The sequence below is a fragment of the Acidovorax sp. K2F genome, assembly GCF_025246485.1.
GTDB classification, from domain to species: Bacteria; Pseudomonadota; Gammaproteobacteria; order Burkholderiales; family Burkholderiaceae_C; genus Acidovorax; species Acidovorax delafieldii.
Genome location: NZ_JAOBSQ010000035.1, coordinates 1 through 56331 on the forward strand (window position 1 = coordinate 1; position 56331 = coordinate 56331).

At 63.1% G+C, this 56331-nt stretch carries 52 protein-coding genes and 8 tRNA genes (1 of these 60 only partly in view); 22 read left to right on the top strand and 38 right to left on the bottom strand.

Annotation, left to right across the window (positions count from 1 at the left end):
- The 7 genes from N4G42_RS12445 to N4G42_RS12475 form a co-directional block, all read right to left on the bottom strand.
- Nucleotides 1–957, bottom strand: a 957-nt coding sequence (locus N4G42_RS12445) for an MFS transporter (RefSeq protein WP_260667377.1), incomplete at its 3' end; no start/stop codon positions are given.
- Entirely contained in the window at nucleotides 954–2501 is a 1548-nt protein-coding gene (gene rmuC, locus N4G42_RS12450) for a DNA recombination protein RmuC (RefSeq protein WP_260667378.1), read from the bottom strand. The genes N4G42_RS12445 and rmuC, both read right to left, overlap by 4 nt.
- Before the next feature lie 75 nt (nucleotides 2502–2576).
- Nucleotides 2577–3560, bottom strand: coding sequence for a 2-hydroxyacid dehydrogenase (locus N4G42_RS12455; RefSeq protein ID WP_260667379.1), 984 nt, complete (start codon nucleotides 3558–3560; stop codon nucleotides 2577–2579).
- Nucleotides 3561–3577: 17 nt separating this feature from the next.
- Entirely contained in the window at nucleotides 3578–4990 is a 1413-nt protein-coding gene (locus tag N4G42_RS12460; protein WP_260667380.1) for a sodium:proton antiporter, read from the bottom strand.
- Nucleotides 4991–5056: 66 nt separating this feature from the next.
- The gene (gene pncB, locus N4G42_RS12465; RefSeq protein ID WP_056063706.1) at nucleotides 5057–6277 is read right to left on the bottom strand and encodes a nicotinate phosphoribosyltransferase; all 1221 of its coding nucleotides are present in this window, start codon (nucleotides 6275–6277) and stop codon (nucleotides 5057–5059) included.
- Nucleotides 6278–6529: 252 nt separating this feature from the next.
- The gene (locus N4G42_RS12470; protein WP_260667381.1) at nucleotides 6530–7012 is read right to left on the bottom strand and encodes an acyl-CoA thioesterase; all 483 of its coding nucleotides are present in this window, start codon (nucleotides 7010–7012) and stop codon (nucleotides 6530–6532) included.
- Nucleotides 7009–7941, bottom strand: coding sequence for a histone deacetylase (locus tag N4G42_RS12475; RefSeq protein ID WP_260667382.1), 933 nt, complete (start codon nucleotides 7939–7941; stop codon nucleotides 7009–7011). The genes N4G42_RS12470 and N4G42_RS12475 overlap by 4 nt, the downstream gene beginning before the upstream one ends.
- 199 nt (nucleotides 7942–8140) lie before the next feature.
- Between N4G42_RS12475 and N4G42_RS12480 the strand changes: the two genes are divergently transcribed.
- The 3 genes from N4G42_RS12480 (at nucleotide 8141) to N4G42_RS12490 (ending at nucleotide 11002) form a co-directional block, all read left to right on the top strand.
- Nucleotides 8141–8689 carry a phasin family protein gene (locus tag N4G42_RS12480; RefSeq protein WP_056063715.1) on the top strand — a complete coding sequence of 183 codons (549 nt, stop codon included), beginning with the start codon at nucleotides 8141–8143 and terminating at the stop codon, nucleotides 8687–8689.
- 382 nt (nucleotides 8690–9071) lie between these two features.
- On the top strand, nucleotides 9072–10124 hold the full coding sequence (locus N4G42_RS12485; protein WP_060986320.1) for an extracellular solute-binding protein: 1053 nt from the start codon (nucleotides 9072–9074) through the stop codon (nucleotides 10122–10124).
- Nucleotides 10125–10243: 119 nt separating this feature from the next.
- A complete protein-coding gene (locus N4G42_RS12490; protein ID WP_260667383.1) occupies nucleotides 10244–11002 on the top strand; it encodes a 3-hydroxyacyl-CoA dehydrogenase in 759 nt (252 codons plus the stop codon).
- Between the two features lie 227 nt (nucleotides 11003–11229).
- Here N4G42_RS12490 and N4G42_RS12495 read toward each other — a convergent pair whose 3' ends face one another.
- From N4G42_RS12495 to folC, 12 genes are all read right to left on the bottom strand, one after another.
- Nucleotides 11230–14112 (bottom strand): EAL domain-containing protein, encoded by a 2883-nt coding sequence (locus N4G42_RS12495; RefSeq protein ID WP_260667384.1) that lies wholly within the window; start codon nucleotides 14110–14112, stop codon nucleotides 11230–11232.
- Between the two features lie 210 nt (nucleotides 14113–14322).
- Nucleotides 14323–14399 (bottom strand) — tRNA-Asp (locus N4G42_RS12500).
- 53 nt (nucleotides 14400–14452) lie between these two features.
- Nucleotides 14453–14528, bottom strand: a tRNA-Glu gene (locus N4G42_RS12505).
- Nucleotides 14529–14565: 37 nt separating this feature from the next.
- Nucleotides 14566–14641 (bottom strand) — tRNA-Ala (locus N4G42_RS12510).
- 64 nt (nucleotides 14642–14705) lie between these two features.
- Nucleotides 14706–14782, bottom strand: a tRNA-Asp gene (locus N4G42_RS12515).
- Nucleotides 14783–14835: 53 nt separating this feature from the next.
- Nucleotides 14836–14911, bottom strand: a tRNA-Glu gene (locus N4G42_RS12520).
- Nucleotides 14912–14943: 32 nt separating this feature from the next.
- A tRNA-Ala gene (locus N4G42_RS12525) sits at nucleotides 14944–15019 on the bottom strand.
- 65 nt (nucleotides 15020–15084) lie between these two features.
- Nucleotides 15085–16506: a glutamate--tRNA ligase gene (gene gltX / locus N4G42_RS12530; protein WP_260667385.1), complete on the bottom strand. Its 1422-nt coding sequence runs from the start codon at nucleotides 16504–16506 to the stop codon at nucleotides 15085–15087.
- Nucleotides 16507–16650: 144 nt separating this feature from the next.
- On the bottom strand, nucleotides 16651–18156 hold the full coding sequence (purF, locus tag N4G42_RS12535) for an amidophosphoribosyltransferase (RefSeq protein ID WP_056746391.1): 1506 nt from the start codon (nucleotides 18154–18156) through the stop codon (nucleotides 16651–16653).
- A gap of 78 nt (nucleotides 18157–18234) precedes the next feature.
- Nucleotides 18235–18723: a CvpA family protein gene (locus N4G42_RS12540; protein ID WP_121942709.1), complete on the bottom strand. Its 489-nt coding sequence runs from the start codon at nucleotides 18721–18723 to the stop codon at nucleotides 18235–18237.
- Nucleotides 18724–18748: 25 nt separating this feature from the next.
- A complete protein-coding gene (locus N4G42_RS12545) occupies nucleotides 18749–19591 on the bottom strand; it encodes an SPOR domain-containing protein (RefSeq protein WP_260667386.1) in 843 nt (280 codons plus the stop codon).
- 22 nt (nucleotides 19592–19613) lie between these two features.
- On the bottom strand, nucleotides 19614–20939 hold the full coding sequence (gene folC / locus N4G42_RS12550; RefSeq protein WP_260667387.1) for a bifunctional tetrahydrofolate synthase/dihydrofolate synthase: 1326 nt from the start codon (nucleotides 20937–20939) through the stop codon (nucleotides 19614–19616).
- A 61-nt stretch (nucleotides 20940–21000) separates the two neighbouring features.
- On the opposite strand from folC, the gene N4G42_RS12555 reads away from it, so the two are divergent.
- From N4G42_RS12555 to argG, 4 genes are all read left to right on the top strand, one after another.
- Nucleotides 21001–21384: an arsenate reductase gene (locus N4G42_RS12555; protein WP_260667388.1), complete on the top strand. Its 384-nt coding sequence runs from the start codon at nucleotides 21001–21003 to the stop codon at nucleotides 21382–21384.
- 135 nt (nucleotides 21385–21519) lie between these two features.
- On the top strand, nucleotides 21520–22182 hold the full coding sequence (locus N4G42_RS12560; RefSeq protein WP_056063736.1) for a glycine zipper 2TM domain-containing protein: 663 nt from the start codon (nucleotides 21520–21522) through the stop codon (nucleotides 22180–22182).
- A gap of 163 nt (nucleotides 22183–22345) precedes the next feature.
- On the top strand, nucleotides 22346–22663 hold the full coding sequence (locus N4G42_RS12565; RefSeq protein ID WP_015014470.1) for a pyrimidine/purine nucleoside phosphorylase: 318 nt from the start codon (nucleotides 22346–22348) through the stop codon (nucleotides 22661–22663).
- Nucleotides 22664–22748: 85 nt separating this feature from the next.
- Nucleotides 22749–24086: an argininosuccinate synthase gene (argG, locus tag N4G42_RS12570; protein WP_056063739.1), complete on the top strand. Its 1338-nt coding sequence runs from the start codon at nucleotides 22749–22751 to the stop codon at nucleotides 24084–24086.
- A 220-nt stretch (nucleotides 24087–24306) separates the two neighbouring features.
- Here argG and murB read toward each other — a convergent pair whose 3' ends face one another.
- Nucleotides 24307–25380 carry a UDP-N-acetylmuramate dehydrogenase gene (gene murB / locus N4G42_RS12575; protein WP_260667389.1) on the bottom strand — a complete coding sequence of 358 codons (1074 nt, stop codon included), beginning with the start codon at nucleotides 25378–25380 and terminating at the stop codon, nucleotides 24307–24309.
- Between the two features lie 85 nt (nucleotides 25381–25465).
- Between murB and N4G42_RS12580 the strand changes: the two genes are divergently transcribed.
- The 3 genes from N4G42_RS12580 to N4G42_RS12590 are packed head-to-tail and all read left to right on the top strand — an operon-like array spanning nucleotide 25466 to nucleotide 27759.
- Nucleotides 25466–25951: a YajQ family cyclic di-GMP-binding protein gene (locus N4G42_RS12580; protein WP_056063745.1), complete on the top strand. Its 486-nt coding sequence runs from the start codon at nucleotides 25466–25468 to the stop codon at nucleotides 25949–25951.
- 1 nt (nucleotide 25952) lies between these two features.
- On the top strand, nucleotides 25953–26723 hold the full coding sequence (locus tag N4G42_RS12585) for a TIGR02281 family clan AA aspartic protease (RefSeq protein WP_260667390.1): 771 nt from the start codon (nucleotides 25953–25955) through the stop codon (nucleotides 26721–26723).
- A gap of 16 nt (nucleotides 26724–26739) precedes the next feature.
- Entirely contained in the window at nucleotides 26740–27759 is a 1020-nt protein-coding gene (locus tag N4G42_RS12590; RefSeq protein ID WP_260667391.1) for an HD-GYP domain-containing protein, read from the top strand.
- Nucleotides 27760–27794: 35 nt separating this feature from the next.
- Here the strand turns inward: N4G42_RS12590 and plsY are convergent, their stop codons facing one another.
- The 3 genes from plsY to N4G42_RS12605 all read right to left on the bottom strand — a co-directional run bounded on the left by plsY (nucleotide 27795) and on the right by N4G42_RS12605 (nucleotide 30067).
- Nucleotides 27795–28487, bottom strand: a complete 693-nt coding sequence (gene plsY, locus N4G42_RS12595; protein ID WP_260667392.1) for a glycerol-3-phosphate 1-O-acyltransferase PlsY — start codon at nucleotides 28485–28487, stop codon at nucleotides 27795–27797.
- Between the two features lie 57 nt (nucleotides 28488–28544).
- Nucleotides 28545–29036, bottom strand: coding sequence for an aminoacyl-tRNA deacylase (locus tag N4G42_RS12600; protein ID WP_056063754.1), 492 nt, complete (start codon nucleotides 29034–29036; stop codon nucleotides 28545–28547).
- A gap of 71 nt (nucleotides 29037–29107) precedes the next feature.
- Entirely contained in the window at nucleotides 29108–30067 is a 960-nt protein-coding gene (locus N4G42_RS12605) for a LysR family transcriptional regulator (RefSeq protein ID WP_260667393.1), read from the bottom strand.
- Nucleotides 30068–30244: 177 nt separating this feature from the next.
- On the opposite strand from N4G42_RS12605, the gene N4G42_RS12610 reads away from it, so the two are divergent.
- Together N4G42_RS12610 and N4G42_RS12615 are read left to right on the top strand one after the other, a co-directional pair.
- Complete coding sequence (locus N4G42_RS12610) at nucleotides 30245–31243, top strand: tripartite tricarboxylate transporter substrate binding protein (RefSeq protein ID WP_260667394.1); 999 nt, start codon at nucleotides 30245–30247, stop codon at nucleotides 31241–31243.
- 25 nt (nucleotides 31244–31268) lie between these two features.
- Nucleotides 31269–32693, top strand: coding sequence for a M20 family metallopeptidase (locus tag N4G42_RS12615; RefSeq protein WP_260667395.1), 1425 nt, complete (start codon nucleotides 31269–31271; stop codon nucleotides 32691–32693).
- 93 nt (nucleotides 32694–32786) lie between these two features.
- Here the strand turns inward: N4G42_RS12615 and N4G42_RS12620 are convergent, their stop codons facing one another.
- Nucleotides 32787–33848 carry an aldo/keto reductase gene (locus tag N4G42_RS12620; RefSeq protein WP_260667396.1) on the bottom strand — a complete coding sequence of 354 codons (1062 nt, stop codon included), beginning with the start codon at nucleotides 33846–33848 and terminating at the stop codon, nucleotides 32787–32789.
- Between the two features lie 157 nt (nucleotides 33849–34005).
- Here N4G42_RS12620 and N4G42_RS12625 point away from each other — a divergent pair, with 157 nt between their 5' ends.
- The 6 genes from N4G42_RS12625 to N4G42_RS12650 all read left to right on the top strand — a co-directional run bounded on the left by N4G42_RS12625 (nucleotide 34006) and on the right by N4G42_RS12650 (nucleotide 40762).
- Nucleotides 34006–34914 carry an alpha/beta fold hydrolase gene (locus tag N4G42_RS12625; protein ID WP_260667397.1) on the top strand — a complete coding sequence of 303 codons (909 nt, stop codon included), beginning with the start codon at nucleotides 34006–34008 and terminating at the stop codon, nucleotides 34912–34914.
- Between the two features lie 201 nt (nucleotides 34915–35115).
- Nucleotides 35116–36220 (top strand): peptide chain release factor 2 gene (gene prfB, locus N4G42_RS12630; protein ID WP_099730502.1). Its coding sequence is split into 2 segments (ribosomal slippage): nucleotides 35116–35196 and nucleotides 35198–36220, totalling 1104 coding nucleotides; the frame shifts between segments, so codons are not numbered across the junction.
- A gap of 9 nt (nucleotides 36221–36229) precedes the next feature.
- Nucleotides 36230–36904: an HAD family hydrolase gene (locus tag N4G42_RS12635; protein ID WP_056746407.1), complete on the top strand. Its 675-nt coding sequence runs from the start codon at nucleotides 36230–36232 to the stop codon at nucleotides 36902–36904.
- Complete coding sequence (gene pepN / locus N4G42_RS12640) at nucleotides 36888–39644, top strand: aminopeptidase N (RefSeq protein WP_260667398.1); 2757 nt, start codon at nucleotides 36888–36890, stop codon at nucleotides 39642–39644. The genes N4G42_RS12635 and pepN overlap by 17 nt, the downstream gene beginning before the upstream one ends.
- A gap of 23 nt (nucleotides 39645–39667) precedes the next feature.
- The gene (locus N4G42_RS12645) at nucleotides 39668–40675 is read left to right on the top strand and encodes a class 1 fructose-bisphosphatase (RefSeq protein ID WP_063460605.1); all 1008 of its coding nucleotides are present in this window, start codon (nucleotides 39668–39670) and stop codon (nucleotides 40673–40675) included.
- Between the two features lie 11 nt (nucleotides 40676–40686).
- Nucleotides 40687–40762, top strand: a tRNA-Thr gene (locus tag N4G42_RS12650).
- A 36-nt stretch (nucleotides 40763–40798) separates the two neighbouring features.
- Here the strand turns inward: N4G42_RS12650 and N4G42_RS12655 are convergent.
- The gene (locus N4G42_RS12655) at nucleotides 40799–40972 is read right to left on the bottom strand and encodes a hypothetical protein (protein WP_260667400.1); all 174 of its coding nucleotides are present in this window, start codon (nucleotides 40970–40972) and stop codon (nucleotides 40799–40801) included.
- Between the two features lie 171 nt (nucleotides 40973–41143).
- On the opposite strand from N4G42_RS12655, the gene N4G42_RS12660 reads away from it, so the two are divergent.
- Nucleotides 41144–41326 (top strand): hypothetical protein, encoded by a 183-nt coding sequence (locus tag N4G42_RS12660; RefSeq protein ID WP_056063784.1) that lies wholly within the window; start codon nucleotides 41144–41146, stop codon nucleotides 41324–41326.
- An 81-nt stretch (nucleotides 41327–41407) separates the two neighbouring features.
- On the opposite strand, the gene N4G42_RS12665 is transcribed toward N4G42_RS12660, so the two are convergent.
- The 12 genes from N4G42_RS12665 to N4G42_RS12720 form a co-directional block, all read right to left on the bottom strand.
- Nucleotides 41408–41719 (bottom strand): single-stranded DNA-binding protein, encoded by a 312-nt coding sequence (locus tag N4G42_RS12665; protein WP_056746726.1) that lies wholly within the window; start codon nucleotides 41717–41719, stop codon nucleotides 41408–41410.
- A 236-nt stretch (nucleotides 41720–41955) separates the two neighbouring features.
- Nucleotides 41956–42032: transfer RNA gene (locus N4G42_RS12670), tRNA-Pro, on the bottom strand.
- 29 nt (nucleotides 42033–42061) lie between these two features.
- On the bottom strand, nucleotides 42062–42496 hold the full coding sequence (locus N4G42_RS12675; protein WP_056746443.1) for a MerR family transcriptional regulator: 435 nt from the start codon (nucleotides 42494–42496) through the stop codon (nucleotides 42062–42064).
- Between the two features lie 97 nt (nucleotides 42497–42593).
- Nucleotides 42594–42920, bottom strand: coding sequence for an integration host factor subunit alpha (locus tag N4G42_RS12680; RefSeq protein WP_056063789.1), 327 nt, complete (start codon nucleotides 42918–42920; stop codon nucleotides 42594–42596).
- A 25-nt stretch (nucleotides 42921–42945) separates the two neighbouring features.
- Nucleotides 42946–45393, bottom strand: a complete 2448-nt coding sequence (pheT, locus tag N4G42_RS12685; protein WP_260667401.1) for a phenylalanine--tRNA ligase subunit beta — start codon at nucleotides 45391–45393, stop codon at nucleotides 42946–42948.
- A 72-nt stretch (nucleotides 45394–45465) separates the two neighbouring features.
- Nucleotides 45466–46518 (bottom strand): phenylalanine--tRNA ligase subunit alpha, encoded by a 1053-nt coding sequence (gene pheS, locus N4G42_RS12690; protein WP_260667402.1) that lies wholly within the window; start codon nucleotides 46516–46518, stop codon nucleotides 45466–45468.
- A 101-nt stretch (nucleotides 46519–46619) separates the two neighbouring features.
- A complete protein-coding gene (gene rplT, locus N4G42_RS12695) occupies nucleotides 46620–46979 on the bottom strand; it encodes a 50S ribosomal protein L20 (RefSeq protein ID WP_005795139.1) in 360 nt (119 codons plus the stop codon).
- A 26-nt stretch (nucleotides 46980–47005) separates the two neighbouring features.
- Nucleotides 47006–47209 carry a 50S ribosomal protein L35 gene (gene rpmI, locus N4G42_RS12700; protein WP_008904041.1) on the bottom strand — a complete coding sequence of 68 codons (204 nt, stop codon included), beginning with the start codon at nucleotides 47207–47209 and terminating at the stop codon, nucleotides 47006–47008.
- A 183-nt stretch (nucleotides 47210–47392) separates the two neighbouring features.
- Nucleotides 47393–48001, bottom strand: a complete 609-nt coding sequence (gene infC, locus N4G42_RS12705) for a translation initiation factor IF-3 (RefSeq protein ID WP_082522461.1) — start codon at nucleotides 47999–48001, stop codon at nucleotides 47393–47395.
- A gap of 80 nt (nucleotides 48002–48081) precedes the next feature.
- Nucleotides 48082–50001: a threonine--tRNA ligase gene (gene thrS / locus N4G42_RS12710; RefSeq protein WP_260667406.1), complete on the bottom strand. Its 1920-nt coding sequence runs from the start codon at nucleotides 49999–50001 to the stop codon at nucleotides 48082–48084.
- 316 nt (nucleotides 50002–50317) lie between these two features.
- A complete protein-coding gene (gene aceA / locus N4G42_RS12715) occupies nucleotides 50318–51649 on the bottom strand; it encodes an isocitrate lyase (RefSeq protein WP_055402695.1) in 1332 nt (443 codons plus the stop codon).
- A gap of 252 nt (nucleotides 51650–51901) precedes the next feature.
- Nucleotides 51902–52324, bottom strand: a complete 423-nt coding sequence (locus N4G42_RS12720) for a gamma-glutamylcyclotransferase (protein WP_260667407.1) — start codon at nucleotides 52322–52324, stop codon at nucleotides 51902–51904.
- A gap of 93 nt (nucleotides 52325–52417) precedes the next feature.
- Between N4G42_RS12720 and N4G42_RS12725 the strand changes: the two genes are divergently transcribed.
- Nucleotides 52418–53329, top strand: coding sequence for a DMT family transporter (locus tag N4G42_RS12725; protein ID WP_409557822.1), 912 nt, complete (start codon nucleotides 52418–52420; stop codon nucleotides 53327–53329).
- Between the two features lie 76 nt (nucleotides 53330–53405).
- Here N4G42_RS12725 and rraA read toward each other — a convergent pair whose 3' ends face one another.
- Nucleotides 53406–53927 carry a ribonuclease E activity regulator RraA gene (gene rraA / locus N4G42_RS12730; protein ID WP_056063808.1) on the bottom strand — a complete coding sequence of 174 codons (522 nt, stop codon included), beginning with the start codon at nucleotides 53925–53927 and terminating at the stop codon, nucleotides 53406–53408.
- Between the two features lie 435 nt (nucleotides 53928–54362).
- Between rraA and N4G42_RS12735 the strand changes: the two genes are divergently transcribed.
- Both N4G42_RS12735 and N4G42_RS12740 read left to right on the top strand, forming a co-directional pair.
- Complete coding sequence (locus N4G42_RS12735) at nucleotides 54363–54683, top strand: SWIB/MDM2 domain-containing protein (RefSeq protein WP_015014555.1); 321 nt, start codon at nucleotides 54363–54365, stop codon at nucleotides 54681–54683.
- A 270-nt stretch (nucleotides 54684–54953) separates the two neighbouring features.
- Nucleotides 54954–56331, top strand: partial view of a TonB-dependent receptor gene (locus tag N4G42_RS12740; protein ID WP_056063815.1) — the 5' portion only. It continues 845 nt past the right edge of the window; only the first 1378 of its 2223 coding nucleotides appear in the window; the start codon lies at nucleotides 54954–54956; its stop codon lies off the right edge, out of view.

A 56331-nucleotide genomic window follows, 5' to 3' on the forward strand; every position in this document is an offset into this window, starting at 1 on the left:
CACCATGGGCTGCACCGAGCCCAGTGCAAACCCGAGCAGCACCGAACACGCGCCCATCGCCAGCGCGCTGTGCAGCAGCGGGTAGACGCCAAACAGCACAGCCGTAGCGACCATGGCGCCCGCCACCACCACCCGTTCGCGCAGGCGCTCTGCCACGATGGGCATGAGCACGCGGATGACGGCAGCGGCAATCGCAAACGCCCCCAGGATGGAGCCAATGACGGACGCAGACAGGCCCCGCTCGTGCCCCAGCAGCGGGACCACGAAGGTGTGCACGTCCCAGCACGAGGACAAGATCCAGTTGACCAGCAGCAAGCGGCGAAACGGAGGTTCGTTCATCAGGTCCCACGCGCGCTGCGGGGGGCCGCCCGCGGCGGCAATCACGGGCGGTAGCTCTACCGTGTCTCGCACCCAGAACCAGGTGAGCAGGGGCAACACCGCCATCAGGGCAAAGGCGGCGCGATAGCCCTCGGTACTGCCCGCAGCACTGCCCGCGTTGTCGATCATGAGCCCCGCGCAGAAAGGCCCGATGAAGTTGGACACCGCAGGCCCGATGGCCAGCCAGCTGAACACCTGCTTGAGCTGCGTGGCGTCGTGCGCAGCGCGCCCCACATGGCGCTGCAGTGCAATGGTGGCGGCCCCGGTGGCGCCACCGGTCATCAACGCAGCCACACACAACACCGGAAAGACGGGGAACACCAGCGCCAGCGCAGCCCCTGCCGATGCAAGGGCCACAGCGTAGCCCACGGGGCGCTTCAAGCCGTGCCGGTCCGCATAGCGCCCTGCGGGCAAGGCCAGAAAAACCTGCGTGAGTGCGAACAATGCCAGCAACACCCCCACGGCTGCTGCACTGTGGCCCTCGCGCAGCGCCAGCAGTGGCGCCGCCAGTCGCATGCCTGCCATGCAGGCGTGCACGCAGATCTGCCCCGCAATCAGGCGCGCCAGGGCCCAGTTCACGGCAGGTCGTCCTCGGAATCCAAACCAGGCAATGCCGATGGACTGGCCCCTGCCAGCGGCACGGCTGTGTCGGGCGCAGGCAGGTCCTGCACATCCCGCAGCTTGCGCTGGATGGCGCGGGTGCGCACACCCACCTCGTCAAACTTCTTGGCGGCGGCGTCAATGGACTTTTTGGTGGCCTCGACCACGTCGCCAAACTTGGCGAACTCGGTCTTGACCATGCCCAAGAGGCTCCACACCTCGGACGAGCGCTTTTCGATCGCCAGTGTCTTGAAGCCCATTTGCAGGCTGTTGAGCATGGCGGCCAGGTTGGCCGGGCCGGTGATCATCACGCGGCACTCGTTCTGCACCGCTTCGACCAGGCCGGGGCGGCGCATCACCTCGGCAAACAGGCCCTCGGTGGGCAGGTAGAGCACGGCGAAGTCGGTGGTGTGTGGGGGCGACACATACTTGGCAAAGATTTTCTTGGCCTCCAGCTTGATCGACGTCTCGAACGCATTGCCTGCCGACTGAATGGCTGCCTTGTCCGCCGCGTCCTGCGCGTCCAGCAGGCGCTGGTACTGCTCCACGGGGTACTTGGAGTCGATGGGCAGCCACACCGGATGCTCGTCGCTCTTGCCGGGCAGGCGGATCGCAAACTCCACCAGCTCATCGCTGCCCGGCACGGTCTTGACGTTGCGCGCGAACTGGTCGGGCGTGAGCACGTTATCGATGATGGCGCCCAGCTGCATTTCGCCCCAGGTGCCGCGCGACTTCACGTTGGTCATCACGCGCTTCAAGTCGCCCACGCTGCCCGCCAGGGTCTGCATTTCGCCCAGGCCCTTGTGCACTTGTTCGAGCCGGTCGCTCACCAGCTTGAACGATTCGCCAAGGCGCTGCTCCAGCGTGGCATGCAGCTTTTCGTCCACCGTGCGGCGCATTTCTTCGAGCTTGGTGGCGTTGTCGGCCTGAATGGCGGCCAGGCGCTCGTTGAGCGCGGTGCGCAGCTGCTCGGCGTTGTGCTGGCTGCCCTGCACCAGCCCGGTGAGCTGCTGTGACACGGCGTCTTGCAGCACCGCAAACTGGTTCTTGATCTGAAAGCCGTTGGCTTCGAGCTGGTCCTTGAGCGCTTGCGACATCACTCCCAGCTGCGACTGGGTGTCGCTCTTGAGCGAATCGAGCGTGAGGCGTGTGGCCGCATCCAGGGCCGTGAGGCGCTGCTCCAGCCGCGCCTCGAATACGCCAAAGGCAGCCAACAGCTCGGCGCGGCCGTTGCGGGATTCGGCCACGGCCTGGGCCAAGCGTTCGTCCACGGCATGGCGCAGTGTCTCCAGCGTGGACTGCGTGGTCTGGGTAAAGCCGCGCAGCTGCTGCCCCATACCGTCCAGCGCGCCATCATTCTTGGCCACCGCAATCTGCGTCGCCTGTGTGGTTTGCTCCAGCGACTGCAGGCGTGCCAGCCACTCGGGCGGCAGGTCCACGCGGGGACGGCGCAACAAGAGCACCACGAGAAGGACCAGCGCCAGTGCCAGCGCCGCCAAGAGAACAAGTGTGTCAGTGGCCAAGGTTTACTATGTTTTTGATAGCTATCAGCGCATGATTGACTAGCGCATCCGGTCGAATGGGCCCAAAATCCCGCATCAGCGCAGGGTGGAGGGCTGATTCACCGGCGTGAGCGGCCCCCGCCCGTCAAAGAAGGCAATCAGGTTATCCGCCGCCAGGTTGGCCATGGCGCGCCGGGTAGGCACCGTGGCGCTGGCAATGTGCGGCGTGAGCACCACGTTGGGCACTGTCAGCAGGTCGGGGTGCACGCTGGGTTCACCCTCAAACACATCCAGCCCCGCCGCCGCAATGCGACGCTCGCGCAGGGCCACAGCCAGCGCAGCGTCGTCCACGATGCCGCCACGCGCAATGTTGACGAGCGTCGCCGTGGGCTTCATCAACGCCAGCTCGGCCGCGCCGATGGTGTGGTGCGACGCGGGCGTGTAGGGCACCACCAGCACCACATGGTCTGCGGTGCGCAGCAACTCGTCCTTGCCCACGTAGGTGGCCTTGCATTCGGCCTCCAGCTCGGCCGACAGGCGCGAACGGTTGTGGTAGACCACCTTCATGCCAAAGCCGTGCGCGCCGCGCTTGGCAATGCCCTGCCCGATGCGGCCCATGCCGATGATGCCCAGCGTGCTGCCGTGGATGTCGCTGCCCGCGAACATGTCGTAGCTCCACTTGGTCCACTTCCCGGCACGCAGGTAATGCTCGCTCTCGGTCATGCGGCGGGCCGTGGCCATCAGCAATGCAAAGCCGAAGTCGGCGGTGGTCTCGGTCAGCACATCGGGCGTGTTGGTGCCCAACACACCCGCGGCGGTCATGGCATCCACGTCAAAGTTGTTATAGCCCACGGCCATGTTGGCGCAGACCTTGAGGCGCGGCGCAGCGGCCAGCAGTGTGGCATCGATGCGCTGGCTGCCGGTGGTCAGCACCCCGTCCTTGTCGGCCAGGCGCGCAGCCAACTCTTGCGGGGTCCAGATCACGTCGTCGGGGTTGGCCTCCACGTCAAAGTGCTCGCGCAGGCGGTCCACGATGTCAGGAAAGATCGCGCGGGCGACCAGGATGCGGGGTTTGCTCATAGCGCTCAAAACTCTTGTCAACGGAACCAGATGAAAGTCATGACGATAAAGAGCGGCACCAGAATGCCCCCCGACCACAGCATGTAGCCGAAGAAGCTTGGCATCTTCACGCCGCGGTCTTCGGCAATGGCCTTGACCATCATGTTGGGCGCGTTGCCGATGTAGCTGTTGGCACCCATGAACACCGAGCCCGCTGAGATGGCGGCCAGCGTGGGGGCCAGGGTGGTCATCAGCACGGCCGGGTCGCCCCCGGCGGTGTTGAAGAAGACCAGGTAGGTCGGTGCGTTGTCAAGGAAGGAGCTGAGCAGCCCGGACGCCCAGAAGTACATGGCCGGGTCGGGTGTGCCGTCCGGCCGCGTGACGGCGGACACCACGGCACCAAAGGGGCCATTGACGCCCGCCTTGAGCATCGCGATCACCGGGATGATGGTGAGGAAGATGCCCGCAAACAGCTTGGCCACTTCCTGCATGGGGCCCCAGCTGAACTGGTTGTCTTCATGCACCTGCTTGGGCGTGATGCGCAGGGACACCAGCGCCACGATGATCAGGCCCACGTCCCGCACGATGCCGGGCAGCCCCACCTCGGCCCCGGCGATGGTGAACGCCACCTGCGACTTCCAAAGGCCACTCAGCAGCACCAGCGCCACCACCACACCCAGCAGCGCAAAGTTGGCCTTGCCGTCAAAGCCGATGGCTTTGGTGTCGGGCGTGGGGTCGGCCCTGAGCTCCTCTTCGCGCCGGTGGTAGTACCAGGAATCCATCACGAAGAAGATGGCCAGCAGCGAGCCCACCAGAAAGAGGGTCTCGGGGAAGATGTGGCTTACCGTCCAGAAGAAGTCCACCCCCTTCAGGAAGCCCAGGAACAGCGGCGGGTCACCCAAGGGTGTGAGCGAGCCCCCGGCGTTGGACACGATGAAGATGAAAAACACCACCACATGCGCCGTGTGCTTGCGGTTGTCATTGGCGCGGATCAACGGGCGGATGAGCAGCATCGACGCTCCGGTGGTGCCCATGACGCTGGCGAGCACCGCGCCAATGGCGAGGATGGCCGTGTTGAGCGCCGGGCTGCCATGCAGGTTGCCCCTGATGTAGATGCCCCCCGCCACGGTGAACAGCGCGGTGAGCAGGATGACGAACGGAACGTATTCGGCCACCAGCGAATGCACAAAACTCGCGCCCGCCGCGCCCGGGCCAAACACCAGCGCAAACGGCACCAGAAAAGCCAGCGCCCAACCGGCTGCGACCTTACCAAAGTGGTGGTGCCAGAAGATGGGCGCCAACAGCGGCATCAAGGCAATCGACAGCAGAATGCCGGCAAAGGGCACGCCCCACAGCACTGACAACGCACTGCCATCAATATCGGCCGCCAGTGCCAGTCCCGGCAACGCCGCCAGTAGGCCGGCCACTGCCAGCCCGCGCGAAAATTTCATGGTTCTTGTCTCCGTCTCATTGCTAAAAATCAGGGGACGCAGGGCCATGGCACCTGCGGGGCACGGTCACACCGGCGAAGGGATATCAAACACCTGGCGCAGGTAGGCCAGGTACTTCTCGTCATCACACATGCCCTTACCCGGCGTGTCCGACAGCTTGGCCACAGGCTGGTCATTGCAGCGCGTCATCTTGATGACGACCTGCAAGGGCTCATGGGCAGGCGGGCTGCCGAGGTCATTGGTCAGGTTGGTGCCGATACCAAACGCGAGCTGGCAGCGACCCCGGAACTGCTGGTACAGCTCGATGGTGCGCGGGATGGTGAGCGCATCGCTGAAGATCAGCGTCTTGGTCAGCGGGTCCACGCGGTTCTTGCGGTAGTGGTCCAGCAAGCGTTCACCCCAGGCAAACGGGTCGCCGCTGTCATGGCGGGCGCCATCGAACAGCTTGCAGAAGTACAGGTCGAAGTCGCGCAGGAAGGCGCTCATGCCGTACACGTCCGACAGCGCAATGCCCAGGTCACCCCGGTATTCCTTGGCCCACATCTCGAAGCCAAACACCTGGCTATCGCGCAGCCGCGGGCCCAGCGCCTGGCAGGCCTGCAGATATTCGTGCGCCATGGTGCCCAGGGGGGTCACGCCCAGCTTCATCGCGTACAGCACGTTGCTGGTGCCTGCGAACTGCCCGGGGCCGGCGGGCGCACCTGGGCGGCGGTCCCCGGTACCGAGGCGTGCCACCAGCACGCGCAGCACTTCCTCGTGCCAGGCGCGGCTGAAGCGGCGGCGCGTGCCGTAGTCGGCAATCTTGAGGTCGGACAGGCCCTCGCCCTGCAGCAGCGCAATCTTGGCGTCGAGACGGCGGCGGCCTTCCGGAAAGTCGGGCACCTTCTGCGTGTTGCGAAAGTACACCTCGTTGATGATGGCCAACACCGGGATCTCGAACAGGATCGTGTGCAGCCAGGGCCCGCGGATGGTGATGTCGATTTCGCCGTTGTGCTGGGGCACCACGGTGATGTACTTTTCGTTGAGCTTGAACAGGCCCAGAAAGTCCACGAAGTCGCTCTTGATGAATCGCAGCGATCGCAGGTAGGCCAGCTCGGCATCCTGAAACTGCAGGCTGCACAACGAACGGATTTCGTCGCGGATCTCGTTGGCAAACGGTGCCAGCTGCACGCCGGGGTTGCGGCACTTGAACTTGTACTCGACCTGCGCCCCGGGAAACTGATGCAGCACCACCTGCATCATGGTGAACTTGTACAGGTCGGTGTCGAGCAGGCTGGTGATGATCATGGACAGGGCACGCCTCAGAAACCGCGCACGCTGGGCACGCGATGCTCCGGCCGCAGACCGGACGATAAAGCCGCAAAGTGTAGGCCATCACGGCGCCCGGTGCGCGGCACTGCGGGCGGCGTCAGCCAGGGTTCAGCCGCTGCCGGAAATTCAGGCTGTTCAGGGCCCAGGTGCAAATTGCGCCAGCGCTTGGTGCTATCAAATCAGTGGCAACGGCATGCGGCCGCCGATCAGCCGCCAATCAACGACCCATTAGCCAGGCATGACCAGCGCCTGCAGCACATTGCGCAATGCATCTGGCACGGCCACCGGGCGGCGGGTTTCGCGGTCCACGTACACATGGATGAAGTGCCCCGCCGCCGCCGTCAGCGGCTCGCCCTGCGCAAACAGGCCCACCTCGTAACGCACACTGGAGCCCCCCAGCCGCGCGACGCGGATGCCAGCCTCCACTGTCTGCGGGAACGCCAGTGGCGCAAAGTAATTGCATTGGGTCTCGATCACGAGGCCGATGGTTTCCCCCGCGTGGATGTCGAGCACGCCCTGGTCGATCAGGTGGGCATTCACGGCGGTGTCAAACCAGCTGTAGTACACAACGTTGTTCACATGGCCATACACATCGTTGTCGGCCCAGCGCGTGGTGATGGGACGGAACACGGGGTAGGCGCTGCGCGGCTGCGGAGCCGGGCGGACCGGTGCGGAAGAAGCGACGGGAGAGGGGCTGGCGGCAGAGGTCATGGCCGCACATTCTGCCAGCGCTGGTGGTACTGCCAGGCCACGCGCCAGGTGGTGAGCTGCGCCTGCAGTGTGTCCTCCAGGTCGTTGCCGTAGCCGCCCGCCATCACGAACACCGTAGGAATGCGCCGCTGCCAGGCCCAGTCAAATACCCGCCGGTCGCGTGCCTCCAGCCCGTCGTGGGTGACGGCGAGACGACCCAGGCGGTCGCCCACGTGGGGCTCGGCCCCCGCGAGATAAAACACCAGGTCCGGTTTGCAGCGATGGTCCAGAGCCTCCAGGGCCTGGTCCAGGGCGTGCAGGTAGTCGTCGTCAGCGCATCCGTCTGGCAGTTCCACGTCCAGGTCACTCGGCTCCTTGCGAAAAGGAAAGTTGCGTGCACCATGCAGCGACAGGGTGAACACGCTGTCGTCGCCCCGGAAGATATGGGCCGTGCCATTGCCCTGGTGCACATCCAGGTCGATTACCGCCACCTGCAGCGGCCAGCCCGATCCATCGTTCAGGTGATCGGCTTGTGCCTGCCGGGCAGCCACCGCCACGTCGTTGAACACACAAAAGCCACTGCCCTTGTCGGCATACGAGTGGTGGGTGCCACCAGCCAGGTTGCCAGCCACACCCTCGCGCCAAGCGGCGCGGGTGGCCGCCAGAGTAGCGCCCACCGAGCGGCGAGCGCGCTCTGCCATGGCAGGACTCCAGGGAAACCCGATCTCCCGCAGTGCGGCGGGCGCCAGCGTGCCCTGGGCGATGGCGTCGATGTACTGCGGGCTGTGCACCCGCACCAGTGCCTCATCCGATGCTGGCAGGGCTTCTTTCAACAGCACGTCAGGCAGGTGCCGGGCGATCCGGTCGCGCAGCATGCGGTACTTGACCATGGGGAAGCGGTGACCATCCGGCAAAGGCAAGACGAAGTGGTCGGCGTAGTAGGCGTGCATGACGCAATTGTGGCAAGCCGGGGATTTCTGGGTGATCGTGTCTAATTTGCTGCAGCGCAGCAAAAAGCCCTTGCAATAGCGCTGCAAGTCCCTAAAATTCAACCCATGCTGCACTGCAACATGATCCAACAGGTCAAGGTCAGCGCAGATGTCTGTGAACCACCCGGCCCCCTGGGCCCTCATTTTTAGGAGATATGACATGTCGCTGACCGCAGAACAAATCCTGGCATCCCACAAGGCCAACATCGAAACCCTGTTTGGCTTGACCACCAAGGCTTTCGAAGGCGTGGAAAAGCTGGTCGAACTGAACGTGACCGCTTCGCGCGCTGCCCTGTCCGAAGCCGCCAACCACACGCAAGCCGTGCTGGGCGTGAAGGACGCACAAGAACTGCTGGCCCTGCAAGCTGGCCTGTTCCAGCCCCTGGCTGAAAAGACCGCCGCTTACAGCCGCCACCTGTACGACATCGCATCGGGCACGGGCGCTGAGTTCGGCAAGGCTTTCGAAGCCCAGGCCACCGACGCACAGAAGGCTTTCACCAACCTGGTGGACAGCGCCGCCAAGAACGCCCCCGCCGGTTCCGAAACCGCTGTGGCCGTGATGAAGAGCGCCGTGTCTGCCGCCAACAACGCGTTCGAGTCGGTACAAAAGGCTGTGAAGCAAGCGTCTGATGTGGCTGAAGCCAACTTCAACGCCGTGGCCAACACCGCTGCCAACGCTGCCAAGACGGCCGCTCCCCGCAAGCGTTAATCGCCCTACCTGCGGTCTGGAGTGCAACCTCTAGGCCGTGTTCAGGGAATACCCTGATAATTCAACCCATGCGCTGCTGACCTTGTCTACAGCGCCTCAGTTGTCTCCTTGGATCCTCTCGAAATCCCCGTTTCAAGGATCCTTTTAAAGCCCGGTTTTACGACCGGGCTTTTTTTTGGCCTGACCACCCACAGGCCGCAAGCGTGGGAACGGGCCCGCGCGGCGAACCGATCTTTTTACGGTGGTCTGGCATCCACGGCATGCGGCCCTTGCGCCACCTCAAACCCGGACCCGAAATCCGGCCTTTGCGCAAGACATTGATCAAGAATAATTCGCGTTTGCTTTATCATTGACACAGTTTCAACCCCGAAAGACGCAACCCATGTCGAAGACTGTGAAAGCCTTGTTGGGCGCTTGTGCGCTGGCCGCCGCTGCAGGTGCCGTGCATGCCCAGGAACAAGTGGTCAACCTCTACTCGGCCCGCCACTACTCCACCGACGAGGCCCTGTACACCGGCTTCACCAAGGCCACGGGCATCAAGATCAACCGTGTGGATGCTGACGATGCCGGCATCCTGGCCCGGCTGAAGGCAGAAGGCGCTGCTTCTCCCGCTGACGTGATCCTGCTGGTGGACGCTGCCCGCCTCTACAAGGGCGAGGTGGACGGCCTGTTCCAGCCCATCCAGTCCAAGGTGCTGAACGATGCCATCCCCGCCAACCTGCGCAGCCAGCCGGCAGCGGACGGCGGTATCTCGTGGTTTGGCCTGTCCACCCGTGCGCGCGTGATCGTCTACAACAAGGTCAAGATGCAAAAGTCCGATGTGGACACCTACGAAGAACTGGGTGACCCCAAAAACAAGGGCAAGCTGTGCATCCGCTCCGGCTCGCACCCCTACAACCTGAGCCTGTTCGGCGCGGTGACGGAACACATGGGCGAACAAAAGGCCGAAGCCTGGCTCAAGGGCATGGTGGCCAACCTGGCCCGCCCGCCCAAGGGCGGCGACACCGACCAGATCAAGGCCGTGGCCGCCGGCGAGTGCGATATCGCCGTGACCAACACCTACTACCTGGCGCGCATGATGCGGTCCAACAAGCCCGAAGACGTAGCCGTGGTCAACAAGGTGGGCGTGGTGTTCCCCAACCAGGAATCCTGGGGCACGCACCTGAACATCGCTGGCGGCGCAGTGGCCAAGCACTCCAAGAACCAGGCCAACGCCATCAAGTTCCTCGAATACCTGGCCAGCCCCGAGGCACAGAACTACTTTGCGAATGGCAACAACGAGTGGCCTGCAGCCAAGGGCGTGGCGCTGGACAACCCGGCACTCAAGGCCATGACCGGTGGCAAGCCTTTCAAGAGCGAGACCATCCCGATCAGCGCGGTGGGTGCAAACACCACCAAGGTGCAGCAGATGCTGGACCGCGTGGGCTTCCAGTAACCTGCCCTGCCCTCACCCACCACAAGCCCGGCCTGGTCCGGGCTTTTTTTCGCGTTCAGCACGGCAGGGAGATGCGCCATAATTGACGTTTACGTTAACGTCACTTACTGGAGACAACCATGGACATCCAAGGCAAGGTATTCATCGTCACCGGCGGCGCATCGGGCCTGGGCGAAGGCACGGCACGCATGCTGGCCGCCCAGGGCGGCACCGTGGTCATTGCCGACATGCAGGCCGAAAAAGGCGAGGCCGTAGCCAAGGAAATCGGCGGCGCGTTCGTGAAGTGCGATGTGAGCAACGAGACCGACGGCCAGGCCGTGGTGGCCAAGGCCGTGTCGCTGGGCAAACTGGTGGGCCTGGTGAACTGCGCCGGCATCGCCCCTGCCGAGAAGACCGTGGGCAAGAACGGCGCGCATGCGCTGGCCCTGTTCAGCAAGACCATCACGGTCAACCTGATCGGCAGCTTCAACATGATCCGCCTGGCCGCTGAGGCCATGAGCAAGAACGAGCCAGAGTCCACCGGCGAACGTGGCGTGCTGATCTCCACGGCCAGCGTGGCTGCCTATGACGGCCAGATCGGCCAGGCCGCTTATGCAGCCTCCAAGGGCGGTGTGGTGGGCATGACCCTGCCGATTGCCCGTGACCTGGCACGCAACGGCATCCGCAACATGACCATTGCGCCCGGCATCTTCGGCACCCCCATGCTGTTTGGCATGCCGCAAGAAGTGCAGGACGCGCTGGCCGCTGGCGTGCCCTTCCCCAGCCGGCTGGGCACCCCGCAGGACTACGCCAAGCTGGTGCGCCACATCCTTGAGAACGACATGCTCAATGGCGAGGTGATCCGTCTGGACGGCGCCATTCGCCTGGCTCCACGCTGAGCTGGGGCAGAAGTCAAAGAGGCATACCTGAACGCTACTCTTTCGATAGCATCTCAGGCATATTCCTCTGGCGCATGGCGCCGGTTTGGTACCAAAACAGTCCACCAGGAGCCTGCACAGGCCACGGGACTGCCGCGAGCCAAACCCTTTGCTGATACCCACACCGCCGCGCTCACAACGCGGCGGTTTTCTTTGGGCGGTGACTCTCGTCTCGACCTCCGGCCCTCTCAACCCAATACCGCGTGGCCCTGGGTGAGAAGCCCCTGCAAGTCGGCGGCGGGCACGGGGCGGCTGAAGTGGTAGCCCTGCCCCGTGTCGCAGCCCAGTCCCAAAAGCACATCGCGCTGCGCAACCGTCTCCACACCTTCGGCGATGGTCTCCAGACCCAGGCTTTGCGCCAGGCCGATGATGGCGCGCACGATGTGGGGCGCACTGGGGTCTTCACCCAGATGGCGCACAAACGACTGGTCGATCTTGAGCTTGTGCACCTTGAGCCGCTGGATGTAACTGAACGACGAATACCCGGTGCCAAAGTCGTCGATGGACAGTTGCACGCCCAGGTCATACAGCTGCCGCACGATGGCAATCACCTGCTCCGGAGCATCCATGGCGATGCTTTCGGTCAGCTCCAGCTCCAGCATCTGCGGTGGCACGTCGCTGTCGGCCAGCGCCCGTCCCACCATGTCCACCAGACCCGGGTGGCGAAACTGGACCATCGACAGGTTCACCGCCACCACCAACTCGGTATGGCCTGCATCACGCCACTGCCGGGCCTGGGCCAGCGCAGTGCGCAGCACCCATTCGCCGATGCCCAAAATCTGGCCGCTGCTCTCTGCTACCGGGATGAATTCCGCCGGACTGACAGCGCCCAGCTCGGGGTGCGTCCAGCGCAGCAAGGCCTCCACGCCCACCAGTCGCCGATCCTTCAGCCGGATTTGTGGCTGGTAATGCAGTGTCAGCTGGCCCAGCACCAAAGCACTCCGCAGGGCGTTCTCGATTTGCAGCACCCTGAGCGACCGGGCCTGCATGTCCGCCGAGAAGAACCGGTAGGTGTCACGCCCGGACTCTTTGGCACGGAACATGGCCGCGTCGGCGCGCTGCGCCAGGGTCTCGAAGTCACTCCCATCCTCGGGGTACATCGCAATACCGATGGAAGAAGTCACCACCAGCTCGTGGTGCTCCAGCTTGCAGATACGGCGCACCTGCGCCTGCAGCTCATCGGCCACATGGGCTGCCTGCTGCGCATCGGTGAGCGGCAGCACGATCACGAACTCGTCCCCGCCTTGCCGCGACACCGTGTCTTCATCGCGCACCACCGACTGCAACCGGTGTGCGATCTCGATGAGCAAGCCGTCCCCTACCTGGTGACCGAGCGAGTCGTTCACATTCTTGAAGTGATCCAGGTCCAGGTACAGCAGCGCGAGTTGATGGCCGCTGCGTTGCGTCAGTGCAAGGGCCTGGCTGAACCGGGACGCGAACATCGTGCGGTTGGGCAGGCCCGTCAGCGCATCGAAGTTGATCAGCTTGCGGATGCGCTCCTCGTCACGCCGACGTTCCGTCACGTCCTCTTGCACGGCCAGGTAGTGGGTGATGCGACCCTGCTCGTCGTGCAGTGGCGAGATGATGGCGGACTCGTTGTACTCGCCTCCGCCCTTGCGCCGGTTCACGAACTCGCCGCGCCACGGACGGCCTGACGTCAAATGCGCCCACAGGTCGGCATACACGCTGGCTGGCGTGGCCCCTGCGCTGAGCAGGCGCGGGTTGCGGCCTATCGCCTCCTCGGGGCTGTAGCCCGTCGTGGCGGTGAACGCAGGGTTCACGTATTCGATGTTGCCATCAGCGCCCGCAATGAAGATGGAATTGGGCGCCTGCTCCACGGCATGGCGCAGCTTGCGCAAAGTATCGAGCGTCTGAACGCGCTGCGTGATGTCACGCGACAGCACCACAAAGTGATCGTCCGCTTCATCGTCCATCACCTTGCGCGCCACAGACAGCTCAAACCAGTGCTTGCCATCAGGCAAGTCCAGCGCGTACTGGAAGTCACGGGCCAGGCCCTGGTCAGCCGCCGTATCGATTGCAGCCTGCGCTACCGCTGCGGCCGCTGGGGGCAAGATGTCGTGGATAGAGCGGCCCACCACCTCGCTGGCTGGCATCAGCAACAGCTCGGGCTGGCGCGTATGGATCTGCACGTAGTGGCCATCGCGGGTCACCTCGAACATCAGGTCGGGCACTGCATCCAGCACAGCGCGCATGGCTTTGTCGGACTGCTTGAGCACCCGATACGGCGCCTCAATGGTGCCCACAAAGATGGCCCGGTAGAGGTAGTAGTACCCCACCACCTTGTATATGTGGCCCAGCAGATTGAATGGATCGGTAGCGATGATGTAGAACGTGAAAAAGAACTCGCTCAGTGCCATCACCCACACGGCCGCGAAGAGTCTGGCCACATCAAAGGCGGCACGCTCCCGCGCCCAGTGCAGCAGCACGCCCAGCGATGCTGCATACAAGGCCACCACGCCGTACTCGGAGGCGATCTTGAACGGCGTGAGCCCCTGGGCGTCATAGGTCTGCGGGTACCACTGAGGAAACCAGAACACAACAGCATGAATGGCGGCCACTGCAGCCAATACCAGCATCAGCACAACAAATCTGCCAGGGCCGGGTGCGGCCGCATCGCCAGGCACGCGCCAGTGCAGCGTCACCGCAGCCAGGAGCGTCAGCGCCCCCAGGTATCTGGCGGGCAACCAGAAATTGATGCCTTTGGCTACCGAGTTGGGCGTGATGTAGTCGGGCATGCCGGCAAATGACAGCATGTGCGAAAAATCCAGGATCGCCACGCCCAGGAAGCCGCAGGCCAGGATGAGCACGTTGCGCTGCGGATTGAGACTGTGCGCCTTCCATCCCACCGCAAACACCAGGGCAGACACTGCAATAGACAGCGTCTCCAGCACTTGGTGCAACGTGAGGTAATGCCCCACCCGCTGTGGGCTGACCACAGAAAAATAGACCCACGCTGCGATCACCCCACCGGTTAACAGGGAAAGCACCGGCGCCACGGCTTTGAAGCTGGCCAGGTGCTGTGGGTGGATCTGCAGCCGAATAAGGTTCATGGGCGCTGGATGGATCTGTGAGGCCCGCCTGAGCGGTATGGCGGCGTGGCCGGGTACCGACGATTCTTGCACAGGCCCCACCACTTGTAACAGGTCGAATCCCAGTAGCGGTCCCCGCCTCACGCTGCTTGCACAGCCTGCCAGCGCAGGGCGCATTAGAACAAGGCATAAAAAAACCGCTGCAGCCTTGCGACTGCAGCGGTTGATATCTGGCGGAGTGGACGGGACTCGAACCCGCGACCCCCGGCGTGACAGGCCGGTATTCTAACCAACTGAACTACCACTCCTGGCAGGCAGCTTTTCGCTTGTATTTATCAACACAAGCCAAGTGCTACAAACTTGGCGACCCCACGGGGATTCGAACCCCGGTACTCACCGTGAAAGGGTGATGTCCTAGGCCTCTAGACGATGGGGTCAAAACCTTGGAACTAACCGAACTACCACTTACAAATTTGGTGGAGGTAAACGGGATCGAACCGATGACCTCTTGCATGCCATGCAAGCGCTCTCCCAGCTGAGCTATACCCCCAAACTTCTTCGACTTACGCCAAAGAAAAACCAGTGCACCCAAAAGAGCTGCAAAGGCATATGACTGGCGGAGTGGACGGGACTCGAACCCGCGACCCCCGGCGTGACAGGCCGGTATTCTAACCAACTGAACTACCACTCCTGGCAGGCAGCTTTTCGCTTGTATTTATCAACACAAGCCAAGTGCTACAAACTTGGCGACCCTACGGGGATTCGAACCCCGGTACTCACCGTGAAAGGGTGATGTCCTAGGCCTCTAGACGATAGGGTCAAAACCTTGGAACTAACCGTTATCAAGCGACGTGGTGGAGGTAAACGGGATCGAACCGATGACCTCTTGCATGCCATGCAAGCGCTCTCCCAGCTGAGCTATACCCCCACTGAATGACTTCAAACACTTTGTATTTGTTGTCATCACCTGAGCCTTGAATTATAGACAGATTTTTAGCGGTTTCGCAAACGCGCTATAACTTTTTCACGTCCGACCAGTTCCAGCACAGCATCGACCGATGGCGTGTGGGCGGTTCCGACCGTCAGGACACGCGCAGGCATCGCCAGCTGGGGCATCTTCAGACCCTGAGCCGTCAGCACCTGCTTGAACGCCGCGCTGATGGATGCCTTGTCCCACTCGCAGGCAGACAGTGCATCAGCCAGTGCGTCCAAAGCGGGCGCAATGGCGTCGGTGACATGCTGAGCGCGCTCTGCATCCACCGGAGTCACGTCGCCATAGAACACCTGCGCCCAGTTGGCAAGCACGACGGTGGTGTCGCACCGGTCTTTGAACAGCGCACAGATCCGGGGCAGACGCCCATCGGCCAGCGCCTCAGCAGAAACACCACGCGCCTGCAATTGCGGAGCAACCAGCGCGGCCAAAGCGTCATCAGCCATGGCTTTCAGGTGCTGGGCATTCACCCAGCGCAGCTTGGCTTCGTCAAACTGCGCAGCGCTTCGGCCCAGATGGTCGAGGTTGAACCACTGCAGAAACTGCTCGCGGCTGAAGATCTCATCGTCGCCGTGACTCCAGCCCAGACGCGCCAGATAGTTCACCATGGCATCGGGTAGATAGCCTTCATCGCGGTATTGCGTCACGGGCTTGGCGCCGTTGCGCTTGCTCATCTTCTCGCCCTGCTCGTTCAGCACGGTGGGCAGGTGGGCATAGACCGGAGGTTCCTTGCCCAGGGCGCGGAAGATGTTGATCTGACGCGGCGTGTTGTTCACATGGTCATCGCCTCGGATCACGTGCGTGATCGCCATGTCGATATCGTCCACCACCACGCAGAAGTTGTAGGTGGGCGTGCCATCGGGCCGTGCGATGACCAGGTCATCCAGCTCATCATTGCTGATCTCAATGCGGCCCTTGACCTTGTCGTCCCAGGCCACAACGCCGCCCTGTGGGTTCTTGAAACGCAGCACCGGCTGCACGCCTTCAGGAACGGCTGGCAAGGTCTTGCCAACTTCAGGACGCCATGTGCCGTCGTAGCGAGGCTTCTCCTTGGCAGCCATCTGCCGCTCGCGCAGGGCATCCAGCTCAGCCACGCTCATGTAGCAGGGATACACGTGACCGGCGGCCTGCAACTCTGCCAGGACCGCCTTGTAGCGATCCATGCGCTGCATCTGATAGAACGGGCCTTCGTCGTGGTTCAGACCCAACCAGGCCATGCCCTCGATGATGACGTCCACCGCCGCCTGGCTGGAGCGCTCCAGGTCGGTGTCTTCGATGCGCAAAATGAAATCCCCCCCCGTGGCACGGGCAAACGCCCAGGGATACAGCGCCGAGCGGATATTGCCCAGGTGGATGAAGCCGGTGGGAGACGGTGCAAAACGGGTGCGTATGCGGCCCGTGCTGGTGGCAGTGGTTTCAGTCATAACAATCAATGCTGGCCCTCCATGGGGCCAGTTCAAACTAGGATCAATCCGTCGGGCGCAGCCCGACCCGGCTAGGGCATCACGCGCACAACCGGGGGCACAGCATCGCGTGCGATGGTCTGCGGTGGCTGCGCAAGCCCTTGGCTACGCTTCCTGCGCATTGGGCAAAGCAAGGCGCGAGGTATCTTCCTCGCCCTCCTCTGCACCTACACGCCCCTCATTCAGGCTGGCAATCCCTTCCGCAGTGATGTCACCCGTCACGTACACGCCGTCAAAACACGACGCATCGAACCCGACAATCGCACTGTTGAGCGCACCCACCGCCCTCTTCATGCCATCTACATCCTGATAGATGAGAGCGTCGCAGCCGATGGCCTGGCGAATCTCTTCGACCGTCCGACCGTGGGCCACCAGTTCGCTGCTGGTAGGCATGTCGATGCCATACACGTTGGGGTAGCGCACGGGCGGCGCCGCGCTGGCGAGGTACACCTTGCGGGCACCCGCGTCACGCGCCATCTGCACGATCTCGCGGCTGGTCGTGCCACGCACAATAGAGTCATCCACCAGCAACACGTTGCGGCCTTTGAATTCGCTGCCAATCACATTGAGCTTCTGGCGCACCGACTTTTTGCGCACGCCCTGCCCGGGCATGATGAAGGTGCGACCCACGTAACGGTTTTTGACGAAACCTTCCCGGTACGGGACGCCGAGCAGATGAGCCAACTGGGTAGCGCTGGGGCGACTGGACTCGGGGATGGGGATGATCACATCGATCTCGTTGGGCGGCACGGTGGACACCACACGCTTGGCCAAGGCTTCACCCAGGTTCAGACGCGCCTGGTAGACCGAGATGCCGTCAAGCACCGAATCGGGCCGCGCAAGGTACACAAACTCGAAGATGCAAGGGTTGAGCTGCGGATTCTCTGCGCACTGGCTGGCGTGAACCTGTCCGTCCAGCGTGATGAAAATCGCTTCGCCCGGATTGATGTTGCGCTCGAACACATGGGAGGTGCCCTCCAGCGCCACCGACTCACTGCCCACCATCACGGTGCCGTCCTGGCTGCGGCCCATGGCCAGCGGGCGGATGCCGTGCGGGTCGCGGAAGGCCAGCAGACCGTGGCCTGCGATCAGCGCGATCACAGCATAGGAACCCTTGATGCGCTTGTGCACCGCACGCACGGCAGTGAAAACGTCCTCGGGCTGCAGAGGCACGCCCCGCGTGGCGCGTTCGAGTTCGTGCGCAAACACGTTCAGAAGGACTTCCGAATCACTTTCCGTGTTGGTGTGGCGGTGGTCCGTCTGGAACAGCTCGGTGCGCAGTTCGCGGGCGTTCGTCAGATTACCGTTGTGCACCAACACGATGCCGAACGGGGCATTGACGTAAAACGGTTGCGCCTCTTCTTCGCTGTAGGCGTTGCCGGCGGTGGGGTAACGCACCTGACCCAGCCCCACATTGCCCGGCAGAGCGCGCATGTTGCGCGTGCGAAAAACGTCGCGCACCATGCCCTTGGCCTTGTGCATGAAGAATTTGCGGCCCTGCTGGGTCACGATGCCAGCAGCATCCTGACCACGATGCTGCAAAAGCAGCAAAGCGTCATAGATCAGCTGATTGACGGGCGCAGGACTGACGACGCCGACGATTCCACACATAGTTGTATTCCATCCGTTTGCGGGAACAGCCCCGCGGTCATCCAACGGCAGCAGCTTCTGGCCGCTGCCGCTTCGATCTCACGAAGGCAGATGCCTTCCAAATTCGTCCGGCAGCGCCGGTTTCAACCCCTTGAGCACTTCGGCCAAGACCGGCGCGCCCCGCGACTCCTGCCACCACTGTGCCTCGTGCACGGGGGTGATGCCAGCCACCACGGCCACAGCAAGCAACAAAACGAGGCCGCGCAACACACCAAAGACGGCACCGAGGGTGCGGTCCGCCGGGCGCAGCCCTACAGCTTCCACCAGCTTCTTGGCCAGCCATGCCAGAAAACCACAGGCAAAAACCGAAGCCACAAACACCACGACAAAACCGGCTGCATACCGCAGCGACTCGCCCGAACCACCCATGGGCAACAAGGCCGCTGCATCGGCCGCAAACCATTGCGCCACAAAAAAAGACGCCACCCAACCCAACACCGACAGCACTTCAAACACCAGTCCGCGCCACGCACCTATCAGCATGGAGGCCAGCAACACGGCCACAAACACCCAATCCAACGCAGCCATGGACAAGCGGCAGCCTGATCAATGTTTACAGGGTCAGCACCGACGCCGACAGGTCCAGCGACTTGATGCGCGCCGCCGCCTTGTCTGCCTCTGCCCGGTTGGTGAACGGACCCACACGCACCCGGGTGCGCTTTCCGTCCTTGGTGTCCACCACCTGCGTATAGGTCTTGAGACCCGCCCGTTCCACCTTCGTGCGTGCTTCGCGGGCCTTTTCGGCATCAGCAAACGCCCCCACCTGCACGATGAAGCGCGCTTCCTCGGCACTGGCGGCGGCTGGCGCCTCGGTGCTGCGGCCTTCCAACAGGGCGCGGGCACGTGCCGAATCGTCTGCACGTGCAGGCTTGGGCTCAGGGACGGGAGAAGGTGCGGGAGCAGCAGGCGGCTTGGCCTCGTGTTTCACCTCGGGCTTTGGGGGGGCAACCGCTGAGGCTGGCGCAGGTTTGGCTGCTGCTGTACGAGCGCTAGGCACCAGTTCTTCACCGTCCGCCAAGCCATTGGCTGCGGCAGTGCGCGAAGGCGCAGGCCGCTGCGCAGCAGCCGTCGGGGCTGGCTCTGGGGTGGAGGGTGCAGCAGGCTTGGCGGCGATAGGTTCAGCCACTGGCGCAGGCACCACCAGGGGAGCCACCTTGTTGCGGTCTGGGATCTCGATGGGAATGTCCACAGGGATAGGCCGTGGCTGGGTATCAAACAGCAACGGAAACCCGATGACCCCCACCAGCACCAGCACTGCAGCGCCAATCAAACGGTGCCGGGCGCGGCGGCGCATCACTTCGATGCTCTCAGCCTGTGGTGTGCGCGGGCGCTTGGACGGCTTTTCGGCCTGTTGCTGCTCACCCTGACCGGGCCACCGGAACTTGAAAAATGCCATGGACTAAGGACTCGTGAGGCGCTCAGGCGCCCATATGTTTGGCGTGCAAGCGGGGTGTTCCATTGATCAACACCCCACCCACCGTATAGAACGAGCCAAAGACCACGATTCTATCAGCGGGGTCTGCGGCGGCCACCGCCGCCTGCAGGGCCTGCAGTGGGTCGGCATGCAAGCTGGATGCAACGTCCCGACGACCGCCCGCCACCATATGCACGGCATTCCACTTCTGCTGCAACACGGCGGCCGACTCAGCGCGCGGAGTGGGCAGATCGGTGAAATACCAACGGTCCACCAGAGGCCCGACCTTGGCCAGCATGGGCGCCAGGTCCTTGTCCGCCATGGCGCCAAACACCGCGTGGGTGACGGGGAAGAACCCCATCGCATCCAGGTTGGCCGTGAGCGCCGCCACGGAGTGCGGGTTGTGCGCCACATCCAGCACCAGGGTCGGTTGCCCCGGCACAATCTGAAAACGTCCCGGCAACTCCACCATGGCCATGCCGTTGCGCACGGCCTGGGCGGTCACCGGCAGCCGATCACGCAATGCCTCAAAAGCGGCGAGCACGCCCGAGGCGTTCACCAGCTGGTTGGCCCCCCGCAACGACGGGTAGGCCAGCCCGGCATAGCGCCGCCCCCGGCCAGCCCAGCTCCACTGCTGCTTGTCGCCCGAGAAATTGAAATCGCGCCCAAAACTCCACAAATCGGCGCCGATCTCCCGCGCGTGATCCACAACGCTCTGCGGGGCCATGGGGTCGCTCACGATGGCTGGGCGCCCCGTGCGCATGATGCCCGCCTTTTCGCGGCCAATGCTCTCGCGGTCCGGACCCAGAAATTCTGTGTGGTCGATATCGATGCTGGTGATGATGGCGCAGTCGGTGTCGATCGCGTTCGTGGCATCCAGACGCCCTCCGAGGCCGACTTCGAGAATTGCCACATCCAGCAACGCATGGCTCATCAAGCGCAGGATGGCCAGGGTGGTGAACTCAAAGTACGTGAGAGACACCTCGTTTCCGTTCTGAGTTCTGGCGCTCTCCACCGCCTCGAAATGGGGTACCAGGTCCGCCGCCGACACGATTTCGCCATGCACACGACAGCGCTCCTCAAAGTGCACCAAATGCGGTGAGGTGTACACGCCGGTGCGATAACCCGCCTGCAGCGCCACCGCTTCGAGCATGGCGCAGGTCGATCCTTTTCCGTTGGTGCCCGCCACCGTGATCACCGGGCACTCGAACCGCAGCGCCATGCGGCGGGCGACTTCGGCGACCCGATCCAGGCCCATATCAATGTTGCGGGGGTGCAGCTGCTCGCAATGGCGCAGCCAGCCTTCCAGGGTGTGGGGTTTGGTTTGCATACAGCCAGGGATTGTCGCCGAGCCAGCATTCACCCCCGCGATTTCGAGGATGATGCGCGGCATGAATACCGCCATCACCGTCTACGGCATCCCCAACTGCGATACCGTCAAAAAATCCCGCGCCTGGTTTGCAGAACAAGGGCTGGAAGTCCAGTTTCATGACTTCAAAAAGCAAGGCGTTCCCACCGAGCTGCTCCCTGGCTGGCTGAAGGCTGTGGGCTGGCAGAAGCTGGTAAATCGTCAAGGGACCACCTGGCGCAAGCTGGACGCAGCCACACAGGCATCGGTGCAGGACGACGCGAGCGCCAGTGCGCTGATGCAGCAACAAACCAGTGTGATCAAGCGCCCCGTGGTGCAGTGGCAGGACGCCCAAGGCCTGCATGTGACCGTCGGATTTGTGCCGGAGCAGTGGCCTGGCGGGCTGAATGGCGCATCCAAGGGCTGACTTGGGACGGGGAACGCGGGAAAATCGCACAAATCTTTACGCAGATTTACGGCGTCCGGGCCCCGAATTGACCTTGCGGGCCTAAACTTTTCTGCAGTCTGGTGCGTTATGTACCGACCCGAAAGGAGTTTCTCCATGAAAAAGATCGTCATTTTTTCTGCCCTGGCAGCCGTCGCCGTCGTGGCCAGCGCTCAGGAACAAGGCCGTGTGCTGTCTGCCACGCCCATCATTCAGCAGGTCGGCGTTCCGCAGCAGGTGTGTGGCAACGAGACCGTCTACAACGGCAACCGCACGACGGGCGCCGGCGCTGTGATTGGCGCGATTGCCGGGGGCGCTGTGGGCAATACCATCGGCAAGGGCAGCGGTCGCGCAGCAGCCACCGCCATCGGGGTGCTGGGTGGCGCCGTAGTAGGCAACCAGATCGAGGGCAACGGCCAGCCGCAATACCAGAACGTGCAGCGTTGCTCCACCGAGACGTACTACGAAAACCGTACCGTAGGCTACAACGTGGTGTATGAATACGCAGGCCGCCAGTACACCACCCGCACCCAGAACGACCCAGGCCGCTGGATCCCGGTGAACGTGCAGCCCGCTGGCCAGACCTATTCCACACAACCCGACCCGTATGCGGCTCAGGGTGTTTACAGCCAACCGGGTGTGGTGACCTCCACCTACCCCGTGCAGCCGGTGTACCAGGCTCCCCCCACCTATGTGACGCCCCCGGTGACGGTGATTGAATACGGCTACGACAGCGGCCGCCCCTACTACCCGCACCACCGCAACCCTTACTGGCGTTGAAGGCTGGCAGCATAGCCTCACAAGCCAGTGAACAAAGAGCCCTGCGGGGCTCTTTTTCTTGATGCAAGCGGCGGCGGGCATGGGTTTCGTTGGTTCGCACAGCCCAATGCGTCAGCACCCTGCCCTAAAATCGCGGGTTTCCTCCATTCCTACCCGCGCATCCATGACCACCGAAAAAATCGACGGCGTGTCCGTCACCACCCAGGCCAATGTGTACTTTGACGGCAAGTGCGTGAGCCACGGCATCACCTTCCCGGACGGCACGAAGAAGTCGGTGGGCGTGGTGCTGCCCGCAACGCTCACGTTCAACACCGGCGCCCCTGAAATCATGGAATGCGTGGCGGGCTCGTGCGAATACAAGCTGGCTGGTACCGACGCATGGGTGAAATCGTCCGCAGGCGAGAAGTTCAGCGTGCCCGGCAATTCCAAGTTCGACATCCGCGTGACCGAGGCCTACCACTACATCTGCCATTTCGGCTGAGATGTTCGGGCTGAAATTTGATTGATTTTGGCCTCTAGCGCTAGTCCACAATGCGCTGGCAGCTATCATTTTTGAAGAAGACTCCATGGCAACCATCCTCCAGAACCTCCCCCTCGGCCAAAAGGTCGGCATCGCCTTCTCCGGCGGCCTGGACACCAGCGCCGCACTGCACTGGATGAAGCTCAAGGGCGCCGTGCCCTACGCCTACACCGCCAACCTGGGTCAGCCCGACGAGCCCGACTACGACGCCATCCCCCGCAAGGCCATGGAATACGGCGCCGAGAAGGCCCGCCTGGTGGACTGCCGCACGCAACTGGCCCACGAAGGCATTGCCGCCCTGCAGGCTGGCGCCTTCCACATCAGCACCGGCGGCCTGACCTACTTCAACACCACCCCCCTGGGTCGCGCCGTGACCGGCACCATGCTGGTGGCCGCGATGAAGGAGGACGACGTCAACATCTGGGGCGACGGATCGACCTTCAAGGGCAACGACATCGAGCGCTTCTACCGCTACGGCCTGCTGACCAACCCCTCGCTCAAGATCTACAAGCCGTGGCTGGACCAACTGTTCATCGACGAGCTGGGCGGCCGCGCCGAAATGTCGGCGTTCATGACGCAGGCCGGCTTTGGCTACAAGATGAGCGCCGAGAAGGCCTACAGCACCGACAGCAACATGCTGGGCGCCACCCACGAGGCCAAGGACCTGGAGTTCCTGTCCAGCGGCATCCGCATCGTCAACCCCATCATGGGTGTGGCGTTCTGGAAGCCCGAGGTCGAAGTGAAGGCCGAGGAAGTGTCCGTGACCTTTAATGAAGGCCAGCCCGTGGCGCTGAACGGCAAGGAGTTCAACGACCCCGTCGAGCTGATCCTTGAAGCCAACCGCATCGGCGGCCGCCATGGCCTGGGCATGAGCGACCAGATCGAAAACCGCATCATCGAAGCCAAGAGCCGCGGCATCTACGAAGCCCCCGGCCTGGCGCTGCTGCACATCGCCTACGAGCGCCTGGTGACTGGCATCCACAACGAAGACACCATCGAGCAGTACCGCATGAATGGCCTGAAGCTGGGCCGCCTGCTGTACCAGGGCCGCTGGTTCGACCCCCAGGCCATCATGCTGCGCGAAACCGCCCAGCGCTGGGTGGCCCGCGCCGTGACCGGCACCGTGACGCTGGAACTGCGCCGTGGCAACGACTATTCGCTGCTGAATACCGAGTCGCCCAACCTGACCTACGCCCCCGAGCGCCTGTCGATGGAAAAGGTGGAAGACGCGCCGTTCAGCCCGCTGGACCGCATTGGCCAGCTGACCATGCGCAACCTGGACATCTCGGACACGCGCGGCAAGCTGGGCGTGTACTCGCGCGCGGGCCTGTTGTCCCTGGGAGGCAATGCCGCCCTGGCCCAGCTGGACAACGACCGCAAGTAAGGCAGCACTCGCCCCATGGGCCCCAAGCCTCCCCGGTTGCCACCGGAAGCTGCTTGGCGGCTCATTGGGAGCAAAAATGGCTGGTAGCGCTAGTGCAATTTGCCTCTCCAGCTATCAATAGATGAGCAAAAGCCACCCTTGGGGTGGCTTTTTCATTGGGGTCTCGTACCAGGCGCGACACCGGCTCTTTCGAGGCGCAGCGGTCGCCTCAGACTTCGCGCTACACCACCACCGGCTCGGGCTCCAGCCGGATGCCAAAGCGCTCGTACACACTCGTCTGGATGGCCTTGGCCAGGGTCATGACCTCGCCCCCTGTCACGCTGTCAGCGCCCTGCCCCCGGTTGACCAGCACGAGGGCCTGCTTCTCGTACACCCCGGCCTTGCCGATGGATTTGCCTTTCCAGCCGCAGGCATCGATCAGCCAGCCCGCCGCCAGCTTGATGCTGCCGTCGGGCATGGGGTAGTGCACGATCTTGGGCTCGCGGGCGATGATGTCGGCGCACTGGTCGGGCGACACGGTGGGGTTCTTGAAGAAGCTGCCCGCGTTGCCCACCACGGCAGGGTCGGGTAGTTTCGCGCGGCGAATGTCGCAGACCCAGTCAAAAATTTGCTGGGCACTGGGGTGTTCCACCCCCGCCTCGGCGCGGCGGCGCTCCAGGTCCAGGTAGCCCAGTACCGGCTTCCAGGGCTTGGGCAGTCGAAAGCGCACATGGGTGATCACCGCCCGGCCTGCCAGACCCATGCCGCGCGGCAGCCCGCTGCCATCCTGCGCTTCGGAAGGTGCATGCTTGAAAACGGAATCACGGTAGCCAAAACCGCATTGCGCAGCATCCAGGCTGAACGACTGGCCCGTAGCCAGGTCGATGGCGTCGAGCGACTCAAAACGGTCCTGCAGCTCCACGCCATACGCGCCAATGTTCTGCACGGGCGATGCCCCCACCGTGCCCGGGATCAGGGCCAGGTTCTCCAACCCGGGATAGCCGTGCGCCAGCGTCCAGGCCACGGCGTCGTGCCAGACTTCGCCAGCACCCGCCTCCACGATCCAGGCCTTGGGCGTTTCATCCACCAGGCGCAGGCCCTTGATTTCCATCTTGAGCACGACGGACTTCACGTCACCGGTCAGGATGATGTTGCTGCCGCCGCCCAGCACAAATTTCGGTGCGGGCGCGAGCTGGGGGGCTGCCAGCACAGCCCGCAGATCGTCCACCGAATGCACTCGCACCAGGGTTTGGGCGCGCGCGGCAATGCCGAAGGTGTTGCAGGGCTGTAAAGGGGCGTTTTTCTCGACTACCATTGGCCCGATTGTCGCACCCGGCCTTTTGGCTCCCTGCGATCCGCCCCCATATCTGCACCTGTTTTCCCCGAGATAGAGACCCACCATGCCATCTTTTGACACCGTCTGCGAAGCCAATCTGGTTGAAGTGAAAAACGCCGTCGAGAACACCGCCAAGGAAATCGCCACCCGTTTCGACTTCAAGGGCACCTCTGCCAGCATCGAGATCAAGGACAAGGACATCACGCTGATCGGCGATGCTGATTTCCAGCTCACCCAGATTGAAGATGTTCTGCGCAACAAGCTCACCAAACGCAGCGTGGATGTGCGTTTTCTGGACATGGGCGATGTGCAGAAAATGGGCGGCGACAAGGTCAAGCAGGTCATCAAGGTGCGCAACGGCATCGAGAGCGAGCTGGCCAAGAAGATCCAGAAGCTGCTCAAGGAAAGCAAGCTCAAGGTGCAAGGCGCTATTCAGGAAGACAAGGTGCGCGTGACTGGTGCCAAGCGCGACGACCTGCAGGCCGCCATGGCCTTGATCCGCAAGGATGTGACGGACGTGCCGCTGTCGTTCGACAACTTCCGCGACTGATATGAAGCGACACCCCGCTGAGGTCCTGCGGGCCCTCCCCCCGCTCTCGCAGCGCGGAGCGCTGCAGGCAGGGGGACGCCGCCAGCGCGGCGGGGCGGTCCTTGCGCGGCTGCTCTCACCAGGGCTGCGCCGGTATCAGCGCCTCCTCGCCCTGTGCATCGGGTTGCTGCTGGGCCCCACCTGGGCGCATGCGCAGGCTGTGGCGCTGGCGGGTGTACTGGGCAGCAAGGCGCTGATCGTGGTGAATGCCAACCCGCCCAAGGCGGTGGGCGCTGGGGATGAGTTCCAGGGGGTGAAAGTCATCGCCGTCGCCAAGGACGAAGCCACCGTGGAGATCCAGGGCGCACGGCGCACACTGCGACTGGGCGAGGCGCCCGTGAGCGTGGGCGGACGCAGTGGCAGCGGCAAACGCATTTTGCTGGTGGCAGATGGCAGAGGCCATTTTGTGAACAGCGGCACCATCAACGGGCAGGTGATGCAGTACATGGTGGACACCGGGGCCTCCACCGTCGCCATCGGGCGGCCGGATGCAGAGCGTATGGGCCTCAACTACCAAAGCGGCCAGCCGGTGCGCGTGAACACTGCCAATGGCGTCGCCCAGGGCTGGCGCATGAAGCTCGACTCCATCCGCATCGGCGACGTCGAGGTCTTTGGGGTAGAGGCCATCATCACCTCGCAGCCCATGCCCTATGTGCTGCTGGGCAACAGCTTCCTGAACGAGTTCCAGATGACCCGCACCAACGACCAGATGGTGCTCGAAAAGCGCCACTGACGCCTGTACACCCGCAATGTCCGCACACCCCTCCTCCACCCACGCGCACTCCGAAGGGGAGTACGAAGACCTGCTCAGCCTCTGGTCCGACCTGGAGTCGGCCCTGTCGGTGCTGCTGAGTCGGCCGCTGCAAGTGCAGGACTTTCCGGGCAAGGTGCGGCAGTTTGATGCCTGGCTGCAAGACCTGGTGGCGCACGACATCGACGCGGCGCTGTACCTGATGTTCCAGCATGCCTCCACATCCACCGTGGGCTACAGCGCATCGCACGCGCTGGTGTGCGGCACGCTGTGCCACATCATGGCGCTGGAGCTCAAGCTGCCGCAGCGTGAGCGCGACAGCCTGGTGCGTGCGGCACTCACCATGAACATTGGCATGACGACCCTGCAGGACGAACTGGCCGTGCAGCGCGAGCGCCCCACGGTAGAGCAGCAGGAGGCCATCAAGAGCCACCCCGAAGACAGCATGCTGCTGCTGGAACGCCTGTTCATCAACGATCCGCTCTGGCTGGACGTGGTGGGGCAACACCATGCCAGCATTGCCGAACGCGTGCCTTTGGCCAACCAGGAGCCGATAGACCGGCTCACCCGCATCCTCGGCACCATTGACCGGTATGCCGCCATGATCAGCCCGCGCAAATCCCGCGCCGGGCGCAGCGCCACCGATTCGGTGCGTGCCATCGTGGGACAAGAGGTGGACCAGCGCGACGAGGTCAGCTACACCCTGGTGCGCTCTATCGGCCTGTGCCCCCCAGGTACGTTTGTCAAACTGGACAACGGCGAAACCGCCATCGTGCTGCGCCGCAGCGACAAGGCCAACCACCCGTTGGTGGCCAGCCTGCTGGACAGCACCGGCAACCACCGCAGCCAGCCCAGCCTGTACCAGACCGCGAGCGGCAAGCCCCGCATCCAGTCGGCCCTGGCCCGGTCCGCAGTGAGCCTGGAACTCAACCACCGCACCATGGTGCGGCTGGGGCTGTACGCCGCGCAGCACAGCGCGGGGCTGCGCGGGCTGGTGACGGCGCCCGGCGCGCTCTGACACAGGGCACGCGCCCAACCGGACGCGTGGCTACATCAGTGTTTGGCCTTGGCTTTTGCTGCGGGCTTTGCCTTGGCGCTCACTTCACCCTCGGCAGGTTTCGCCTTCTTGCTGCCCAGGCGTGATTCCGTGCCGGCAATCAGGCGCTGGATGTTCTCGCGGTGCCGCCAGGCCAGCAGCAGCGCCATCACCACGATCGAGGCTGCAATCGTGCCTTCGGCATACCAGACCACGCCATCCACCAGCAGGTAATACACCGGAGCAAACGCGGCGGCCACCAACGAGGCGAGCGACGAGTAGCGGAAGAAGAACGCAATGATGAGCCAGGTAGCCGCCGTGGCCAGACCCAGCCAACCGCTGATGCCCACCAGCACGCCCAGTGCCGTCGCCACGCCCTTGCCGCCCTCAAACCGGAAGAACACTGGCCACAGGTGCCCCAGGAAAGCGGCCAGCCCCACCAGCGCCACGGTGCCGTCTTCGAGCCCATAGGGGTGGCCAAACCACATCACCAGCGCCACGGGCAGCCAGCCCTTCATCGCATCGAGCAGCAGGGTCACGATGGCCGCCGCCTTGCTGCCCGAGCGCAGCACATTGGTGGCGCCGGGGTTCTTGCTGCCATAGGTGCGCGGATCGCTCAGGCCCATGACACGCGTCACGATGACGGCAAACGACAGCGAGCCCAGCAGGTAGGCGGCCACGGTGGCAAGAACGGGATAGACGGCGGTCAAAGCAACTCCTTGGAAATCAAATGGTCAGCCTTCTGACGGGCTGTATCGCGCGGCGGCCTATTCTGCCAGCGCGCACTGCACCGGTTTGGCGCCCAGCAACTGCACACACACCTGCGGGTCCAGCTGCACCAGAAAGCCCCGGCGCCCGCCGTTGATAGCAATGCGGGGCAACGCGAGGATGGTTTCTTCGATGTAAACCGGCATGGTGCGCCGCGTGCCAAACGGAGACGTCCCCCCCACCAGGTAGCCACTGTGCCGGTTGGCGACCTCGGGTGCACAGGGCTCGACCGACTTGGCGCCGATCTGGCGTGCGAGGTTCTTGGTGGAGACCTTGCGGTTGCCATGCATCAGCACCAGGAGCGGCTTGGCGTCCTGGTCCTGCATGACGAGGGTCTTGACCACGGTGAACGGGTCCAGACCCAGCACCTCGGCGCTGTGCATCGCGCCGCCGTGCTCCAGGTACTCATACGGGTGTTCGGTGAACGCCACCTTGTTCGCCTTGAGCAGCTGGGTGGCTTGGGTCTCGGAAACGTGTTCTTTCTTGGCCATGGTGTGGTGCGGATAGGGCACCGATGGTATCCGTATCCAAATGTGAGCGTGCTGGAATCTGCGGCAATGTGTCAGAACACCGAGGCAGGCGCTGGGGTAGCCTTGCGGCGCCGCCCGACCTTGCGCTTGCCGTATTCCTCGATGGCGATCACCAGCGCTTGCGTGAACTGCTGCACCAGGGCGGACTGGCTACGGCCCTCGGCTGCCAGCACCTGCAGGCGCCGTTGCTGCAGCTGGGTTTCGTCAAATGGCCGGGCAGCCAGCAGGCCCGCCTCCACCCAGCGCGCCGCCGTGAGGTAGCTGGCCAGCACCACGTCCTGCCCGCTCAGCAGCGGCAACAAGGCCGACGAAAAATTGCTCTCCACAGCAGGCACATAGCGCAGGCCCTGCACCGCACAGCTCAGGTCAAACAGCTGCCGCCCCGTGGTGTTGGCGGCCCCCAGCAGCAGTGGGTAGCGCACCACGTCAGCCACGCTCACACTGCGCTGGCGCGCCAGCGGGTGCTGTGCGGGCATGACGGCATAAATGGGTGCGATGGCCGAGTGCAGCACCTGCAGGCCCTTCTCGGGCGCCGTGCTGTACTTCAGCGCCAGATCGGCCTCGCCGCGCAGCACCAGGGCCGACACCTCCTGCGGCACGGCCACCTGCAACTGCAGCTGCACCTGCGGGTACGCCTGCCGAAACCCGCCCATGACCAGCGGCATGAAGGCTGCCGCAAACCCTTCGGTGCAGGCCAGCCGCACCCGCAGGGCACCTTGGGCCGACAGATCCTGCAATTGCTCGACCAGCTCCAGCGCCTGCGCATCGTGTGCACTGGCGTGGGCCAGCAGGCGGGTGCCCGCCTCGGTCAAGTTCATGCCGCGCGCCTGGCGCTCGAACAGCACCACACCCAGGCTGTCTTCCAGCTTGCCCAGCTGCCGGCTCACGGCCGAAGCGGCCACGTGCAGGCGCTGCGCGGCCTGGTTGACAGAGCCGGTGCGCGCCACCTCCAGAAAGTAGCGCAAGGGCAGGCTGAGCAGTGAAATGGCCATGGCTGTTTAAATCACAAAAAGGCAATGGTCAGTTGCCAAATCTCTATTCCGAGCAATGGTAAACCAGCATCCATCTTGCATGGCCTGAGGCTCCAATTCACCCATGCCCTTGCGCGGGCGCCACGTGGCCATTGCTCCCACGCCGCCCGCTGTCGGGGCCCTATCACCGGAGTCCGCATGAAACGCCTTGTTCGAGCCTCTTTCCTGTCTGCCACCCTGGCAGTTCTTGTCGGCCATGCCAGCCTGGCCTGCGCCCAGGCAGCAGCCCCTGCCGACGCCTGGCCCCAGCGCCCCGTGCGCATGGTGGTGCCCTTCCCGCCCGGTGGCGGCACCGACGTGGTGGCACGCGCGCTCGCACAGAAGCTGGCCAGCCGCCTGGGCACGCCGGTGGTGATCGACAACAAGCCGGGTGCCTCCACCATCATCGGCACCGAAGCCGTGGTGCGTGCCGACCCCGACGGCTACACGCTGCTGGTTTCGGGCTCCACCAGCTACACGGTCAACCCTGCCTTGCGCAGCAAGCTGCCCTACGACCCTGCCAAGGACCTCGTGCCCGTGGCCACCGTGGCCCGGGCCCCCCTGGTGCTGGTCGTCAGCGTCAGCGCGCCGTACAAGGACCTGAACGCACTGATCGCCGCAGCCAAGGCAAAGCCCAAGAGCATCCACTACGCCACTTTCGGCTCCGGCTCTGGCCCGCACCTGGCGGGCGCACTGCTGGAGCAGGCGGCCGGGATCCAGCTGCAGGACGTGCCCTACCGGGGCAGCAGCCAGTCGCTGATCGCCCTCATGGGCGGCGAAATCCAGCTAGGTATCGACACCGTGGCAGCTGCGGCGCCGCAAGTGAAGGCCGGCAAGCTGCGCGCCCTGGCCATTGCGGGCAAGTCGCGCTCCAGCATGCTGCCGGGGGTGCCCACCGTGGAGGAACTCAAACTGCCAGACGCCGTGTTCGACGCCTGGTATGCCATCGCCGCCCCCGCCAAGACGCCACAGTCTGTCATCCGAAAGCTGGTGACCGAGGTGGAAGCCGTCACCCGCGACAGTGGCATGCAGGAACAGATGCGCACCCAGGGCATGGAACCCGTGCACCTGGGGCCGGTGGCCACGCGCGCGATGATCGATGACGAGATCGGCCGCTACCGCGCGCTGGCCCACCGCGCCAAGATCGTGGTGGACTGACGAACACCCAACAAGGACCTGCACGATGAACCGCCAACAACTGATTCAAGACGTCCAGCGCTACTTTGACGATGGCCGCTTTGCCACCGACCTGCGCCGCCGTGTGGCCTGGCGCACCGAAAGCGACACTGGCAAGGTGCCGCCCGAACTGCACACCTACCTCACCGACGAAATGGCGCCCTGGCTCGCGCCCCTGGGTTTTGAATGCGAGGTGCTCGACAACCCGTCGCCACAAGGCGGCCCCTTCTTGGTGGCCCGCCGCGTGGAAGACCCTGCGCTCCCCACCGTGCTCACCTACGGCCACGGCGATGTGGTCAACGGACAGGACGCGCAATGGCGCGAGGGCCTCTCGCCCTGGGAGCTCACCATCGAAGGCGAGCGCTGGTATGGCCGAGGCACGGCCGACAACAAAGGCCAGCACACAGTGAGCCTGGCCGCACTCGCCCACACCATCGAGGCCCGGGGCGGCCGCCTGGGCTACAACGTGACGCTGCTCATGGAGATGGGCGAAGAGGCGGGTTCGCCCGGCCTGGCCGCCTTCTGCGAGCAGCACAGTGACGCGCTGAGGGCCGACCTTTTTCTGGCCAGCGACGGCCCCCGCGTGAACGCGGGCCACCCCACCCTCTTCCTGGGTTCACGCGGAGCCATCAACTTCTCTCTCGCGGTGCGCAGCCGCGACAAGGCCTACCACTCCGGCAACTGGGGCGGCGTGCTGGCCAACCCGGCCACCGTGCTCACGCACGCCCTGGCCACGCTGGTGGACGCGAAGGGCCGCATCCTCGTCAAAGGCCTGCTGCCGCCTGCGGTGCCCGACAAGCTGCGCACTGCCCTCAAAGATGTGGTGATTGGCGCCGGCGCCGATGACCCCGCGCTCACCCCCGGCTGGGGCGAGCCCGGCCTGACCCCCGCAGAGCAGCTGGTGGGCTGGAACACGCTGGAGGTGCTGGCGCTGGGCGCGGGTAACGCGCAGCGGCCCATCAACGCCATCCCCGCGCAGGCCGTGGCGCACTGCCAGCTGCGCTTTGTGGTGGGCACCGATTGGCAGAACGTGCAGGCCACGCTGCGCGAACACCTGGATGCGCATGGCTTCAGCCAGGTCGAGATCACCATGGGCATGCACTGCGGCGCCACGCGGCTCGATCTGCACAACCCCTGGGTGGACTGGACGATGGCCTCGCTGCAGGCCAGCGCAGGCCAACCCGCCACGCTGCTGCCCAATCTGGCAGGCTCGCTGCCCAACGACATCTTTGCCGACCAGCTCGGTCTGCCCACGCTGTGGGTGCCGCACTCGTACCCCGCCTGCGCCCAGCATGCGCCCAACGAACATTTGCTGGCGCCCGTGGCACGAGAAGGTCTGGCGGTGATGGCCGGGCTGTTCTGGGACCTGGGCGAGCCCCAAGGGACACCGTGGGTTGAAGGGCGCACCACCCGGCAGGAGGCAACTGCCTGACAGCAGCGCGCACAAACTCGCAGAAAAACAAAGGGGCCTGCACGGCCCCTTGGTTTGATCTTGCCTATTCGCAGGGCCACGCCCTGCCCCCGGTCACAACGCAGGGTCGCGCAGCTCCCAGCGGATAGCGTCAATGGCCTTCAGCACCTCGGGCGACAGCGTGGTGCCCCAGGCATTCAGGTCTTCCTCCAGCTGCGCCACCGACGTCACGCCGATGATGGTGCTGGCCACTTGCCACTTGGTGTAGCAGAACGCCAGCGCCATCTGCGTGGGGGTCATGCCGTTGGCGCGGGCAAGTGCGTTGTAGCGGCGCGATGCCTCCAGCGCCTCGGGGCGGCCCCAGCGTTGTTTGCGCACGGATTCATACGATGCAATGCGCGCACCCTGCGGGGCATTGGGCCCAGCAATGCCGCTTTCGTCGTACTTGCCCGTCAGCAGGCCAAAACCCAGGGGCGAATAGGCCAGCAGAGACACATCCAGGCGGTGGCAGGTTTCATCCAGTCCGTTTTCCCAGGTGCGGTTGATCAGGCAGTACGGGTTCTGCACCGTGGCCACACGCGGCAGGCCGTGCTGCTCGGCCAGGCGCACGAACTCGTGCACGCCATACGGGGTTTCGTTTGACAGGCCGATGTAGCGCACCTTGCCCGCCTTCACCAGCCCGGCCAGCGCTTCCAGCTGCTCGCGGATGGGGGTTTGCGAGGTTTCCTTGGAAGGGTCGTAATACAGGTTGCCGAACGCTGGCACATGGCGCTCGGGCCAGTGGATCTGGTAGAGGTCGATCACATCGGTCTGCAGGCGGCGCAGGCTGGCCTCGCACGACGCCACGATGTCGGCCGCCGTCATGCCCTTGCCCTCGCGCACCCAGGGCATGCCGCGCGATGGGCCGGCCACCTTGGTCGCCACCACCAGCTTCTGGCGCGCGCCAGGGTTCTTGGCAAACCAGTTGCCGATGATGGTCTCGGTGGCGCCAAAGGTCTCGGCCTTGGCGGGCACGGCGTACATCTCGGCCGTGTCGATGAAGTTCACGCCGCGCGCAAGCGACTGGCTCAGGATGGCATGCGAGTCGGCCTCATTGACCTGCTCGCCGAAGGTCATGGTGCCCAGGCAAATGGGGGTGACAAGCAGGTCACTCTGACCCAAGCGGACGGTGTTCATGCGGTGAAGGCTCCAGAAGGTGGGAAAGTAAGCAGGGCCTGCTACGGCCCCGGCTGGCGATGGTACAAGCGATCGCCAAAACCTGCCGGACGCCGGACTCCTTGGTGACACCGCAGGGCGCCCCGCCAGCGTGGCGGCAACGTAACATTGGCACAGCATGTACCAAGTCCTCACCCCTTCGCGCAGCCGCACACTGGCGCTGCGGCACCTCAACTACCACGTCCGCCACTGGGGCCCCGAGCACAGCAACCTGCCCACGCTGGTGCTTTTGCATGGCTGGATGGACGTTAGTGCCTCCTACCAGTTCACGGTGGACGCGCTGCGGCAACCACGCCGCATCATCGCGCCGGACTGGCGCGGTTTTGGCCTCACCACCGGTGCACCGGTAGACCACTATGTGTTTGCCGACTACCTGGCCGACCTGGACCTGCTGCTGGACCACTATGCCCCCGGCGAAGCCATCGACCTGGTGGGCCACAGCATGGGCGGCAACGTGGCCATGATGTACGGCGGTGTGCGGCCCGAGCGCGTGCGCAAGCTCGTCAACCTGGAAGGTTTTGGCCTGCCCGCCACACGCCCCGCGCAGGCGCCCACGCGCTACGCGCAATGGATCGACGAGATCAAGCAGCTGCACCAGGGCACCAAGGAACTCAAGACCTATGACAGCGCCGACGGCGTCGCCCGCCGCCTGATGAAGACCAACCCCCGCCTGTCCGAAGACAAGGCCCAATGGCTGGCCCAGCACTGGGCGCGGCCCAACGCGCAGGGGCAGTGGGAAATCCTGGGTGACCCCGCCCACAAGATCACCAGTGCGCAGCTGTACCGCGCGGACGAAGCCCTGGCCATCTACGAGCGCATTACCGCACCCGTGCTGGCCATCGAGGCCAGTGGCGACAGCCTGGGCCAGTGGTGGAACGGCCGGTACACCCTGGACGAATACCACCAGCGCCTGACCCATGTGCGCACCTGCAGCACGGCCGTTGTGCAAGACGCAGGCCACATGCTGCACCATGACCAGCCCGAGCAGGTGGCACAGCTGATCGAAGCGTTTTTGGATGCTGCCTGAGGAAATTTGACGTTCTGACGCCCGCAAGCGCTAGTGGATATTGCCGGAGCAGCTATCATTTTTGATATGAATGCCACCCAGGGCCCACCCGCCGGCCTGTGCAGATCCGACGGCGGTCTGGCACAAAGGGCATTCGCAGGGCACCTGCCCATCCCATGAGAAAATCGCGGGTTATTCCACAGAACACGCAGGACAAGAATCATGGACGCAGAACGCATCAACCTCATCGGCACCACCCTCAGCGACCTGGCTCTGCGCACGCAAGAGTTACGGAGGTATCTTTGACTTCGATGCCAAATTTGAACGCCTGCGCACGGTAAACGCATCGCTGGAAGACCCCTCCGTCTGGAACGACCCCAAGAAGGCCCAGGAGCTGGGCAAGGAACAAAAGTCGCTCTCCAGCGTGGTCGTCACGCTGGACAAGCTCACCCGCGATCTGGCCGACAACGCCGAGCTGTATGAGATGAGCAAAGAGGAAGGCGATGAAGCCGGCCTTTTGACCATCGAGTCGGAAGCCGCCACGATGCGCGCAGCGGTGGAAGAGCTGGAGTTCCGCCGCATGTTCCGCAACGAGGCGGATCCGCTCAACTGCTTTGTGGACATCCAGGCAGGCGCTGGCGGCACCGAGGCCTGCGACTGGGCCAGCATGCTGCTGCGCCAGTACCTCAAGTACGCCGAGCGCAAGGGCTTCAAGGCCACGGTCGAAGAAGAAACCCCGGGCGACGTGGCCGGCATCAAGAGCGCCACGATCAAGATCGAGGGTGAGTACGCCTTCGGCCTGCTGCGCACCGAAACCGGTGTGCACCGCCTGGTGCGCAAGAGCCCGTTCGACAGTTCGGGCGGCCGCCACACCTCGTTCGCGTCGCTGTTCGTGTACCCCGAAATCGACGACTCCATCGAGATCAACATCAACCCTGCCGACGTGCGCACCGACACCTTCCGAGCCTCCGGCGCGGGCGGTCAGCACATCAACAAGACCGACTCGGCCGTGCGACTCACGCACATCCCCACCGGCATCGTGGTGCAGTGCCAGGACGGCCGCAGCCAGCACAGCAATCGCGACGTGGCATGGCAGCGCCTGCGCAGCCGCCTGTACGACTTCGAGATGCGCAAGCGCATGGAAGAGCAACAGAAATTGGAAGACACCAAGACCGACGTGGGCTGGGGCCACCAGATCCGCAGCTACGTGCTGGACAACAGCCGCATCAAGGACCTGCGCACCAACGTTGAAATCTCGGCCACACAGAAGGTGCTGGACGGCGACCTGGACGCCTTCATCGAAGCTTCGTTGAAGCAAGGCGTCTGAGCGATGCGGATGCGCACCGACGCCATCATCTTCGACATGGACGGCACCATGATCGACTCCATGCCCTGGCACGCCCAGGCGTGGGTCGAGTTCGCACGCCGCCGGGGCATGGACATCGACGTGCCCGACCTCATGGCCCGCACCACGGGCCGCAATGGCACCGAGTGCATCGTGGAACTGTTGGGACGCCCTGTGTCGCAGGACGAGGCCGACGCGCTCACGCACGAAAAAGAAACCATCTACCGCGAGCTGTTCGCCCCGCGTTTCTCCGAAGTGGCGGGCTTTCGCCAGTTTGCGGCCCAGGTGCGCGCGCGTGGTCTCAAGGTGGCGGTGGGCACCGCGGGTGACATCGGCAACGTGGAATTCGCACTGGGCCACCTGGGCCTGGAACCCGCGCCCCAGGCCATCGTGCGTGGCGATGAGGGCCTGCCCGGCAAGCCCCAGCCCGCGATCTTTCTGGAGGCGGCACGCCGCATCGCGGCAGCCCCCGAGCATTGCATCGTCTTTGAAGACGCGCCTTTCGGCATCGAGGCAGCGCGCCGCGCAGGCATGCGTGCCGTGGCCATCTGCAGCACCCACACGCCCGAACAACTGGCCGGGCCCCATGTGCTGGCCGCCGTGCGCGACTACACAGAACTCATGAACACCGACTTTCTGGAGAGCATCCATGTTGCAACTGCATAAAGCCGACGGAAGCGGAGACGGCGCGGCCCCGGCCATCGCCATCCGCCGCGAGGACTACACCGCCCCCGCCTACTGGATCGACAGCGTCGAGCTGACCTTCGACCTGGACCCGAACAAGACACGCGTGCTAAACCGCATGACGCTGCGCCGCAACCCCGACGTGGCCGCGCAGCCGCTCAAGCTCGACGGTGACGACCTGAACCTGGCGCGCGTGCTGGTCAACGGCCAGGGCACATCGTTCAAGATGGAAGGCACCCGCCTGGTGCTGGAGAACCTGCCCGAAGGCTCCGAGCCTTTCGCGCTCGAGATCTTCACCACCTGCTGCCCCGCCAAGAACACGCAGCTCATGGGCCTGTACGTGAGCCAGGGCACATTCTTCACGCAGTGCGAGGCCGAGGGCTTTCGCCGCATCACCTACTTCCTGGACCGGCCCGATGTGATGGCCAGCTACACCGTCACACTGCGCGCCGACAAGGCCCAGTACCCGGTGCTGCTGAGCAACGGCAATCTGGTGGACAGCGGGGACCTGGAAGACGGCCGCCACTTTGCGAAGTGGGTCGACCCGCACAAGAAGCCCTGCTACCTGTTCGCCCTGGTGGCGGGCAAGCTGGTGGCCCGTGAGCAGAAGATCAAGAGCCGCTCGGGGACCGACCACCTGCTGCAGGTCTACGTGCGCCCCGGCGATCTGGGCAAGACCGAACACGCCATGAACTCGCTAATGTACAGCGTGGCTTGGGACGAAGCCCGCTTCGGCCTGCCGCTGGACCTGGAGCGCTTCATGATCGTCGCCACCAGCGACTTCAACATGGGCGCCATGGAGAACAAGGGCCTGAACATCTTCAACACGAAGTACGTTCTGGCCAGCGAATCCACCGCCACCGACACCGACTTCGCCAACATCGAAAGCGTAGTCGGCCACGAGTACTTCCACAACTGGACCGGCAACCGCGTCACCTGCCGTGACTGGTTCCAGCTGAGCCTGAAGGAAGGCCTCACCGTCTTCCGCGACCAGGAGTTCAGCATGGACCTCGCGGGCAGCCCCTCGGCCCGCGCCGTCAAGCGCATCGAAGACGTGCGCGTGCTGCGCACAGCCCAGTTCCCCGAAGACGCAGGCCCCATGGCCCACCCGGTGCGGCCCGACAGCTACGTCGAGATCAACAACTTCTACACCGTCACCATCTACGAAAAGGGTGCCGAGGTGGTGCGCATGCAGCACAACCTGGTGGGCCGCGAAGGCTTTGCCAAGGGCATGAAGCTGTACTTCGAGCGCCACGACGGCCAGGCCGTGACCTGCGATGACTTTGTGCAGGCCATTGCCGATGCCAACCCGGGCAGCCCGCTCACGCAGCACCTTGGGCAGTTCAAGCGCTGGTACAGCCAGGCCGGCACGCCCCGCGTGCGCGCCACGGGCCGCTACGACGCCGCCACACGCTGCTATGCGCTCACGCTGTCGCAAAGCTGCGCGGCTACGCCCGGCCAGAGCGAAAAGCAACCCTTCGTCATACCCGTCGAACTGGGCCTGATTGACGCTAGCACCGGCGCCGCCCTGCCCCTGCAACTTGCGGGCGAAGGCGCTGCAGAAGGTGCTACCCACGCCACCTCGCGCGTGGTGGTGCTCACCGAGGCATCGCAGACCCTGACCTTCACCAACCTGGATGCCGAACCCGTGCCCTCGCTGCTGCGCGGCTTCAGCGCGCCCGTGGTGCTGGACATCGACTACACCGACGCGCAGTTGCTCACCCTGCTGGCGCACGACGCCGACGCTTTCAACCGCTGGGAAGCAGGCCAGCGCCTGGCACTGCGGATTGCTATCAATACAATAGCTGACGAGGCATATAAAACTAGCGCTACCGACCGATTTGACCAAGCCATCCTGTCTGCAGAGTTTGTGGAAGCCATGCGCAGCGTGCTGCGTAACCCGGCCCTGGATGCAGCGTTCAAGGAGCTGGTGCTCACGTTGCCCTCCGAAACCTACATCGCCGAGCAGCTGGACGTAGTGGACCCGCAGCGCATCCACGCGGTGCGCGAAGCCATGCGCGAAGAGCTGGCACTGGCGCTGCAGTCCGACTGGGAAACTGCCTGGGAGCAGAACCAGGACACCGGCGGCTACCGCCCCGACCCCGTCTCCTCCGGCCGCCGAGCGCTCAGCGGCCTGGCGCTGCACATGCTGTGCATTGCCGCGCAGAAGACAGGCGATGTGGTGTGGCCTGGCAAGGCCTACCAGCGCTTCAAGGTGGCTGGCAATATGACGGACCGCTTCAACGCCCTGACCGCCCTGGTAGCCAGTGGCAGCGAGCTGGCCGCTCCTGCCCTGGCGCGCTTTCACGCCATGTTCAAGGACGAGCCGCTGGTCATCGACAAGTGGTTTGCATTGCAAGCCGGCGCCCCGGACCGTGGCGGCAACGTGTTGCCCGCCGTGCGCCAGCTCATGTCGCACCCGGACTTCAGCCTCAAGAACCCGAACCGCGCACGCAGTGTGATCTTCAGCTACTGCAGTGCCAACCCCGGCGCGTTCCACCGGTCGGACGCAGCGGGCTACGTGTTCTGGAGCGACCGCGTGATCGAGCTGGACGCCATCAACCCACAGGTTGCCGCGCGCCTTGCGCGTGCGCTCGACCGCTGGAAGAAGCTGGCAGACCCCTGGCGCAGCGCTGCCCGCGAGGCCATCGCCCGCGTCGCCGCCAAGCCCGACCTGTCCAACGACGTGCGCGAGGTGGTGACCCGCGCGCTTGCCGAATAAACCACGACCGAGAAGAGACTGACATGGCAAAAAGCATCAGCCTGACCCGCTACCTCGTTGAGCAGCAACGGGTGGACGGACTCATCCCCTCGCAGCTGCGCCTGCTGCTTGAAGTGGTGGCCCGCGCCTGCAAAAGCATCAGCCACGCCGTGAACAAAGGTGCGCTGGGCGGCGTGCTGGGCACGGCCAGCAGCGAAAACGTGCAGGGCGAGATCCAGAAAAAGCTCGACATCATCGCCAACGAGGTGCTGATCGAAGCCAACGAATGGGGCGGTCACCTGGCGGCCATGGCGTCCGAAGAAATGGACGGCATCTATCTGGTGCCCAACCGCTACCCACAGGGAGAATACCTGCTGCTGTTCGACCCCCTCGACGGCTCCAGCAACATCGACGTGAATGTGAGCATCGGCACCATCTTCAGCGTGCTGAAGAAGCCCGACGGTGATCGGGGCGTAGAGGAAGGCGACTTCCTCCAGCCCGGCACGCAGCAAGTGGCCGCAGGCTACTGCATCTACGGCCCGCAAACCACGCTGGTGCTCACTGTGGGCGACGGCGTGGCGATGTTCACGCTGGACCGCGAACAAGGCTCCTTCGTGCTGACCGAAGAGAACATCCGCATTCCCGAAGACACCAAAGAATTCGCGATCAACATGAGCAACATGCGCCACTGGGACGAGCCCGTGAAGCGCTACATCGACGAATGCCTGCAGGGCAAGGAAGGCCCGCGCGGCAAGGACTTCAACATGCGCTGGATCGCCAGCATGGTGGCCGACGTGCACCGCATCCTGACCCGTGGTGGCGTCTTCATGTACCCGTGGGACAAACGCGAGCCCAACAAGCCCGGCAAGCTGCGCCTGATGTACGAGGCCAACCCCATGGGCTGGCTGGTAGAACAAGCCGGTGGTGCAGCCACCAATGGCAAGCAACGCATCCTCGATATCCAGCCCACCCAGCTCCATGAGCGCGTCAGCGTGATCCTCGGCTCAAAAAATGAGGTGGAGCGCGTGACCAGCTACCATTCCACGCTATAATCCAAGGCTAAGCCGGTGTAGCTCAGTCGGTAGAGCAGCTCATTCGTAATGAGAAGGTCGGGTGTTCGATTCATCTCTCCGGCACCAAATGAAAAGCCCTGATTCGCAAGAGTCAGGGCTTTTTCATTGGCCGCTCCGGAGCAACAACCCAGCCCACCGCTGGATAACAAGAACAGGCGGTGCGACCAGTGGGTGGCGCAGATCAACCCACTGCCGGAACATGCGATACAGCATTGCCAACAGGAAGCGCCGCCACTCGGTGAGCCCACCGCCATCGTCAACAATGGTGTCGGACATGTGTTGCATCCGCCAGATGGCAGCTTAGGTATTTGCAAACATTGGCAACTGATGCAGACTGGCGCTTCAGCTTGCCACCACAGGTTGCCCGGTCAACTGGCAACAGGCCGCACACCAAAGTCTCACACCTCCACTACCAGCACCATCATGAGTGTCGAACGCAGAGGCAGCATGGACCGCCGCACTGGCAAGGATCGCCGCCAGGAAGAAAAAGGTCCTCCCACCAATTTCGAGCGGCGCCGAGCCATCGAGGCGCGCCAGCCCGAATTGACAGAGCTACACATGAGCGAGGATGAGCTCAAGGCATTGGGCTTTGCGCCCACGCCCAAAGGCAACCCTCGCAAGACAGGCTAGGTACAGCGCCCGGTCCGGGTGCGCTTGTGGGCTCTCCCCGCTCCGCGTGTCATCCCATGACACAGCTTGCGCTGCATAGCCCTACTGCTCGATGCCAGAGAGCGGCAGGCTGATCAACCGGTGTGCCACCATATCCAGCGCAGGCCTCGCGTTGCCTTGTTTGTCCGTCCAGACACGAGGATTCAAGCTGCCAGAAAGCGCCACTGAATCACCGTCGCGCAACTGGTGAAGTGACGCGCAGAGACCCTCGTCAAAGGCGATGACGTTGATGAAAAGCACTTCGCCCTCCGCCGTGCTGGCTCTCACCTTCGCCAAGGTGTAGGCCTTGCCCGCTTTGTCCGTGCGGCGCTCCGCCTCACCGTAAAGCCGTCCGGCTACCAAGCCATCAATCATGAAGGTCTCCATGCCCATCGTGGGCGTGTTGTTGCGCCCCTCCCAGGCCCCGCAATCACTGCATGGCCAATGTCACCGGCAAGGGCGTCTGAAGTCGCCGCACGCACGGCACGCAGGCACGGTGTGTGCATGGAGCGATGCGCCACCACCGAACCGCAACGCTGACGCCGTTAAAACCAGCGGAGGAGAAAAGCAAAAAAGCCCAGAACCTTTCGGCTCTGGGCTTTTGCTATCAATGGTCGGCGTGGCGGGATTCGAACTCGCGACCCCTTGCACCCCATGCAAGTGCGCTACCAGGCTGCGCTACACGCCGACAAGACTTATATTATATGCAGAAAAAGCTCAGTTCAGAGAAAGTAGCGCACGAATTTCAAATAATTCTTGGCGCACTGCGTTGGAGTCCAGGGAGAAGCCCGCAGCAACAATAGAAAGGTCGCGCGCGCTGTCCACCAGCATGCTGGGTGGCTCTGCGTCCTGCGGCAGAGAAGCCTCGTCCGACCCAACAACTTCTCGCGCAGCATGTGCAAGCTCTTGCAGGCGATTGCGCGCTCCACTGATGGTGAAGCCCTGGTCGTATAGCAGATCACGGATGCGGCGAATCATCAGCACCTCATGGTGCTGGTAATAACGCCGGTTGCCACGCCGCTTCATGGGCCGCAGCTGCGTGAACTCCTGCTCCCAGTAACGCAAAACATGCGGTTTGACGCCGCACAGCTCCGCAACCTCACCAATCGTGAAGTATCGCTTGGCGGGAATGGAAGGGAGGGTGGTGCCCATGAGATGCGTGTTCAAACGGGAAAGCTTTCAAGCGTACTGCAGACCAGCCTGCACCGCCAGCCACCAAGAACATCTTGGCAACAAAAACAGCACAAACTCACGCAACAGCGGCCGTCTGAATCTGCTCCTTGAGCTTGCTGCTGGCATGGAAAGTCACCACGCGACGCGCCTTGATGGGTATGGCCTCGCCCGTGCGTGGATTGCGCCCGGGACGGGGAGCCTTGGTCCGGATCTGAAAGTTACCAAACCCCGAAAGCTTCACGTCCTTGCCTTCGACAAGGCTTTGGGCAATCAAGTCGAAGAAGGCATCGATCATGTCCTTGGACTCGCGCTTGTTCAAGCCGATCTGATCGAACAACAGATCCGCCAACTGCGCCTTGGTCAGTGCCGGTGTTTCCAGGCTTTCAACTGCGAATTCGATCATGGCTCGTCACTCCCCTTGGACATCATCACACCCGCAGACGGGCGCCCGTGCGCTGCGTCAACTGAGTGATCACGGATTGCATCGCTGCGTCGATTTCTGCCTCAGTGAGCGTGGCTTCATCGCGCCCCAGAGTGAGGCGCACGGCCAGGCTCTTCTCGCCAGGGGCCAAGCCACCCGCAGGCGCCTCTTCGCCCGCCCGCAGCGCCTTGGGCCGATACACGTCAAACAGCACGGCAGAGCGGAGCATGCCACCCGGAACGGCTTGCTCTACCGCACCCATGATGTCGGCGTGCGTCACGCGCTCTGCCACCACCACGGCCAAATCGCGCTCTACAGCCTGGTGTTTGGTCACCGGCTTGAACTGAGGCACCACACGCTGCAGCACGGCGTCAAGCTCCAGTTCGAACATCACAGGCGCCTGAGGCAGGTCCCACGACTGGCGCCACTGTGGATGCAATTCGCCCACGAAGCCAATAGCACGCCCTTCGACCAGCACGCGGGCGCATCGGCCCGGGTGCATGGCGGGGTGGGTGTCGGGCTCGAACGTTGCGCGCAGGGGGGCCAGAAGCGCTTCCACGTCCCCCTTCACATCAAAGAAGTCGATGGCCTGATCCTTGCGCCCCCACTGCAGCATGTCGTTCGGACCATACGCCAGTCCCGACACGCGCATGGGCTGGTGAAAGCCTTCGACCGTGGTGTCGGTGTTGCGCACGCCGCCGTCGCGCAGGAACACACGGCCCAGTTCGAAGATGCGCACCCGCTCGGCCTTGCGGTCCAGGTTGAACTTCAAAACTTGTAGCAGAGAACCCAATAAAGTCGAGCGCATCACGCTCATCTGACTTGCGATCGGATTGAGCAGCTTGATGGGTTGCGGGTTGGCGGCCAACTCGTGCTCCCAACGCTCTTCCACAAAGCTGAAATTGATCGTTTCCTGATACCCCAGGGCTGCCAGCGAACGGCGCACCGCAAACGGGCTGCGCGTGGCCTCGAGCGCCAGCTTGGGCGTAATGGGTGCCAGCGGTGGAGTGGTCGGAAGGTTGTTGTAGCCCACCATACGGGCCACTTCTTCGATCAGGTCTTCCTCGATGGTGATATCGAAACGGAACGACGGCGGCGTGACCGTGAGCGCACCTTCGCCCTGCACCACCGGCAGGCCCAGGCGGGTCAGCGCGTCGGCGCATTGCACCTGCGTCAGCGGCATGCCGATGACTTTGGCAGCACGCGCCACGCGCAGCGTGACGGGCTGTGGCACAGGCAAGTTGACCACTTGGTCGTCCATAGGGCCGCATGCCGTATCGGCCGTACCGCAGATGTCGATGACGAGTTGGGTAATGCGCTCGATGTGCTCCACCGTGAGGCTCGGATCCACGCCGCGCTCAAAACGATGGCCAGCATCCGTCGAGAAGTTGAAGCGGCGCGAACGGCCTGCCACCGCCTTGGGCCACCAGAAAGCCGCCTCGATATAGATGTGCCGGGTGTCATCAGACACCGCCGTGGCGTCTCCGCCCATGATGCCCGCCAGCGATTCCACCTGGCTGTCATCGGCGATCACGCCCACCTTGTCATCCACCGTGATGGTGTTGCCATTGAGCAGCTTCAGCTGCTCACCCGGCTTTCCCCAGCGCACGTCCAGGCCACCATGGATCTTGTCCAGGTCAAAAATGTGCGAAGGACGTCCCAACTCAAACATCACATAGTTGGAAATGTCTACCAGCGGCGACACACCACGCTGGCCGCAGCGTGCCAGGCGATCGAGCATCCACTGAGGCGTGGCAGCCCGCGTATTCACGTTGCGCACGATACGGCCGGAGAAACGGCCACACAGGTCAGGCGCGCTCACTTTGACGGGCAGTTTGTCCGTCAGCTTTGCGGCCACGGCAGGGAACGATGGATTTTTCAGCGGCGTACCCGTCAATGCGGACACTTCTCGCGCGATGCCATAGACGCTCAGGCAATGTGCAAGATTGGGCGTGAGCTTGAGCGTGAACAGCGTGTCGTCCAGGTTCAGGTGGGTGCGGATGTCCTGGCCCACGGGTGCAGAGGCGTCGAGCTCGAGCAGACCGCCATGGTCCTCTGACAGTTTAAGCTCACGGGCGGAGCACAACATGCCTTGGCTTTCCACTCCGCGCAGTTTGCCCACCTTGATGAGGAAAGGTTTGCCATCGTCACCCGGCGGGAGCTCGGCACCCACCAGTGCGCAAGGCACCTTGATACCCACGCGGGCATTGGGCGCACCACAAACGATGTTCAGCAGGGCGCCCTGCCCCACGTCCACTTGGCACACACGCAGGCGGTCGGCGTCTGGGTGCTGTACCGCCTCCTTGATCTCACCCACCACGATCTTGGTGAAAGGCGGGGCCACGGGGCGCAGCTCCTCCACCTCGAGGCCGGCCATCGTCAGCGTTTCGGCCAGCTCGGCCGTCGTCAAAGGGGGGTTGCAGAACTCACGCAACCAGGATTCAGGAAATTGCATAGTCGGACACTCTTGTACGGAAGGTGCGCAGCACGGCCACAGGGCTCGCGCACGGCGCGAAGTCGGCGGGCTTTACTGGAACTGCGACAGGAAGCGGATGTCGCCGTCAAAGAACAGGCGCAGGTCATTGACGCCATAGCGCAGCATGGTCAGGCGGTCGGGTCCCATGCCGAATGCAAAGCCGATGTACTTCTCAGGGTCAAGACCCATATTGCGCACCACGTTGGGGTGCACCTGGCCCGAGCCCGCCACTTCGAGCCAACGGCCTGCAAGCGGGCCCGTCTGGAACTGGATATCGATCTCGGCGCTGGGCTCTGTGAACGGGAAGAAACTGGGACGGAAGCGCAACACGAGATCGTCGCTCTCGAAGAACGTGCGGCAGAAATCCGTGAAGATGACTTTCAGGTCCTTGAAACTCACGTTCTCACCAATCCAGAGACCTTCGCACTGGTGAAACATGGGCGAGTGCGTAGCGTCGCTGTCCACGCGGTAGGTACGGCCGGGGGCAATGACGCGGATCTCGGGCATCGCCTGACCGGCATCGAGCGCAGCCCGGTGCTTTTTGACATGCTGGACCGCATGGCGGATCTGCATGGGGCTGGTGTGTGTGCGCAGCAGGTTGGGAGCGGTGGCAGTGCCGCCCTCCACATAGAACGTGTCATGCATGGAACGCGCAGGATGGTCTTCCGGCGTATTCAGTGCAGTGAAGTTGAACCAGTCGGTCTCGATCTCAGGGCCTTCGGCGACGTCAAAACCCATGGAACCGAAGATGCCCTGGATGCGTTCAAGCGTGAGCGACACCGGGTGCAAGCCACCCTGCCCGCGCTGGCGGCCTGGCAGGCTCACGTCCAGTGCTTCGGCCTTGAGCTGCAATTGAAGTTCGGCATCGGCCAGAGCTTGGCGGCGAGCGGTCAGCGCAGCCTCGATGGCCTGCTTGACAACGTTGATGGCTGCGCCGCGGGATTTCTTTTCCTCGACGGACAGCTGCGCCATGCCCTTCATGAGCTCGGTCACGCGACCTGACTTGCCCAGAAACTGCGCCTTGGCGTTTTCGAGGTCAGCAGGGGTTGCGCTTTGGGCAAACAGTTGCGTCGCGCTCTCGACCAGGGAATCCAACTCGTTCATATCGACTCTTGAAAATGAACAAGGGCTAGTGCCTTTTCAAGCCCTAGCCCTTGCTGTTATTGCGCAAGCAGCTATCAGAACGATAGCCGCTCATCGTGAACTCAAGCAGCCAGCTTGGCCTTGACTTGCTCCACGATGCTGCCAAAGGCAGCCTTGTCGTGCACTGCGAGGTCGGCCAGCATCTTGCGGTCGATCTCGATGGAAGCCTTCTTCAGGCCGTTGGCGAACTGGCTGTAGGTCAGGCCCAGTTCACGGGCAGCGGCGTTGATACGGGCGATCCACAACTGGCGGAACACGCGCTTCTTGGTGCGGCGGTCACGGTAGGCATATTGCCCAGCCTTCATTACCGCCTGTTTGGCGATACGGAAGACGTTACCGCGGCGACCACGGAAACCCTTGGCAAGGGCGAGAACTTTCTTGTGACGGGCACGGGCCGTTACACCACGTTTGACGCGAGGCATGTATGTACTCCTTGTTCGTCAGTAAATTAAACGCCCATGCCGGGCAGCATCTGTGAAATCGAGCCCATATTGGTCTCGTGCACAGCAACCGCACCACGCAGATGGCGCTTGTTCTTGGTGGTCTTCTTGGTCAAGATGTGACGCTTGAAGGCTTGACCGCGCTTGACGGTACCACCTGGACGAACGCGGAAACGTTTTTTCGCGCTGCTCTTGGTCTTCATTTTGGGCATGTGAATGCTCCTTTTTCGTTGTGCTCGTGAGGCGTTTGCAAACCGATCTGCAAACTTGTTGGCCCCGAGCCACTTTTATCGAAAGGCTTTCACCCTCCGGTCGGCAGTGCTCGAAAGCCCCACCTTTTCAAACACCCCGCCCCTTCGGGCGTGGCGCTCAAAATCTGACATTGATTGGCAAACCTACGCCGCCGCACCCGTTGCAGGGGCCGCGCCTTCAGCCGCTGGCTTGGCCGCGGGCTTCTTCTTGCCCGGAGCAATCATCATGATCATCTGGCGACCTTCCAACTTAGGAAACTGCTCAATGATGATGCTGTCAGCCAACTCGTCACGAATCCGGTTCAGCAAAGCCAAGCCGAGTTCCTGGTGCGTGATTTCACGACCGCGGAACCGCAGCGTGATCTTGCACTTGTCGCCATCCGCCAAAAAGCGGCGGATGTTGCGCATCTTGATGTTGTAGTCGCCATCGTCCGTCCCGGGGCGGAACTTGACTTCCTTGATCTCAATGACCGTCTGCTTGGCTTTGGCTTCTGCCGCACGCTTTTGCTCTTGGTACTTGAACTTGCCGTAGTCCATGAGGCGGCATACCGGCGGATTCGCCGTAGCGGCGATTTCCACCAGATCCACGTCCAGCTCACCGGCCATGCGCAAGGCCTCCATGAGGCTGACAACACCCAAAGGCTCGTTGTCCGGCCCGGACAGGCGGACTTCCGGGGCCATGATTTCACGGTTCAGGCGGTGCTTGCGCTCTTCCCGGTGGCGACGATCACGAAATTCAGTAGCGATGGCTATCTTCCTTGAATCAAAATGCTACAAATAAAGTAGCTACTTCCGCGCAGTCCGCGAGCGGCAAAGCAGTTTTGTGTTCAAAATCAGGCTTTGGTGGAGATGTCGTTAGCGATCAATTCAATGAACGCATCCACAGACATCACGCCGAGATCACGATTACCCCGGGCTCGCACTGCGACGGCGCCGGCTGCCTTTTCCTTGTCGCCTGCGACGAGGATGTAAGGCAGCTTTTGCATCGAATGCTCCCGTATTTTATACGTAATCTTCTCATTGCGCAGATCCAGGGCCACCCTAAGGCCTTGATTGGGCAGCGCTTTTTGCAGTTTTGCTGCGATTTCACGACAGTAATCGGACTGAGCGTCAGTGATGTTCAGCACCGAAACCTGCACGGGAGCGAGCCATGTAGGCAAGGCCCCCGCGTGCTGCTCGATCAGAATGCCAATGAAGCGCTCCAAGCTACCAACGATGGCGCGATGCAGCATGATGGGCCGATGGCGGGCGCCATCTTCGCCCACAAACTCTGCGTCCAGGCGCTCGGGCATATTCGGATCCACCTGAATCGTGCCGCACTGCCAGGGGCGCCCCAGCGCGTCCTTGAGCGTGTACTCGATCTTGGGACCGTAAAAGGCGCCCTCTCCGGGCAGGTATTCAAATTCGCAACCGGATGCCCTTAGACCCTCAGCCAAGGCGTTCTCGGCGCGGTCCCAGCTTTCCTCACTACCGATTCGCTTCTCAGGCCGTGTGGACAGCTTGTAGATGATGTCCGTGAACCCGAAGTCCTTGTAAACCTTCTGCAGCAACGTGGTGAACGCCACGACTTCGGACTGGATCTGGTCTTCGGTACAGAAGATGTGGCCGTCGTCCTGTGTGAAAGCACGCACGCGCATGATGCCGTGCAGCCCCCCGGTCGGCTCATTGCGGTGGCATTGGCCGAACTCGCCAAACCGCAAAGGCAGGTCGCGGTAGCTCTTGATACCTTGCTTGAAAATGATGATGTGCCCAGGGCAGTTCATCGGCTTGAGCGCGTAGTCGCGCTTTTCCGACTCCGTGACAAACATGTTCTCGCGGTATTTGTCCCAGTGCCCGGTTTTCTCCCACAGGCCCTGGTCCAGGATCTGCGGCCCCTTGACCTCCTGGTAGCCGTTGTCGCGGTACACGCGGCGCATGTATTGCTCCACCTCCTGCCACACCGTCCAGCCCTTGGGGTGCCAGAACACTGTGCCAGGCGAGTGTTCGTCGATGTGGAATAGATCCAGCTCGCGGCCGAGTTTGCGGTGGTCGCGCTTTTCGGCCTCCTCCAGCATCGTCAAATACTGCTGCAGCTCATCCTTGGTAGCCCAGGCCGTGCCATAGACCCGCTGAAGCATCTCATTACGATGATCGCCACGCCAGTAGGCGCCTGCCACCTTCATGAGCTTGAAGAACTTGAGCTTACCGGTGCTGGGCACGTGAGGGCCGCGGCACAGATCTTCGAAGTTGCCTTCGCGGTACAGGCTCACGTCTTCGTTGCTGGGGATGCTGGCAATGATTTCGGCCTTGTAGTGCTCACCCAGGCCCTTGAAATACGCCACGGCCTCGTCACGTGGCAACACGCGACGCACCACGGGCTCGTCCTTGGCCGCCAGTTCTGCCATGCGCTTTTCAATCGCCACCAGGTCTTCAGGTGTGAAGGGGCGTTTGTAGGCAAAGTCGTAATAAAAGCCGTTTTCGATCACCGGGCCAATGGTGACCTGCGCGTCAGGGAACAGTTCCTTGACCGCGTAGGCCAGCAAGTGAGCGGTGGAGTGACGAATCACCTCCAGGCCATCCGCATCCTTGGCCGTCACGATGGACAGCGGGCTGTCAGCCGTGATCTGGTAGCTGGTGTCCACCACCTTGTCACCGATCTTGCCCGCCAGGGCGGCTTTGGCCAGACCGGCGCCAATGGAGGCTGCCACTTCGGCCACCGTGACGGGGCCCGGAAATTCGCGCTGTGAACCGTCGGGAAGCGTGATGTGAATCATGGGAGTAACTCTTTCTTTTCAATCAGTGCAATGGGTGCGGGCACGCGCCAGGCCCGTAAAACAAAAAAGCGCGGAACAGGTCCGCGCTTTTTGGAGGTGTGTGCAATCTCGTGCAGGCGCGAACAGCCAGCCTCAACGGCCGGTCAACATCTCCGATGTAGTTCGCGGTGTCATAACCAGATTGCCTTTCTCGCTCTTGTGCAGTGAATTTCGCCAGATTTTAACCCTAGCACCCAGAAAAAAAGCCCGAAGCATCTGCTTCGGGCTTTTTCGAGTGCATTTGGCGCCACAACGAAGCGGCGCTGAGCCCCGCAGATCAGTGGAACTGCTCTTCTTCGGTCGAACCCGTGAGGGCCTTCACGGAGGACGAGCCGCCCTGGATCACCGTGGTCACGTCGTCGAAGTAGCCTGCGCCCACTTCCTGCTGGTGCGACACGAAGGTGTAGCCCTTTTCGCGTGCTGCGAATTCTGGCTCTTGCACCATTTCGGTGTAGTGCTTCATGCCTTCGCCTTGTGCGTATGCATGGGCGAACTGGAAGGTGTTGAACCAGTTGATGTGGATACCGGCCAGCGTGATGAACTGGTACTTGTAGCCCAGAGCCGACAGGTCTTCCTGGAACGACGCGATCTGCTTGTCGTTGAGGTTCTTCTTCCAGTTGAACGAAGGCGAGCAGTTGTACGACAGCAGCTTGCCAGGGCAGGCAGCGTGCACAGCTTGCGCAAATTCACGGGCGAAGCCGATGTCTGGCACGCCGGTTTCGCACCACACCAGGTCGGCATAGGGAGCGTAGGCCACGCCGCGGCTGATGGCTTGTTCCAGGCCGTTCTTCACGCGGTAGAAGCCTTCTTGCGTGCGCTCGCCGGTCAGGAAAGGCTTGTCGTTGGCGTCGTGGTCGGACGTGATCAGGTTGGCGGCTTCTGCGTCGGTGCGGGCCAGCACGATGGTGGACACGCCCATCACGTCAGCAGCAAAACGTGCGGAGATCAGCTTTTCGCAGGCTTCCTGCGTAGGCACCAGCACCTTGCCACCCATGTGGCCGCACTTCTTCACGGCAGCGAGTTGGTCTTCGAAGTGCACGCCGGCAGCGCCCGATTGGATCATGTTCTTCATCAGTTCGAAGGCGTTCAGCACGCCGCCGAAACCGGCTTCCGCGTCCGCCACGATGGGCAGGAAGTAGTCGATGAATTCCTTGTCGCCGGGGTTGATGCCACGGCCCCACTGGATTTCGTCGGCGCGCTTGAAGGTATTGTTGATGCGGCGAACCATGGTGGGCACCGAGTCGTAGGCGTACAGCGACTGGTCGGGGTACATGGTCTCGGACGTGTTGCCGTCAGCGGCCACTTGCCAGCCCGACAGGTACACGGCTTCGAGGCCTGCCTTGGCCTGCTGCATGGCCTGGCCGGCGGAGATCGCGCCGAATGCGTTCACATAGCCCTTCTTGGCGCCGCCGTTGATCTTGTCCCACAGCTTTTCAGCGCCGCGCTTGGCCAGCGTGTGCTCGATGGGCAGCGAACCACGCAGACGCACCACGTCGGCAGCGGAGTAACCGCGCTTCACACCCTTCCAGCGGGGGTTGGTCGCCCAGTCTTTTTCCAAGGCGGCAATTTGCTGTTCGCGGCTCAGTTGTTCGTTGAGGGATTGGGGCATGAGATCACTCCAGGGGTTGGTTGAAAACGCCGGGCTGCTGTGTGCCGCCCTTGAAGACAACTTTAAGTCTTCTATAAGACTTGTGCAAGCTCTTATGTCTTATAGAAGAGATAAATTTTCTTCTTTCAAAACAACCACTTAACCACGTGATTTCTCAATACAGAAATTGATTTCTCATATCGAGAAAAATTGCGGCAATGCAACATCTATCGCATTCCGCATCAAGAAATTTAACTTTCGTATTGTGATATTTCAGGGAGGTGCAGTGCCAACTGCCCTGAGCCAGTCGCCATGTTCGATCCGGCGTGCGCCCTCTGTGTATCGGGGATGGATCTCGTACACCAGACAAGACAGCCGTTGGCCCTCAACTGTCACCACGATCTCGCGCTTGAGGTATTCGTCGGTGGGGTGATCTCCGGTCAACCCTTCAATGGCATCCAGAACCTTCTCCAGCGCAGGCTCGATGGCGTACACCTCACCATGCACCGGCTGATCGCCACCCAGCGTCATGCCCGGATAAGCCCCCAGGTGAAACAACACTCCCGGCACCTGCGCAAAACCCACCCAGTGTGGCGCAGGCAACAAGCGCGTGATGTCGTTCGACCCACCGCGGCGCAAGGTGCCGTATACAAACACATGGCGTGGGGTGCCAGCAGGCAAAGAAGGCTCGGGCATGATGCGCAGTCGTTTTTGATTGAACAGCGCCCCAGTCTAGTGAATACGCCCGCTCCCAGCCGCCCTTTCGCCTATGTGTGCCTGGCCCTCAGCATGTCGCTGGTGGGCAGTTATGTGGCACTCTCCAAACCCCTGGCAGCCGTGCTGCCCGTGCTCTTGCTGGCCTGGATGCGCTTTGGCATCGGGGGCATCGCGATGCTGCACTGGCTCAAGAAGCCCGACAACGAGCCGCCACTGACGCCGCAGACCAAACGGTTGCTGTTCTTGGAGTCCTTTCTGGGCAACTTTCTGTTCACCATCTGCATGATCTATGGCGTGAGCCTGACCGACGCTGTCTCCGCAGGGGTGACCATGGCAGCCATTCCTGCAGCCGTGGCATTGATGGGATGGGCATTTCTGGGTGAACGGGTGGCGCCTCGCACCTGGATGGCGGTGCTCTGTGCGGTGATTGGCATTGCCCTGTTCTCAATATCAAAACCAGAGCACGCAGCGCATATGGAACCTGCGCTTGGAGCCAAAAACACTGCAAACCATGCCTGGTGGGGCCAAATGCTGCTGCTGGGGGCAGTGATTTGCGAGGCCGCCTACACGGTGATCGGCAAGAAGCTGACCGGCAGCCTGGGGCCCAAGCGCATCACCTCGCTCATCAACCTGTGGGGCTTTGTGCTGACGACACCGTTTGGCCTGTACCTGGCGCTGGACTTCCCGTTTGCCTCGGTGGGATGGGGCACCTGGCTATTGCTGCTGTTTTATGCGCTGGCCGCCTGCATGTGGACGGTGTGGCTGTGGATGACCGGGCTCAAGGCCGTGCCCGCTGCGCAAGGCGGTGTCTTCTCGGTCATGCTGCCGGTGAGTGCTGCGCTGGTGGGCGTGCTGTTTTTGGGCGAGGTATTGACGGGCCTGCAACTGGTCGCCTTTGCCATTGCCCTGGCCAGCGTGTTGCTGGCCACCCTGCCCTCGCGCGCGGCGCTGCGCGTAGGGCGGCGGAGCGGCAGCGCCGACTGACTGGCCCTTCGGCAACCGTCTTCACCATCCCACCACGGGGACTGGACAGACTGGGCAGAACCAGAGAAGGCCGGACTCAGCCGTGCAAGGGCTGCGCACTGACCACGATGCCATCGGCATCGGCATACAGCCAGTCGCCGGGGCGCACAGGCACGCCCTGGATCGACACAGCCACATCGCGTTGCCCCTCGCCACGCCGCTCGGTGGGCAGCGGCATCAGCGCCAGCGCGCGGATGCCGACGGCTTCCGCGTTCAGCTCGGCCACGTCACGCACACAGCCGTCCACCACGATGCCGGCCCAGCCATTGCGGGCGGCGGCTGCCGCCAGGTTGCCGCCCACCAGGGCCCGGCGCAGCGAACCGCCGCCATCCACCACCAGCACCCGGCCCTCGCCTGCTGACTCGACAGCCGCCTTGACTTGGGTGTTGTCCTCGTGGCACTTGACGGTGGTGACGGGGCCCGCGAACGCGGCAACGCCCCCAAAGCTCTGGAACACCGGGGGCAGCACGCGGAACGCACCGCTGGTGTCGCCCTTGTGGACGTCACAAAAGTCGCAGGTGGCAAACGGCGTGAGGGGAAGAGGCGAAGCTGCAGCCATTCCAAGATCCTTTCAGTCAATCAAACGGTTCCAACAATCAAACCCGCCCCAACGGCAGCGGCGAGCACGAACCCCACACCGAACGCCCCCCGCCGGGGTACAGGCCTGCGGGCGAGCCGCGTTCGTTGAGCGGCAAATCTGTTGTGCAAGATTGTGCTGCAGCAGCAGCCACCCCAGATGCGGCGCCCAACGCCGCACTCAGAAGATGCCCCCCGAGGAACCGCACTTGAAACCCGCCCTCTGCCGCGTGTTTGTCAAGCCTGGCGCGCCTTGGCGGCCTATTGCTGCGGGGTGCGCGGCGCCACCGCTACAAATCGAGGCAAAAAAAGCCGTTTCTCCCTTGGAAACGCGTTTTTTTCCCATTAGCATCAGCCTGCCAGTGGGAAAGCGTCGTTTTCGCTGGTAAAAATTTATTCCCAACAAGGACAACCCAACATGGCAACTGCAAAAAAAGCTCCGGCAACCACAGCCCCAGCAGCCAAGAAGGCCGCTGCACCCGCCAAGAAGCGGACCCCTAACGCCGCTTTCATGAAGGCGCTCACGCCCAGCCCCGCGCTGGCCGCTGTGGTGGGCTCGGCTCCTCTGCCGCGCACGGAGATCATTAGCAAGCTGTGGGTCTACATCAAGGCCAACAACCTGCAGGACGCCACCAACAAGCGCAACATCAATGCCGATGCCAAGCTCAAGGAGCTGTTCGGCAAGCCACAGGTCTCCATGTTTGAACTGGCTGGCCTGATTGGCAAGCACGTCAAGTAAGCCCTGGCGCTTTGCGACCCGCGTCGCACCCGTAAAAGAACCGGCTCTGCCGGTTTTTTTACGCCCACACCCTGTCGGAGTGTGGCGCGCCCGCATCAATGCAAATGAGAATGACCCGCATTTGATGTAACATAAAGCTGCACGACGACGCACAGCCATGTTGATCTAGCCACTGCCTCTCGCCTGCTCTTGGTGCCCCTGCGCGCCACCTGCACACCCCTATTGACGGAGGCCCTCTTGGCTAAATCTCGCGCCCAGCGCCGCAGCGGCATGCTGCGTTCTTCTCCCGCATTCGTTGCTTCTCCCGCCACCCTGTCGCCCCAGGCTTCGCAATCCGACAGGGCCTTGCTGCCACTGGGCGCGCTGATGCTGGCCGCCTCGATGGGCGCCATGGCGCAGACCGGCACGTCCGAGACCACCCTGTCCACCGTGACGGTGAAGGAAGCCGCAGAAGTCCAGGGCAAAGACACCCTGCTCATCAAGAAGACCACCGTGGGCAAGGGCAAGCAGGACATCAAGGACATCCCCCAGTCCGTGACGGTGTTCACCGAAAAGCTGATGAACGACCGCAACCAGGACGACTTCCGCGAAGTGCTGCGCACCACGGCGGGCGTGACCTTCCAGTCCGGCGAAACCGGTGAAGAAGACGTGCGCCTGCGCGGCTTCTCGCTGGGCCTGGCGGGCGACATCTACGTGGACGGCATGAAGGACGCCCCGCTGATCGAGCGCGACACCTTCAACAACGACCGCATCGAAGTGCTCAAGGGCTCGGCCTCCATGCTGTTCGGCAAGGGCTCGACCGGCGGCGTGGTCAACCAGGTCAACAAGTACCCGCTGCTGATCGACCAGCACGAAGCCGGCTACACACTGGGCACCGGCAAGTACCACCGCGCCACCGGCGACTTCAACTGGGTGACGGGCGAGAACTCGGCCTTCCGCCTGAACGCCATGGTGCAGGAGTACGACAACTACGGTGCCAAGCAGGACAAACGCGGCATTGCACCCACGTTTGCCTGGGGCATCGGCACGCGCGATGAGTTCTCCGTCGGGCTGTACTACCTCGAATCCAAGGGCCGCCCGCTCTACAACCACCCCTGGCGCCTCTCGGCCGACGGCAAGATCAACATGCCGCTGGAAGCCGGCAAGTACTACGGCCTGGCCAGCGACCACAACGACACCACATCGCAGTACGTCACGCTGGGCCACATCCACCGCTTTGACGACAGCGGCGAGCTGACCACCCGCCTGCGCTACGGCAAGTACGAGCGCGACCTGCTGGCCAGCACCATCGGCTTCCAGAACAGCGCCATCACGCTGGACCAGATCAACAGCAACACCGTGCTGACCCGTGGCTCCAAGGGCCGCGTGGGCGAGAGCAATGTGCTGCAGGTGCAAAGCGACTACAGCAACACCTACAACTGGGGTGGCAAGAAGCACGCGGTGCTGACCGGTGTGGACTACTACGACGACGACGCCAAGCGCAACCAGAACTACGCCAACACCACCACCCGCCCCACCACCACGGTGGGCACGCCCAACGACGGCGCGTGGGTGGCCGACGGCCGTGCGCCGGTGCAGTGGAACACGTTCACATCGCGCAACCTGGGCCTGTACTTCCAAGACACGGTCTCGCTGAGCGACACGCTCA

Bases quoted from the DNA above. Each gene is read 5' to 3' on its own strand.
- rplT (WP_005795139.1), bottom strand. From the start codon at position 46,979: ATGCCTCGCGTCAAACGTGGTGTAACGGCCCGTGCCCGTCACAAGAAA.
- N4G42_RS12585 (WP_260667390.1), top strand. From the start codon at position 25,953: ATGAAGCGACACCCCGCTGAGGTCCTGCGGGCCCTCCCCCCGCTCTCG.
- N4G42_RS12580 (WP_056063745.1), top strand. From the start codon at position 25,466: ATGCCATCTTTTGACACCGTCTGCGAAGCCAATCTGGTTGAAGTGAAA.
- thrS (WP_260667406.1), bottom strand. From the start codon at position 50,001: ATGATTCACATCACGCTTCCCGACGGTTCACAGCGCGAATTTCCGGGC.
- N4G42_RS12470 (WP_260667381.1), bottom strand. From the start codon at position 7,012: ATGACCTCTGCCGCCAGCCCCTCTCCCGTCGCTTCTTCCGCACCGGTC.
- N4G42_RS12720 (WP_260667407.1), bottom strand. From the start codon at position 52,324: ATGCCCGAGCCTTCTTTGCCTGCTGGCACCCCACGCCATGTGTTTGTA.
- N4G42_RS12565 (WP_015014470.1), top strand. From the start codon at position 22,346: ATGACCACCGAAAAAATCGACGGCGTGTCCGTCACCACCCAGGCCAAT.
- N4G42_RS12725 (WP_409557822.1), top strand. From the start codon at position 52,418: ATGTCGCTGGTGGGCAGTTATGTGGCACTCTCCAAACCCCTGGCAGCC.
- N4G42_RS12490 (WP_260667383.1), top strand. From the start codon at position 10,244: ATGGACATCCAAGGCAAGGTATTCATCGTCACCGGCGGCGCATCGGGC.
- N4G42_RS12635 (WP_056746407.1), top strand. From the start codon at position 36,230: ATGCGCACCGACGCCATCATCTTCGACATGGACGGCACCATGATCGAC.
- N4G42_RS12665 (WP_056746726.1), bottom strand. From the start codon at position 41,719: ATGATTGATGGCTTGGTAGCCGGACGGCTTTACGGTGAGGCGGAGCGC.
- N4G42_RS12735 (WP_015014555.1), top strand. From the start codon at position 54,363: ATGGCAACTGCAAAAAAAGCTCCGGCAACCACAGCCCCAGCAGCCAAG.
- N4G42_RS12545 (WP_260667386.1), bottom strand. From the start codon at position 19,591: ATGGCATTTTTCAAGTTCCGGTGGCCCGGTCAGGGTGAGCAGCAACAG.
- N4G42_RS12480 (WP_056063715.1), top strand. From the start codon at position 8,141: ATGTCGCTGACCGCAGAACAAATCCTGGCATCCCACAAGGCCAACATC.
- N4G42_RS12605 (WP_260667393.1), bottom strand. From the start codon at position 30,067: ATGGCCATTTCACTGCTCAGCCTGCCCTTGCGCTACTTTCTGGAGGTG.
- gltX (WP_260667385.1), bottom strand. From the start codon at position 16,506: ATGACTGAAACCACTGCCACCAGCACGGGCCGCATACGCACCCGTTTT.
- pheT (WP_260667401.1), bottom strand. From the start codon at position 45,393: ATGCAATTTCCTGAATCCTGGTTGCGTGAGTTCTGCAACCCCCCTTTG.
- rpmI (WP_008904041.1), bottom strand. From the start codon at position 47,209: ATGCCCAAAATGAAGACCAAGAGCAGCGCGAAAAAACGTTTCCGCGTT.
- N4G42_RS12560 (WP_056063736.1), top strand. From the start codon at position 21,520: ATGAAAAAGATCGTCATTTTTTCTGCCCTGGCAGCCGTCGCCGTCGTG.
- N4G42_RS12625 (WP_260667397.1), top strand. From the start codon at position 34,006: ATGTACCAAGTCCTCACCCCTTCGCGCAGCCGCACACTGGCGCTGCGG.
- purF (WP_056746391.1), bottom strand. From the start codon at position 18,156: ATGTGTGGAATCGTCGGCGTCGTCAGTCCTGCGCCCGTCAATCAGCTG.
- murB (WP_260667389.1), bottom strand. From the start codon at position 25,380: ATGGTAGTCGAGAAAAACGCCCCTTTACAGCCCTGCAACACCTTCGGC.
- N4G42_RS12660 (WP_056063784.1), top strand. From the start codon at position 41,144: ATGGACCGCCGCACTGGCAAGGATCGCCGCCAGGAAGAAAAAGGTCCT.
- N4G42_RS12680 (WP_056063789.1), bottom strand. From the start codon at position 42,920: ATGATCGAATTCGCAGTTGAAAGCCTGGAAACACCGGCACTGACCAAG.
- N4G42_RS12645 (WP_063460605.1), top strand. From the start codon at position 39,668: ATGGCAAAAAGCATCAGCCTGACCCGCTACCTCGTTGAGCAGCAACGG.
- N4G42_RS12475 (WP_260667382.1), bottom strand. From the start codon at position 7,941: ATGCACGCCTACTACGCCGACCACTTCGTCTTGCCTTTGCCGGATGGT.
- pncB (WP_056063706.1), bottom strand. From the start codon at position 6,277: ATGATCATCACCAGCCTGCTCGACACCGACCTGTACAAGTTCACCATG.
- N4G42_RS12675 (WP_056746443.1), bottom strand. From the start codon at position 42,496: ATGGGCACCACCCTCCCTTCCATTCCCGCCAAGCGATACTTCACGATT.
- N4G42_RS12590 (WP_260667391.1), top strand. From the start codon at position 26,740: ATGTCCGCACACCCCTCCTCCACCCACGCGCACTCCGAAGGGGAGTAC.
- folC (WP_260667387.1), bottom strand. From the start codon at position 20,939: ATGCAAACCAAACCCCACACCCTGGAAGGCTGGCTGCGCCATTGCGAG.
- N4G42_RS12485 (WP_060986320.1), top strand. From the start codon at position 9,072: ATGTCGAAGACTGTGAAAGCCTTGTTGGGCGCTTGTGCGCTGGCCGCC.
- pheS (WP_260667402.1), bottom strand. From the start codon at position 46,518: ATGAACGAGTTGGATTCCCTGGTCGAGAGCGCGACGCAACTGTTTGCC.
- N4G42_RS12655 (WP_260667400.1), bottom strand. From the start codon at position 40,972: ATGTCCGACACCATTGTTGACGATGGCGGTGGGCTCACCGAGTGGCGG.
- N4G42_RS12555 (WP_260667388.1), top strand. From the start codon at position 21,001: ATGAATACCGCCATCACCGTCTACGGCATCCCCAACTGCGATACCGTC.
- N4G42_RS12460 (WP_260667380.1), bottom strand. From the start codon at position 4,990: ATGAAATTTTCGCGCGGGCTGGCAGTGGCCGGCCTACTGGCGGCGTTG.
- argG (WP_056063739.1), top strand. From the start codon at position 22,749: ATGGCAACCATCCTCCAGAACCTCCCCCTCGGCCAAAAGGTCGGCATC.
- N4G42_RS12600 (WP_056063754.1), bottom strand. From the start codon at position 29,036: ATGGCCAAGAAAGAACACGTTTCCGAGACCCAAGCCACCCAGCTGCTC.
- N4G42_RS12620 (WP_260667396.1), bottom strand. From the start codon at position 33,848: ATGAACACCGTCCGCTTGGGTCAGAGTGACCTGCTTGTCACCCCCATT.
- pepN (WP_260667398.1), top strand. From the start codon at position 36,888: ATGTTGCAACTGCATAAAGCCGACGGAAGCGGAGACGGCGCGGCCCCG.
- aceA (WP_055402695.1), bottom strand. From the start codon at position 51,649: ATGCCCCAATCCCTCAACGAACAACTGAGCCGCGAACAGCAAATTGCC.
- N4G42_RS12495 (WP_260667384.1), bottom strand. From the start codon at position 14,112: ATGAACCTTATTCGGCTGCAGATCCACCCACAGCACCTGGCCAGCTTC.
- N4G42_RS12610 (WP_260667394.1), top strand. From the start codon at position 30,245: ATGAAACGCCTTGTTCGAGCCTCTTTCCTGTCTGCCACCCTGGCAGTT.
- N4G42_RS12455 (WP_260667379.1), bottom strand. From the start codon at position 3,560: ATGAGCAAACCCCGCATCCTGGTCGCCCGCGCGATCTTTCCTGACATC.
- N4G42_RS12540 (WP_121942709.1), bottom strand. From the start codon at position 18,723: ATGGCTGCGTTGGATTGGGTGTTTGTGGCCGTGTTGCTGGCCTCCATG.
- N4G42_RS12615 (WP_260667395.1), top strand. From the start codon at position 31,269: ATGAACCGCCAACAACTGATTCAAGACGTCCAGCGCTACTTTGACGAT.
- rraA (WP_056063808.1), bottom strand. From the start codon at position 53,927: ATGGCTGCAGCTTCGCCTCTTCCCCTCACGCCGTTTGCCACCTGCGAC.